Raw genomic sequence first — 54,799 nt, forward strand, 5'->3', positions numbered from 1 at the left:
GTCAGCAGGCGCCGCTAGCTCAGTTGGTTAGAGCAGCTGACTCTTAATCAGCGGGTCCGGGGTTCGAGTCCCTGGCGGCGCACAGACGGAAGAAGCCCCTCGCGCGAGCGGGGGGCTTCTTCGTGCTCCCGTACTCACGCCCGCAGATAGGTCAGAACGGCCAGGACCCGGCGGTGGGTGTCCTCGGCGGGCGGCAGGTTCAGCTTCCCCAGGATGTTGCCGATGTGCTTGCCCACGGCCGCCTCGGTGACGACGAGCCGGCGGGCGATCTCCCCGTTCGAGTGCCCCTCGGCGACGAGCCCGAGCACCTCGCGTTCGCGCGGGGTCAGCGCCTCCAGCGGATCGCGGTGGCGGCGCAGCAGCTGCCGTACGACCTCGGGGTCGACGACCGTGCCGCCGGCCGCGACCCGGGTGAGGGCGTCCAGGAACTCCTCGACCTGACCGACCCGGTCCTTGAGGAGATAGCCGACGCCGGTGCCGTCGCCCGCGTCCAGGAGATCGGCGGCGTAGGTCCGCTGCACGTACTGGCTCAGGACGAGGACGGGCAGCGCCGGGCGCTCGGCGCGCAGGGCGACGGCGGCGCGCAGCCCCTCGTCCTGGAAACCGGGCGGCATGCGGACGTCGGTGACGACGATGTCCGGGTCGTGCGCGGCGACGGCCGTGCGCAGGGCGTCGGCGTCGCCGACGGCGGCGACGACCTCGTGGCCGAAGCGGTCGAGGAGCCCGATCAGCCCTTCGCGGAGGAGGACGCTGTCCTCGGCGAGGACGACGCGGAGAGAGGCGGACACGGGATCTCCACTCGTAGGACGGTCGGGCCGCCCGGGGGGCTGATGATCGTCAGTGTGCCATCGAGGACCGCGACCCGGTCGGCGAGTCCGGTGAGACCGGTGCCGTGGGTACCCGCGCCGGAGCCGCTGATCGACGCGGTGGCGCCGCCGTGCCCGTCGTCCTGGATCTCGACTCGGAGGGTCCGGTTCTCGTACCGGGCGGTGATCCGGCCCTTGGTGGCGCCGCTGTGCTTGCCGATGTTGGCGAGGGCCTCGCGGACGACGAAGTACCCGGCGGACTCGACCGCCGCGGGCAGCCGGGGCAGCGCGATGTCGCTGTCGACCTCGACGGGGACGGCGGAGCGGTCGGCCGCGTCGGTGAGCGCGGCGGCGAGGCCGTAGTCGGCGAGAACCTGCGGATGGATGCCGTGGATCAGCTCGCGCAGCTCGGTGAGGACCTGGCCGGCTTCGGAGTGCGCCTTGGCGAGCTGGTCGGCGAGCGGTCCGGGCGGGGCGTCCAGCCGGGCCAGCCCCAGGGTCATGGTGAGGGCGACGAGGCGTTGCTGGGCGCCGTCGTGGAGATCCCGCTCGATCCGGCGCCGCTCGGCCTCGAAGGCGTCGACGAGGCGGGCCCGGGAGGCGGTGACCTCGCCGATACGATCCCGCAGCTCGGTCTCCCGGGGCGCGAGGAGGGCCCGGCTGAGAGCGGCGCGGGCGCCGGCGAGGGCGGCGAGCGGGTAGAGGAGGGCGAGGAGGAGCACGGCACCGAGGAGAGCGGCGGCGAAGGCCTGCGGCTGGGAGGTGACCAGGTACGCCTTGACGACCTTGGTCTCGTGGCCGTCGAGGGCGAGCCGGAGAGGGGTGCTGATCAGGGCGGCGGGAAGCCCGAGGGCCACCGCGAGCACGATCAGGTCGAGCGGCCACAGGACGGTGGCGTGCAGCACGGCGTACGCCAGCTCCCGCCAGGTGGCCTGCTCCCGGACCCGCAGCCGGAGCCATGCCGCCAGGCCGGGGGCGTCGGGGACGCGGTGCGGGTCGGCGGCGGGGTCGCGTTCGACGAGCCGGAGCCGGCGGCGTTCGACGCCACCGAGGGCGACGCCCGCGAGCAGGAGCAGCGGCAGCCCGACGAGGACGGCGGAGAAGACGACGAGCACGAGCAGCACGAGCAGCGCGGGCAGGCCGGTGACGACCCCGGTCGCCAGATATCCGGCGGACCTCCACGGCCAGCTGCCGCGCGGATACCGGCTCCGGGTGAGGGCCTGCCAGGGGTTTCGTGGCTCCATGCGCCACACCGTAGGGGGCTGTCGCGGCGCGGGGCCATGGTGGTGGGGGGTGTACGGAGGTAGGGCTGGGCCTACCTCGGGAGCGGGCGGCCTTGTACGGGCAGGGCTTGGGACTGGTCCGGGGGCGGCGGCCGTGGGCGGGACAGGGCGGCTTGGGACTGGCCCGGGGGCGGCGGCCGTGGGCGGGACAGGGCGGCTTGAGACTGGCCCGGGGGCGGCGGCCGTGGGCGGGACAGGACGGCTTGAGACTGGCCCGGGGACGGGCGGCCGTGGGCGGGACAGGACGGCTTGAGACTGGCCCGGGGACGGGCGGCCGTGGGCGGGACAGGGCCTACCCGGCGAGCGGGCGGCCGTGGGCGGCGTACCGGGCGCGGAGGTCCGTCACCGCCCGGGGTGTCAGCGGCTCGTAGGGGGCGCCCGGCGCCGGGCGCCACCAGACCGGGTCGGCGCAGAGGAAGGACTCCCGCCGCAACGCCACGCGGTGGATCTTGTTCGTGGCCGTCAGGGGAAGCTCCGGGACCACGCGGACGAAGCGGGGCGGCATCTTCGTACCCAGGTCCGGCTGGGCGGCGAGGAACTCCTGGAAGGCCGCCGGGTCGAACGGCGTGCCCTCGCGCAACGCGATCGCCGTCATCACCTGGTCCCCCGCGACCGGGTCCGGTATCGCGTAGACGGCGAGGCCGGCCGCCCGCTCCCAGCGGGAGAGGATCCGCTCGATCATCGCCGCCGCGAGGTTCTCGCTGTCGACCCGCAGCCGGTCGTCCGTGCGCCCGGCGAAGTACAGGAAGCCCGCCGCGTCCCGGTAGAACAGGTCCCCGGTCCAGTACCAGCCGCCGCGCCGCCTGGCCGCGTCCGCCTCAGGGTTGCGCCAGTAGCCCTCGAAGGGGCTCCGCCCCCGGTTGACCAGTTCCCCGATCGCCGTCGCGGCGTTGAGCAGCCCACCGTCCGGCGAGAAGACCGCCCGCTCGCATTCCTCACCGGACTCCGGGCGCACCACCGCGAGGTCGTCCCCCGGTGCCGCGCGCCCGACGGCCCCAGCCGGTGTGTCCGGGGTCCGCTGGATCGCCGCCCCTCCCTCCGACGACCCGTACCCCTCGACGAGCCGCACCCCGAACCGCGCCTCGAAGCGGGCCGCGTCCACCGCTCCCGCCTCCGTACCGAACCCGAGGCGCAGGGAGTGCGCCCGGTCGTCGGGCCCGGGCGGGGTGGCGAGGAGGTACTGGATCGCCCGGCCCACGTAGGTGAAGTAGGTCGCGCCGAACTCCCGTACGTCCGGCAGGAAGCGGGACGCCGAGAACCTGGCCCGCAGCGCCACCCCCGCCCCGGCCACCAGCGCCGGCGCCCAGTCGGCGATCACCGCGTTGCCGTGGAACATCGGCATGCAGATGTAGTGGATGTCGTCCGGTCGTACGCCGAAGTGTGCGACGAGCGAGCGGCCCGCGGCCGCGAGTCGCCGCTGCGTGCAGATCGCCGCCTTCGGGGCGCCCGTCGAGCCGGAGGTGAAGTAGAGCAGCATCCGGCTGTCGGGGCGCACGGGGCGGACCACGGCCTCGTCCGGCTCGGCCCCCTCGTACGGCGCGAGGAGCGCCCGGTACGCCTCGGTGTCGGTCACCAGCACCCGTACGCCCGGCAGGGGGAGCCCGTCGAGCAGGGGAAGGTACGCGCGCTGGGTGACCAGGATCCGGCACTCGGTGTGCTGGATGTCGCGGGCCAGTTCCGCTCCGCGCCGGGTGGGGTTGATCCCGGCGACGGCGGCCCCCGCGAGGGCCGCCGCGCTCAGCCAGAGCGGGAACTCGGGTGAGTTGTCGAGCAGGACCCCGAGGTGCGGCTCCACACCCCGTGGCAGCAGGTCCACGAGCAGCGCGGCCCGCGCGGCGGCGCCCGCGGCGACCTGGTGGTGGGTGAGGGTCCGTTTCTCGTCCCTCAGTCCGATCCGGTGGTCGCCCCATTGGCGCCGTACGAGCTCCGCGACGGTGTCCGCACCACTCATGGGCCGGACCATAACTGACGAGACGTCAGAACTGAACGTCCGAGCAGGCGTAGAAGGCGTTCGCGGTGTCCGCGATCGTCCAGACCGCCAGGATCAGATGCTTGCCGGTCTTGCCCGCCGGAATGGTCCCGGAGTGCGAGAGCGTGGCCGGCGGCTGCTGACTGTTGTACGGGACCGTCAGGAAGGGCTGGGAGTCGAGCGCCGCCCGGGTGAGCGGCTTGGTCCGGTCCCAGCCGTTCTTGGTGATGTAGTACCGGAAGTCGGTGGTGCGGTGGCGGGCGGTGAACTGCCAGCGGAAGCTGTAGCTCTGGCCCGCTGTGACGTTGGTGGCGGGCCAGTTGCCGCCGCGCGGGTCGTCGAGCTGGGCGAAGTGCGAGAGGCCGGCGGAGCAGAGCTTTCCGTCGGCGGGCCCCCCGGACGGGAAGCCCTTGGGCCCCTCGACCGACTGCGGCTCCCATTGGATGGAGCCGCAGTTGGTCACGGCGCCGTTGGCGCAGAGCTTCTGCCGGCTGATCGGCGAGTCGGTGTAACCGTGGCTGCCGGCGCTACTCGTGGCGAAGAGGGAGGCGCCGGCGACGCCGAGCGCCACCGCCGCCACGCCTATCTTTTTGCGCATGCTGTCGCTCCTGGTGAACGTGGGGGAGTTCGATGAGCCGTGCTGCACGCGTGCGACGGTCGTGCGGTGGTGCGGTACGTACCGCCGCTCCGCGGTGGTGCCTATTCCGGTCTAGACCAAGTACCAAGGTATTGACGGAAGTTGAACATGTCCATACCAATCACGCTCCTTCTCCGGCGTGGGAGCGACCGGTGTAGAACGCCACCGTCAGGTCCTTGACCAGCGACTTACGCTCGTAGTCGTCCAGCTCGACCAGACCACGCGTGGTCAGCCGGTGGACCACGTCGTCCACCGCGTCCACGACCGCGGTCAGCACGCTGTCCCGGTGCTTGGCGTCGAGCGCGGCGACCCGGCGGCGCTGCATCGCCGCGGCGATCTCGGGGGCGTACTCGATCCGGGTCGGCTGCGCCGAGAACACGTCGATCCCGACCGGCGCGCACTCCGCGGAGAGCATCCGGGTCAGGGCCTCGCCGACCGCCTCCGCGTCGCGCAGGGTCGGGGCGTCCTCATGGAAGGCGTCGGCCGGCAGCTGGGACAGGACCCGGGCCATGGCCGCCTCGACCTGCTCGCGCAGGTACTCCTCGTGGCCCTCGACGCCGAGCGCGGCACGGACGGTGTCCCGGATGCGCCAGACGACGAGGACGACGACGTTGAGGGCGGTTCCCTTGGCGTCGACCGCGGAGAGCGGCTCGCTGCGCCAGTGGCGGAGGCGGACGTCGACCCGGCGGCGCAGGAGGAGCGGGCTGGTCCAGACGAGACCGGTACGGCGGACGGTGCCGCGGTAGTCGCCGTAGAGGGTCAGGACCCAGGCGTAGCCGACGCGGCCGCGGCCGAGACCGCCGAGGGAGAAGAGGACGGCCAGGACTCCGAGGGCGAGAAGGGCCCACTGACCGAGGTGGATGCCGTGGTACGGACGCGTGGGCAGCCGGAGCATCCGGGCGAGCTCCTCGGGCACGGCCCCGGCCCACCAGAGGACGGCGGCGCAGCCGGCGAGGGCCAGGAGCCCGGCGACGACCCCGACCCAGCCCGGCAGGACGGGGCCGGGGCGCTCGACGAGCTTGGGGTCGGCGGTGATGGCGGGGCGGGAGGGCTCGGAGCGGGTGGGGCTGGGGATCAGCGCCTTGGGAGCGGGGGGCGCGGAGGGCGCGGAGGCCTTGTTGACCACGGCGGGCGTCATGGCGACGGTGGCGGGGCCGCCGTCGTCGTCGACGCGGAGCACGCCGAGCGCGGAGGGTGCGGGCTCGTCGCGGAAGAGGAGGTGGACGGGGATCGCCCCGGTCGCCTCGTTGCCGATGACCGTCTTGCGCCGCGCCCCGACGCGCGGCGGGACCTGCGTCATCCGCGACGGGGTGGCTTCGGCGGCCACGGGCACGGCGATCACGCCGACCTGCGCCCCGGCGATCCGCCGGACGTCGGCCGCGCCGACCGCCCCGGAGCCGCCGCCCGCGGGCTCGGCGCCCGGCCCGGACGCGGCGGAGCCGGTCGGCGCCTTGGTCTCCGTGGTCCTCGTCGTCCCCGTCGTCCCCGTGGTCCCTGTGGTCCCCGTCGTCCCCGTGGTCCCCGTGGTCCCCGTCGTCCCTGTGGTCCCCGTCGTCCCCGTCGTCCCCGCGTCGGAACCGGCCCGGTTCGGGTCCGTCACGGTGATGGCCCCGACCGGCACTTTCCCGCCGACGCCTGCCGAACCAGCGGGAGCCGACCCCGGCGCACCTCCGGACGGGCCGGCCGCCGCGCCTGAACCGGAGTCGGCGGGGGGCCTGACCGGCCGGACCTCCGGTCCCGATGCCGTGGCCGGTGGCGACTGCCCCTCTCTCCGGTCGGCCGTCGGACCCGCTACGGCACCGGAACCGGCCGAAGCCGAGGCTGAGGCGGGTGCGGACACCACCCCTTCCGAGCCGACAACGGGCCCCGCCCCGGGGCCCGAACCCGCGGAAGCCGTGGCCGGTGAACCAGCCACGTTCGTGTCTCCCTGGCCCGCCGGTCCCCCGGGGCCGGGCGGGGACCCCGCCTTGTCCGGCGCGACCACCGCCCGCGTGCTCGGGTCGGCCGGGGCAGCCGCATTGGTCGGGGCAGACAGGGCAGACGGGCCGGTCCGGGCCGCCGCCGGGTCGGCACCAGTCGGGACAGACGGGCCGGCCGGGTGGGTCGGGCCGGTCGAAGCCGCCGCGCCGGCCGGGGCAGCCGGGGTCGCCGTGCCAGCCAGGCCGGTCTGAGCAGCCGGGCCGGCCGGAACAGTCGGGCCGGCCGGGCCAGTGGGGTGGGTGCCAGACGGGTGGGTGCCAGACGGGCCGGCCGGGGCAGTCGGGGCGCTGCTCGATTCGGGGTTCGTGGCGTCGGCGGCGGGCGGGCGGGGGGTGTCCGGGGCCTGGTCGGGGGCGGACGAGGCCGTGGCGGGGACCTCGGGCGCCGCTTCCGGCCCGGCGGGCGGACCGGGCTCCGGGCGCGGCTTCGGCCTCGACGCGCGGAGTTCGTCCGTCAGCCGTCTCGCCGTACGGGCCGCGTCGCGGGAGGCCGCCGCGCCGGTGTCCCCGGGCGGCGGGCACAGCGGATTCGGGGTCGATGGGGTCATTCGGTCCACCTCATGCTCTCGGGGTCATCGGAACAGGCGCCGCCAGGTCTCCGGGCCCGGGTAGCCGTCGGCCGCGCCGCCGCGCCATCCCTGTGCCCGCTGGAACGCCTCGACATTGCGACGGTCCGCCTCAGACCAGCGCGGACCGGGACCCGACAGGTAGTGCTTGCCGTAGCCCCGCTTCACCAGCTGTTTGCCCAGCTTCTCCACATATGCGTTGGATTGGCCCGGACGGAAGTAGCCACGCCCGGGAAACCCCGGAGCATGCGCGCTCGAACCGCCCGAACCACTCGAACCGCCGATGCCCTTGCCCTTCCCGGACACCAGCAGTCGCCAGGTGTGCGGACCGGGCAGCCCGTCGGCCTCCTTGCCCTTCCAGCCCTGCGCCCGCTGGAACGCCTGGGTCGCCCGGCGGTCCGCGTCGCCCCAACGCGGCCCGGGCCCCTGGCTGTAGTACTTCTTGCCGCCGCGGTTCACGAGCAGCCGCCCGAGCTGGGTGACATACGCGTTGTGGGCGCCCGGCCCGAACTTCGCCGCGCCCGGGTACGGCGCCGCCACCGCGCCCGACCCGCCACCAGCGGTGCCGGTGCCGCTTCCGCCGCTGATCACTCCTCTGTACCGGTAGGCCACATAGCGGTCGGAGTTGTTCCAGTACGCCATGGGCGTGGCCTGCTTGCGCGTGTGCGGCTTGGTCTGCTCGTACGCGATGTACGACGCGTGCGTGTAGTCCGTCCAGCCGCCGAAGATCGTGACGTGCGAGCCCTTGGTCGGATTGGCCGGGTTGTGGAAGAGCAGGATGTCGCCCGGCTGGAGCTCGGTGCGGCCGATCCGCTCGCCGAAGCGGTCGAGGCTGCCGGTCCACTCGTTGGCGCGCAGGTTCCACGCCATCGAGATGTAGCCCGAGCAGTCCTGGCGGTAGCCGTCCGACCAGTACCGCTCCATGGAGTAGGGGACCTGGGCGTTCACCCATCGTTTGGCACGGGTGATGATCTCGGAACGGGTGGTCTTCCGCAGGGAAGCGGTGGGAATCTGACTGGTCGTCGGGGTGGAGACGGGTGACGGCTGCGGGCCGGGACCGGGGGATCCGTACAGCGGACCGGCGCCGCCCTGCGGAGTGTCGGCTCCCGGCTCCGGGACGTCCGAGGCGTCCGCGGTCTTGGAGACCTCCGCCTTCTCCACCGCCGCCGCCGTGCTTCTCTCGGCCGACCCCGTCGCGAGGTCCGCCGGAGCGGCGGGGCCCGCCGGCTCGGACGGCTGGGCCAGTGCGCTCGCTCCCCCGCTGCCCAGGACCACTCCCGCCGCCGTCACCAGGACCAGTGCGCGGCGCGCTCCGTGCGCCGCCGGGTGACCGCCCGCCCGTACGGGCAGGCCAAGGGCAAGATCGCGCCGTTGCTGGGCGCAGCCCGCGCAGCCACAGTCGGCCGCGGGCTCGTACTCCTCGAATACCGGCACGCTCATGCGATTCCCCTCCACACTCGTCAAGATCTTTTGGCGCTGATGCACGGGCGTCAGCATCTCAACTGTCTGGACATATCGCATTTTGACGGATCGAAGATAAAAAAGGACCATCCGACAGGCCGGGAGCGGCAAGGAATGGTCGGGAGCACTCCTGGCCATCGGGTAAAGTTATGCAGGTCAGCAGGCGCCGCTAGCTCAGTTGGTTAGAGCAGCTGACTCTTAATCAGCGGGTCCGGGGTTCGAGTCCCTGGCGGCGCACGCACAGTCGAGGCCCCCTCACCATCGGTGAGGGGGCCTCGACGTTTGTCCGGTGCCGGCTCCCGGCGTTCAGGCCTTCGCCGCGCCGGTGAGGTACGCGGAGACGACCACGTTCGCCGTGTAGGCACCGGCCGCGCGGTCGAAGGTGCCGCCGCAGGTGATCAACCGGAGCTCGGCCCGGTCGGGGCGGCGCTGTCCGTAGACCTCATGGGGGTCGAAACGGTCGCGGGTGACGACCTGGACGTCGTCGATGGTGAACTCGGCGATGGAGCCGTCCGAACGGGTGACGTGCACCTTGGCCCCCGGGCGGGCCGCGCTCAGTCCGTAGAAGACGGCCGGCCGCGTCTCGGTGTCGACGTGGCCGACGAAGAGGGCCGCACCCTCCGCGCCCGGCCGGGTGCCGCGCTCGTACCAGCCGACGGACCGCGCCATCTCGTACGGCGGCGAGTCCACCGCCCCGGTACGGTCCAGGCCGCGCGGCACGATCGGCGCCGTGATGCCCAGGGAGGGGATGTCCACCCGGCGCGGCTCCGCGGGGCGCAGGGGGCTGTGCGCCGGCGGCAGTGGGACGTCGAGCGGGCGCCCGACGGCGATGTCACCGTGGGTCGGCGCGGAGCCGCCTCCCGGCCCGTCGGTGATCTCGCGGCCCCAGAGCCAGAGGCCCAGGAGCAGCAGCGCCCAGGCGACGCCGGTCAGTGCCCGTCCGTTGCCCGCCGGCCCGTCGCCCCCCTGCCCGTCGCCCGTCGCGCGGCTTCCCGGTCCGGAGGACATGAGGTCGGCACCTCAGTCCGCGTCCGGAACCGAGCCGGTGCGGTGGCGGCGAGCGCTTCGGAAGGCGACGGCCACCGCGGCGGCCGCGGCCAGGCCCAGACCGACCAGGGTGTACGGGGTGCCGAGACCGTCGTCGGTCACGGTCTGCGCGACGCCCGGCGCCACCGGCGCGGCGAAGACCGCGGCGCCGCCGCCGCCCGCGCGGACCGGGGCGACCGGGCTCGCGTGGTGCGTCGGCTGATGGGTCGGCTTGTGCGTGGGCTGATGGGTCGGCTTGTGCGTGGGCTGATGAGTCGGCTTGTGCGTGGGCTGATGAGTCGGCTCATGGCGCTGGACGCGGATCGTCCCGACATCCCGGTGATCATGTCCGTCGCAGGTCACGGCCACTTTGTACGTACCGTCGCCGAGCTTGGACTTCACGGTCGTGCCGCCGACCAGCCGGGAATCGACACCGCCGCGGCCGGTGAGCTCTGCGTCGGCGACGAAGGCCTTCGACTTGGCGGCCCCGGCCTTGCTCTCGCACCCCTGGACGCGGATGGCGACATCCGTGCCCGGCCGGACGGTGGACGGGATGACGGTGACCTTCACTCCGTCGTGGGCGTACGCCGCACCTGCCGTGGGTGCCAGTACGAGCACGGCCGCCGCCCCTGCGGCACGGAGAGCAATGGGACCTGAACGCATCGTGACCTCCTGGTACTGCAGGGTCACCCGATTCCGGTCCGCTCGCATCCGCAGGGGCGCGATCAGGGGATCTCTACACGCGGTCCACGATGTCGGCGATCGACTTCACGATCTTGGACGGGCGGAAGGGGTAGCGGTCCACCTCCGCCTGGGTCGTCAGTCCCGTGAGCACCAGGAACGTCTGCATCCCCGCCTCCAGGCCGGCCAGGATGTCGGTGTCCATCCGGTCGCCGATCATGGCGCTGGACTCGGAGTGGGCGCCGATGGCGTTGAGGCCGGTGCGCATCATCAGCGGGTTCGGCTTGCCCGCGAAGTACGGGTCCTTGCCGGTGGCCTTGGTGATGAGGGCGGCGACCGAGCCGGTGGCGGGCAGGGGGCCTTCGAGGGAGGGACCGGTCTCGTCGGGGTTGGTGCAGATGAACCGCGCGCCGGCGTTGATCAGACGGACGGCCTTGGTCATGGCCTCGAAGGAGTACGTCCGGGTCTCGCCGAGGACGACGTAGTCCGGGTCGTGGTCGGTCAGGACGTAGCCGATGTCGTGCAGCGCGGTGGTCAGCCCGGCCTCGCCGATGACGTAGGCGGTGCCGCCCGGGCGCTGGTCGTCGAGGAACTGGGCGGTGGCGAGCGCCGAGGTCCAGATGTTCTCCACGGGCACGTCCAGGCCCATGCGGGCCAGCCGGGCGTGCAGGTCGCGGGCGGTGTAGATCGAGTTGTTCGTGAGGACCAGGAAGGGCTTCCCGGTCTCCCGCAGCTTCTTGATGAAGGCGTCGGCGCCGGGGATCGGGACGCCCTCGTGGATGAGGACGCCGTCCATGTCGGTGAGCCAGGATTCGATCGGCTTGCGCTCTGCCATGTGCGGGGACTCCTGCCGTACAGAAATCGTGCGGTGTGCTGGGGGCGCCGCGACAGCGCTGTGGCGACGCCCCCAGCCTAATCACGATGTCTGGATCTTGACCCCGTCGATCACCCAGTACCAGTTGTTCGCCCCGGTGTAGCGGAAGCGGAAGCTCACGCTGGAGGCGCCGGCGGGGACGGGGACGGTGAGGGACTGGGGCTGGGAGATCACGTCGGCGGTGTAGCTCTTGACGACGGTCGGCGTGCCGCCGTTGAAGCTCGCGAGCACCTGGGCGCTCTGGCTGCCCTCCTGGCGGTAGAAGGTGGTGAAGTCGAGGGTGACGCGCGCCTTGCCCGAGACGCTGTACGCGGGGGTGACCAGGGTCGAGTCGTACGGACCGGAGAAGGTCTTGTCGGCCCACTCGTCGGAGTCGGCGACGGCGAAGACACCGCGGGAGCGGACGTTGAGCTCGCGGGACTGGTCTCGCTGCGTGCGGGACCAGAACTCGTCGGTGGCGAAGGCCCAGCCGCGCCACTCGGTCACACCGCCGGTGCCCATGGCGTTGTTGATGACGGACCAGCCGCTGGGCGGGGTGCGAGTGAAGCCGAGGACGCCGGCGGGGATGCCGGTCTCGTCGACGCGGCCGGAGAGCGATCCGTACAGCGCGTCGAAGGGGTCGGTGGAGCGCCGCTGGATCGGCTTGCCGTCCAGCCCCCAGGCCGGGTCGGGGACGATGCCGAGCTGGTGGAAGACGGTGGCGGCGACGTCGACGAGGCGCGTGTCGACGGGGCGGGCGCCGGCGGCGATGCCCGGGCCCTGGGCGAGGACGAAGGTGCGGCGCTCCTCGACGGAGGAGCCGCCGTGGCCGCCGGCGTCGACGTGGCCGTGGTCGGTGGTGACGATGACCGTCCAGCGCTCGGTGGCGTAGGAGGGGCGGGCCTTGATGGCGGCGAGGAGCCGGCCGAGGTAGGCGTCCTGGACGTCGATGGCGTCGAGGTACTTGCTGTGCGCCGCGCCGTAGTTGTGGCCGATCTCGTCGGTCTCACCGAAGTAGACGAAGAGGACGTCGGGGTTCTGGTTGCGCAGGATGTCCTCGGTGGCGTCCGTGATCACCTTGTCGTTGACGACGTAGTTGTTGTTGTAGACGAGCTTGGCGTCGGCGCCGGGGGTGACCGTGCCGTGGGTGTCCAGCTCGGGCCAGTCGACGGCGGCGAAGAGGGAAAGGTCGGGGCGTATCTGGTGCAGCCGGGCCAGGAATCCGGGGTACTCGGCGTAGTTCTTTCCGGCGAAGGTGTTGTCCTTCACGCCGTGTTTGTCGGGCCAGACGCCGGTGGAGACGGTGGACCAGCCGGGACCGGAGGAGGTGGCGGCCATCGGGTTGGCGTAGAGCAACGACAGACCGTACGTGCCGTTCGCGATCAGCGACTTGAGGTGGGGAGCCTTGGCCGCGTCGATTCTGTCGTACCGCAGGCCGTCCATGCCGACGACGAGCACCTTGTCCTTGCTGGTGCCGTTCGGGAGCGTGGGGGCGGCGGCGGTGGCCGCGCGGGCGGCGGGGGCGGCGATGGCGCCTGTGGCCGCGACGGCCGCGGTGGCACCGGTGGCGGCGAGCACGGCGCGGCGGGACATGCTGGTGATCGGCATTTCTGTTCCTCCGTAGCAGGGGGCGGGGCACGCCAACGCCCCTGATTTCTCAGGGGCGTTGGTCCGTACCCGTTATCTTTCCGCGATGTACGGAGGTGTTCCAGGGGCGTGCGGTGAACTCTTGGTGGTGGCCGGTCAGCTTCCGGTGGCCGACTTCCACGCGTCGATGTACGCCTTGAGGTTCTTGTCGATGTCGTCCCAGTCCGGCTCGAAGACCTCCACGCCCTCCATCAGCTTGGCGAGCTCGATGGCGTTGGCGTCGGTGGCCTTGACGTCCTGGCGGGCCGGGAAGCCGCCGCCGATCTCGCTGACCTGGCGCTGCGCCTGCTCGCCGAGCATGAAGTCGAGGAGCTTCTTGCCGTTCTCGCTGTGCGGTGCCTTGTTCACCAGGCCGGCGGCGTACGGCAGGGCGAAGGTGGTCGGCTTGCCGCCGTCCTTGGCCGGGAACCAGATGGCGAGGTTCGGCATGGACTTGGACTGGGCGTAGTTCATCTGGACGTCACCGTTGGCGACGAGGATCTCGCCCTTGTCGACCTTCGGCGCGAGCTTGGAGGTGGAGGAGGACGGGCCGACGTTGTTGGCCTGGAGCTTCTTCAGGTACTCCATGGCCGGCTCCTGCCCGCCGAAGTCGTGCATCGCCTTGATCACGACGGCCGTGCCGTCACCGGCGACGCCCGGGGTGGAGTACTGCAGCTTGTTCTTGTACGTCGGGCCGAGGAGCTCCTCCCAGGTTCTGGGGGCCTGGGGCAGCTCCTTCTTGTTGTGGATGAAGCCGAAGTAGTTGTTGACGACCGAGGTCCACGTGCCGTCGTCGGCCTTGTCGGCTCCGCTGACCTGCTCGGAGCCCTTCGGCGCGTATGACTGGAGCAGTCCCTTGGAGTCGGCCTGCTGGATGAAGGGCGGCAGGGTCACGATGACGTCGGCCTGCGTGTTGTTCTTCTCGCGGACGGCGCGCTGCACCATCTCGCCGGAACCGCCCTCGACGAGCTCGACCTCGATGCCGGTCCGCTTCTCGAAGTCGGCGAAGACCTTGTCGTACCAGCCGTCGTTCTTCTCCCCCTTGAGGCCGTCGGCGCTGTAGACGGTGACGGTCTTCTCGTCCGATGCGGTGGAGGAGCCGCCGCAGGCGGTGAGGGTGGCGGCGAGGGCGAGGCTGCCGGTGACGGCGGCGATCGGCTTGAGCTGCTGGGACATCGTGCGCATGACGTCGTTCTCTCCTGACGGGCCTGGCGTGACGGGACTCAGCGGAAGGATGCTCTGGTGCGGATGCGGGAGACGGCGAGCAGGACGAGCAGGGTCGCGGCCATGAGGACCACGGCGAGCGCCGAGCCGGTGAACAGCGAACCGCGGTCGGTGGCGGTGAAGACGAGCACCGGCAGCGGCAGCCAGTCCGGCGGGTAGAGCATCATCGTGGCGCTCAGCTCGCCCATGGACAGGGCGAAGCAGAGCCCGGCGGCCGCGCTGAGGGACGGCAGCAGGAGCGGCAGCTTCACCCGGAGCAGGACGTACGAGGGGCGGGCGCCCAGGCTGGCCGCCGCCTGCTCGTACACCGGGTCGAGGCGGCGGATGGCGGCCGAGACCGACTGGTGGGCGAACGCCGTGACGAGAACGGTGTGCGCGAGGATCACGATCCAGCGCGTGCCGTTGAGGAGCACCGGCGGCTGCGAGAAGGCGACCAGGACGGCGAGGCCGACGACCACGGACGGCACGGCGACCGGCAGCATGAACAGCGCGTCCAGGACCCTGCGGCCCCGCTCGCGCATCGCCGCGGCGGCGAGCGCGGCCCAGGTGCCGACGGTCAGCGCGAGGACGCTCGCGCTGACGGCGGTGACCAGGCTGGTGGTGAGCGCCTGCAGGGACTCGCCCCGCACGGCGGCCGCGTAGTGCTCGGCGGTGGGCCCGGAGGGAAAGGCCCCGGACCAGTTGGTGGAGAACGAGGCGGCGAGGATGACGAGGAGCGGGAGGGCGAAGAGCGGCGCGAAGAGGACCCCGAACAGCGCCCACGCCGTCCACCTGCCCGTACGGCTATGCACCAGCACGACGGCTCACCACCCGGTAGAGGCCGTAGAGGCCCACGGAGATCGCGACATTGACGACGGCGACGACGCAGGCGGCGGCGTAGTCGGACTCGAGGATGGCCTTGCCGTAGACGAGCATGGGGAGCGTCGTGACGCCCTTGGCGCCGGTGAAGAGGACGATCCCGAACTCGTTGAGGCACATGTCCAGCACGAGACTCCCCCCGGCGGCGAGCGCGGGCAGCGCCTCGGGGAGGATCACGCGCCGGACGATCCGCAGCGGCCTCGCGCCGAGGGAGGACGCCACCTCCAGCTGCGCGCTCTCGAGCTGCGAGAACGCGGCGAGCAGGGGCCGCATCACGAAGGGCGTGAAGTACGTGATCTCCGCGAGGAGCACGCCCCAGGGGGTCGTCAGGAACGCGAAGGGGCCGGTGGGCTCGCCGGTGACGTCGGTCCACACTCCGTTGGCCATGCCGACCGTGCCGTAGACGAACAGCAGGGCGAGCGTGATCAGGAAGGACGGGAAGGAGAGGAAGACGTCGATGAACTTCGACACCGCCTTCCCGCCGGGGAAGGGGACGAACGCGATGACGAGCGCGAGCGCGAACCCCAGTACGACGCACCCGACGGTGGCGGCGACGGCGAGCCACACGGTGGTGACGAGCGCCTCGCGGAACGCGTCGGAGGCGAAGACGTCGGCGTAGGCGCCGGGAGCGAGTGACTCCTGGACGACGAGAGCGAGTGGATAGAGAAAGACGAGGCAGAGAACGGCGACGGGCGGCAGCGCCCACAGGAGAGTTGTGGGCATTCGTTCCGCAGGGGCGACGGGGGCACCCCCGGACGGAGTCCGGGGGAGGGCGGGCACACCGAACGGCGCCCTGGCGGGCGCGTCCGCCTCAGGTATCCCGCCACGACCGCCCTCAGCTGTCATGACCGGTGCGGACGGCTCACCCATCGCTCACCCCGGCCCCCAGCAGCACCGCGTCCTCGGGCGCGAAGTGCAGCGTGACCTCGTCGCCGAGCGCCGGTGTCTCCCGAAGCTCACGGACGTCGGCCTTCACGCGATGGCCCTCGACGTCCACGTACAACCGGTGCGTGGCGCCCCGCCACTGCACCTCGGCGATCCGCCCCCGCAGCGCGTTCGGGCCGTCCCCGAGGGCGACCAGATGCGGGCGCACGCACAGCGTGGCGCCCGCGCCCGGGGCCACGTCGTCGGTGGCGACCTTCAGCTCGGCGCCCCCGAAGGCCACCCCGCCCGCCCCCACCGTCACCGGCAGCAGGTTCGCGTTGCCGACGAACGACGCCGTGAACTCCGTACGGGGGCGGCGGTAGAGGTCCTGCGGTGTGCCGCAGTCCTGGAGCCGGGCCTTGTCCATGACCGCGATCCGGTCGGCGAGGGTCAGCGCCTCCACCTGATCGTGGGTGACGTACAGGATCGAGACGTCGGGCAGCTCCCGGTGCAGCCGGGCGAGTTCCGCGAGCATGCCCGAGCGCAGCTGCGCGTCGAGTGCTGACAGCGGCTCGTCGAGCAGCAGGACGTTCGGCCGGATCGCGAGCGCCCGCGCGATGGCGACCCGCTGCTGCTGCCCACCGGACAGCTCGCGCGGGTAGCGCTTCGCGTACGCCGCCATCCCGGTCATCTCCAGGGCATCGGCGACCCGCCCGGGGATCTCGGCCTTGGGCGCCTTCCGCGCCTTCAGACCGAAGGCGACGTTGTCCTCGACCCGCATGTGCGGGAAGAGCGCGTACTGCTGGACCACCATCCCGATCCCCCGCCGGTGCGGCGGGAGAGCGGTGACGTCGCGGTCACCGATGAACACCCGCCCGGAGACGGGCCGCACGAACCCGGCGACGGCTCGCAGGGCGGTCGTCTTGCCGGAGCCGGAGGGCCCGAGCAGGGCCATGACCTCTCCGGCCTCGACGGTCAGGTCGAGCGAGTCGAGGACCGTGTGGTTCCCGTACGCGACGGAGACGGAGTCGAAGCGTATGCCGCTGGTCATGCGTCCGACTCCCTGACCAGCGCGGGGAGTTCCGCGACCGAGGTGAGGACGTGCGTGGCGCCGTGCTCCTTGAGCGCGCCCTCGTCGTGGGCGCCGGTCAGCACGCCCGCCACGATCCCGGCCCCGGCCCGGACCCCGCTGAGCATGTCGTACGACGTGTCGCCCGCGACCACGACCTGCCGGACGTCGTCGACGGCTCCGGTACGGAGGAAGGCGCCGAGGACCATGTCCGGGTATGGGCGCCCGCGGCCGCCGGCGTCCGCCGGGCAGAGGGTCAGGGGGACGAGGTCCCGCCAGCCGAGGACGTCGAGGATGGCGTCCTGGGTGACCCGGGCGAAACCGGTGGTCAGGACCACCGTGCGCCCCTGGTCCCGCAGCTCGGCGATCGCCTCGGCCGCGCCCGGGACCGGGGCGATCAGGCCGCCGGCGACCAGTTCGCCGTACTCCTCCTCGAAGGCGAGACTGGCCTGCCGGGCGCGGGGCTCGTCGCCGCCGAAGAGATGGCGGAAGACGGAGATCTTGGACTCGCCCATGGTGGCGCGGACGTAATCGATCATCGTGGCCGGGTCCTCGCCGAGGCGCTCGGCGGCGGCCGTGAAGGCCCGCTCGACGAGGCCGCCGTCGGCGACGGTCGTCCCGGCCATGTCCAGTACGACCAGGTCGTGCTTCTTCACCTGCTTCATCACCTGCTTCTTCACCTGCTTCTTCACCGCTTTCACCAGCCCAGTTCGTCAGCGGTCGTCTCGGCGACGGCGGGCGAGCAGGTCATGCCGCGCCCACCGGGTCCGGTCACCAGCCACACGCCGTCGCGGACCTTCTGCCGGTGCACGACCCGGCCGGTGTCGACGCACTGCGCGTACACGCCGGCCCAGCGGCGCCGGATCTTCGGCAGCGGGCGGCCGAGGAAGGACTCGACGACGCGGGTGAGGTGCTCGTAGGGGTCTTCGAGGGTGTCGAAGGCGAAGGGGTGCTCGTACTCGTGGGTGTCGCCGATGGTCAGCCCGCCGTCGAGGCGCTGCACCATCAGGAGTTGCATCTTGTGGGCGGCGGCGGTCGGGTCCTGCGGCTGCCCCGCGTTGAGCGCGTCGAGCGCGCCGGAGGCGTACGCCGGGTAGTAGCGGAAGGAGTCGGCGTCGGCGACGGAGGTGGTGAGCGGCTCGCCGAGCGGGTCGGTCTGCATCATCTGGAGGCGTACGCGGCGGACGGGGACCTCGCCGGCGATCTCGCGGACGAGACCGCCGAGCCAGGCTCCGGTGCAGAGGACGACGGCGTCGCCGGTGTGGGTCTCGCCCCGGTCGTCCCGTACGGCGTTCTCCCCCACGACGTCCCGGACCTCGCGGTTCGGCAGGAAGGTGTACTTCCCGGAGGCGAGCAGGGCCTCGCGCAGGGCGAGCTGGGCGGTGCGCGGTTCGACCGCGGCGTCGCGCTCGCACCACAGGGCGGCTTCGAAGCCGCCGCGCAGGGCCGGGTTGATCCGCCGGGCCTCGTCGGCGGTCAGGAGTCGGTAGCCGCGGGCGGTGGCGTCGGGTCGGGCGAGGGCGGCCTCGGCGACGGCGCGTTCGAGGTCGTTCCGTACGGGGGTGAGGGAGCCGTTCGCCCGGAATCCGAGGCGGGGGACGCGGGCGCCGACGCCCTCCCAGAGTTCGCGGGCGCGCAGCGCGGTGTCGAGCTCCTCTCCGCCCGCGCGGCCGCTCACCCATATCTGGCCGAAGTTGCGGAGGGACGCCCCGCGCGCCTCGGCCTCCCGCTCGATGTGTACGACCTCATGGCCGCGTTCCACTGCGTGCCAGGCGTGCATGGTTCCCACCACGCCGGCTCCTACGACGATCACCTTCATGACGGTCACGCTCCTGGGGGTGGGTGACTCGGACAGATCCGGACGGCGACGGGACGGTGAACGGCCCGACAAGGTTGGCCTAGACCCGTTACCTTCCCGTGATCGAGCGGGGAACGCCTTGCGGCGGGCGGGAGTTCAGCCCTGGGCGCCCAGGTGGGCGGTGAAGCTGAAGCGGTCGCCGCGGTAGAGGGTGCGGACGCGCTCCAGGGGGCGGCCCGAGGTGTCGCGGGAGACGCGGTGGATCAGCAGCATCGGCAGGGCGGGCGGGGTGCCGATGAGCAGCGCCTCGCGCGGAGTGGCGAGCACGGTCTCGATCCGCTCGTCGGCGTCGCCGAACGCGATGCCGAGACGCTCGTGAAGGTAGGCGTAGAAGGAGGAGTCGGGGTCGAAGTCCGTGTCGAGGCGGGGGGCGCGGGCCACGGAGACGTACGTGCTCTCCAGGCCGACCCGTTCGTCGTCGGCGAGGAGCACCCGCTCCATGTGCCAGACGGGTTCGCCGCGTTCGGCCCCGATCTCGCGAGCGAGGGCGTCGGGGCTGGGGAAACGGTCGAGGGAGACGAGCGTACGGCCGGGGCGACGGCCTTGTCGGCGCACGCCCTCGGTGTAACTGGCGAGCGACAGCGGCTGCTCCAGCTTGGGCCCGGCGACGACGGTCCCCCGGCCCTGACGCCGGAGCCGCCCTTCGAGGAGAAGCTCCCGCAGGGCCTGCCGGACGGTCTCGCGGGAGACCTCGTAGCGCAGGGCGAGCTCGCGCTCGGTGGGCAACAGGCCCCCCTCCCCCAACTCGTCGAGCAGGGAGGCGACTCTCGCCTTGACGGCGTAGTACTTGGGAATGCGCCCGTGTTCCGGAATGCCGGAGCGGACGGGGGAGCCGGGTGCCTGGTCGTTCGGGTAGTCCACCGGCCGATGGTCGCAGATGGGAATGAACGGGCGGGTGTACGAAGGGTTGCTTGCGGGGGTGCGGGGACCCCGGCGGGCGGGGTCGGGGGTGTCAGGGGCGCGGGGGCCGGGGCGGGCCGTGGTGACGGAATTGGGCGGACGCGGCGGTCTCAGGTGGTCTCAGGCGCTCGGGTGTCGGCTCGGCGCCGTCCGCGTGGTCCGGTCACGCCGGCGGCGGGCCCCCGGCGGTCTCAGGCGCTCGGCTCTGCCGCCGTGGTCCGCTCGCGTCGGCGGCGGGCCACGGCCGTCAGGGTGCTCTCAGGTGGCTCAGGCGCTCGACTGTCGGCCCGGCGCCGCCGACGTGGTCCGGTTGCGCTGCGCGGCGGCGCGCTCGCGGCGCCGGGCTCGCTCGGCGGCGGGCCCCCGGCGGTCTCAGGCGCTCGGCTCTGTCGGCGTGGTCCGGTCGCGTCGGCGGCGGGCCACGGCGGTCAGGGCGGCGCCGGTGAGGAGCAGTGCGCCGGCGGCGGGAGCGAGGGTGACGGCGACGGCCGACTCGCCGCCCGTCTGGGCGAGTTCGGGCAACGGGCGGGCCGGCGGTAGGCCGGTGTCCCCCTTGGGAGGGGGGCTCGCCTCGGGCGGCGCGGATTCCCGTACGTCCTCGGCTTCGTCCTCGGCTTCGTCCTCGGCTTCGTCCTCGGCTTCGTCCTCGGCTTCGACCTCGGCTTCGTCCTCGGCGGCGATGGTGAGGCGGTAGTCGTCCGACTCCCCGACCCAGTCGCCGTCGTCTCCCTTGCGCTGGACGATCGCCGCGTTGGCGACGACCTCGTTGGGCGCGGTGTCGGCGCGGAAGGCCAGCCGGACGGGCACGGTGACGGTGCGGCCCGCCGGGACGGCGAAGCCGGGGAAGTCGGCGAAGACGCCGATGCTCTCGTCCTCGTCCGTCCCCTCGAACCGGACCGGCCGCCAGCGACGGGCCTCGGAGTCGTAGAAGTCGAGCTGGACCTGGGCGGGTTCGAGGACCCGGTCGCGGTCGGCGAGGACCAGGATCGGATGGATGCTGTGGCAGGGCTCGGTGGTGGTGTTGGTGAGTTCGACGTTCCAGGTACGGAAGTCACCGCCGGGGACGTAGTGGGTGGGCCCGCCGTGGATGCGAGTGTCGAGGGGGAAGTCGGGGTCCGACTCCTTGCCGCAGGTGGGAGGCGTGTCGCGACGCTCCGACCCCGCTGCGGAACCGGGCCCCGGCCCGGGATCTGAGCCGGAGCCAGGGCTGGAGCCGGCGCCCGGGCTGGAGTCGGTAACCGGGTTGGAGCCGGTGCCGGAGCCCGGGCCGGGCTCGGCCGAGACGGTGGCCGGGCCGGAGGCCGAGGAGGCGGGGCCGGTGGTGAGGGCGAGCACGGCGGTTCCGGTCGTCGCCGCGGTCACACCGAGGGCGAGGGCGTTGCGCAGTCGCATGGGTCACGTGCCTTTGCTGCTCACGGGCGAACGGGACGGCCGCGACGCTGCCATGCGGGCGGGCCGGCGCCGGGGAGCGACGCGGCGGGTGACCCCCGGACGGCCCGCACAATCCGCCTGATCAGCCTATTTTCCGAAAAGTGCGGAGAGGATGAGCTGGGCAGCACCCTCCGCGACGGTGTGCGGGGTGCCGGCGACGGTGACGGGGACGGGGAGACCCAGGCCGGCGAGCACCTCGTGCGCCCCGTCGGCGAACACCCCGGGCGCCGCGAGCACGGCCCGGCCGCCGAGGAGGACGCGGTCGATGTCGAGCAGCCGCACGAGGTTCGCCGCGCCGGTGCCCAGGATCCGCGCCGCCCCGGCGAGGTCGCCCCGGGCGACGGCCGCGAGGCACAGGACCTCCAGGCAGCCGCGGCCGCCGCAGCCGCACGGAGGCCCGTCGAGCTGCACGGTCTGGTGCCCCAGCTCCCCGGCCCCGGTCCTGGCCCCGCGGAGCAGCCGCCCGTCGAGAACGAGGCCGGCGCCCAGTCCCGTACCGAGGTGGACGTACGCGAACGAGTCGGCGGCGGGCGACCGGAGGGCGAGCCCGAGGGCGGCGGCGTTGGTGTCCTTGTCGAGTTCGACGGGCAGCCCGAGCCGCCGCGCGAGCTCGTCCCGCAGGGGGTACCCGTCCCACTCCGGATACCCGGTGACCCGCCCGGGCTCCCCGGCCAGATGATCGAGCGGCCCGGGCATGGCGACCCCGACGCCGATCACGGCGGGGACGGCGGGGGTCCCGGGCTCGGCGGCCGGATGGTCCGACACGGCCGGGACGGCAGGACGTTCAGACCCGGCCGGGGCGGGGTGGTCGTGCGGGGCCACCGGGACGGCGAGACGGTTGGGCGGGGCGGGGTGATCGGGCGCGCCCGGGGCGCCGGGGCCTCCGGGCACGGTCGGGACGGCGAGGTGGTCGAGTCCGGCGGGGTGATCGGGCGCGCCCGGGGCGCCGGGGCCTCCGGGCACGGTCGGGACGGCGAGGTGGTCGAGTCCGGCGGGGTGGCCGGGCGAGGCCACCGGGACGGCGAGACGGTCGGGCGCACCCGGGGCAGCGGAGCGTTCCGGCACGGCCGGGACGGCGGGAGCTCCCGCCTGGGCCGCCGCACCCTGGGCCGCCGCACCACCCGCCGCAGCGGGCGAGCGCAGGGCCGCGACCTCGCGCTCGATCGCGTCGAGGACCGCCCCCGCGCCCGCGCCCAGGTCCAACGGGGCGCGGCGGGTGGCGACGCGGGTGCCCGCGAGGTCGAGGAGGACGGCCGTGACCTCGTCGCGGTCGAGGTGGACGCCGATCGCGTACGCCGCCGAGGGGACCAGACACAGCACTGTACGAGGTTTTCCGCCGGTCGAGGCGCGGTGGCCGGCCTCGCGCGCCAGGCCCTCCGCCCGCAGCCGGGCCGTGATCTTGCTGACCGCCTGCGGGGTGAGGCCGGTCCGTTCGGCCAGCTCCAGTCGGCTGATGCCGTCCCCTCCCGCCCCGCGCAGCAGATCGAGCACCAGCGCGGCGTTGTGGCTGCGCAGCGCCGAGAGGTTCACCCCGGCAGTCGCCGACGCCCGTCCCCCGCCCGGCCCGCCCTGGCCGCGCTGTCCACCCTGCCCGTGGTGCCCGCCCCGCCGGCCCTGCCCACGCCGTCCGCCCGGCCCGTTCTCGCTCTTCACCCCTCCATTGTCCCCTCCGCTTGCACTTTGGCAACAGCGTTGCTTAAGTGGAAGCATGACTGGCACCGGCCCTCGCACCCCCCTCCGCGTCGGACTCGTCGGCTACGGCCTCGCGGGCTCCGTCTTCCACGCCCCGCTGATCGCCGCCACCGAGGGCCTCGTCCTCGACACGGTCACGACGGGGAACCCCGAGCGCCAGGAGCAAGCCCGCGCCGCGCACCCCGGCGTGCGGGTCGCCGACTCCCCCGACGAGCTGTGGGCGCGGGCGGACGACCTCGATCTGATCGTCGTCGCCTCCCCCAACAAGACGCACGTCCCCGTCGCCACCGCCGCCCTGAAGGCGGGCCTCCCCGTCGTCGTGGACAAGCCGGTCGCCGGCACCGCCGCCGAGGCGCGCGGCCTCGCCGCCCTCGCCGAGGAGCGGGGCCTGCTCCTCTCCGTCTTCCAGAACCGCCGCTGGGACAACGACTTCCGCACGCTCCGCAAGCTCGTCGCGGACGGCGCCCTCGGCGAGGTCCACCGCTTCGAGTCCCGCTTCGAGCGCTGGCGCCCGCGGCTCAAGGGCGGCTGGCGCGAGTCCGGGGCTCCGGAGGAGATCGGCGGACTCCTCTACGACCTCGGCAGCCACGTCGTCGACCAGGCCCTGGTCCTCTTCGGCCCGGCCGTCCGCGTGTACGCGGAGTCGGACGTCCGCCGCCCCGGCGCCGAGGCCGACGACGACACCTTCCTCGCGGTCACGCACGCGAACGGCGTCCGGTCCCATCTGTACGTCAGCGCCACCACCGCCCAGCTCGGCCCCCGCTTCCGCGTCCTGGGTTCGACGGCCGGCTTCGTGAAGTACGGGCTCGACCCGCAGGAGGCCGCCCTCCGCGAGGGGCTGCGTCCGGCCGCCGGAGCGCCTTGGGGCGTGGAGCCGGAGTCGATGTGGGGCACGCTCGGCGCCGGGGAGTCCCCGCTGACCGGGGGCGGCACGCCGGTCGAGACCCTGCCGGGCGACTACCCGGCGTACTACGCGGCCGTCGCCGCGGCCCTGCGCGGGACCGGCGAGAACCCGGTCACCGCCCACGAGGCCGCGGCCGCCCTCGACGTACTGGAGGCGGCGAAGCGATCCGCCCGCGAGGGCGTCACGGTGGAGCTCGGGGAGGCGGGCGCGTGAGCGAGATCGCCGAGATCGAGGCCCAGGAAGCCCGCCTGACCCTCCCCCACTTCACGTACGACGACGCCTGGGCTCTCGGCACGCTCCTCGTCGAGCTGGCCCGCGAGCGCCGCGCGCCCGTGGCCATCGACATCCGGCGCGGCGCGCAGCAGCTCTTCCACTGCGCGCTGCCGGGGTCGAGCGCGGACAACGACGCCTGGATCGATCGCAAGCGGCGCGTCGTCGAGCGGTACGGCGAGAGCTCGTTCCTGGTCGGCGCCCGCTTCCGCGCCAAGGGAACGACGTTCGAGCAGTCCTCCCGCCTGGACCCCGACCGGTACGCCGCCCACGGCGGTTCGTTCCCGGTCGCGGTCGAGGGGGCGGGCGTGATCGGCTCGGTCACCGTGTCGGGACTGCCCCAGGCCGAGGACCACGCCCTGGTGGTCCAGGCCCTGGAACACCTGAAGGCCACTCAGGACGCCGCCGCCCGCCCTTGAGACGTGGTTACGCGTCCTTCAGCTCCTGGCGCTGGCGGCCGAGGCCGTCGATCTCCAGCTCCACCACGTCACCGGCGCGCAAGTACGGCTTCGGCTCCGGCTGCCCCATCGCGACGCCCGCCGGCGTACCGGTGTTGATGATGTCGCCGGGGTACAGGGTCATGAACTGGCTGACGTACCGGACGACCTCCGCGACCGAGAAGATCTGGTCCGAGGTGTGCCCGTCCTGCTTCAGCTCGCCGTTGACCCAGAGCCTGAGCGACAGGGCCTGCGGGTCCGGCACCTCGTCGGCGGTGACCAGCCACGGGCCGAGCGGGTTGAACGTCTCGCAGTTCTTGCCCTTGTCCCAGGTGCCGCCGCGCTCGATCTGGAACTCGCGCTCCGAGACGTCGTGAGCGACGGCGTAACCGGCGACGTGCGCGAGGGCCTCCTCGTCGCTCTGCAGGTAGCGGGCGGTGCGGCCGATGACAATCGCCAGCTCGACCTCCCAGTCCGTCTTGGTACTGCGGCGCGGTACGAGCACGATGTCGTCCGGGCCGACGACCGTGTCGGCGGATTTGAGGAAGACGACCGGCTCCTCCGGAATCGCGGCACCGACCTCGGCGGCGTGGCCGTGGTAGTTCAGCCCGATGCACACGACCTTGCCGATCCGGCCGACCGGCGGGCCGATCCGCAGCCCGGTCGCGTCGAGCACGGGCAGCACCCCGGCGCCGGCGGCGGCCCGGATCCGGTCGAGCGCGGACGCGTCGGCGAGCAGTCCCCCGTCGATGTCGTCCACCAGGGCGGACAGGTCGCGCAGCGTTCCGTCCTGGTCCAGGAGGGCGGGACGCTCGGCGCCCGTCGGCCCGACACGCAGCAGCTTCATGGTCTTCTCCCTGTGGTCGAGGTGGGCCCGGGACGGGCCCTGGTGAGCCCCGGCCGATGGAGTGCGGCCATCGGAGGATTGGTCGATCCTCCAAGAGATGCGACCGCTCTGCAATACCCCGTTCACAACCTGGACCCTTACTCGGCGGTAGCTCAGAGCAGCACGGCGCGTTCGACGACCGTCCAGGTGGTGCTGGTGACGATGTAGAGCGCGGCGGCGAGCGGAACGACCGCGACGGTGACGAGGGTGCCGTACGCGAACAGCGGCATCACCTTCGCGAGCGCTCCCGCCCCCGGCCCCTCGGGCAGGAGGGCGGCGGTGTCGGCCATCTGCCGCTTCGTACGCCGGTGGCTGTACGCGGCCACGACGGCGACGAACACGAACAGCGCGAGGTACACCAGCCCGGCGGGACCGAAGGGACCACCGTCGGCCAGCGCGTCGGTCCAGCGGTCACCGAGCGGCGCGGCGAAGAGGCTGTGGCCGGCCATCCGGTCACCGGCGAAGAGGTGGTACATCAGCAGGAACGCGGGGAGCTGGAGCAGGCTGGGCAGCATCCCGGAGAACGGCGAGACGTTCTCCCGGGCGTGCAGCGCACCGACCTCCTTCCGCAGCCGCTCGGGGTTCTTGGCATGCTTCCTGCGCAGTTCGGCCAGCTGCGGGGCGATACGGGTACGGGCCTTCTGGCCCCGGGCCGCGGCGCGGGCGAGGGGGTGGATCGCCAGCCGTACGAGGGCGGTGAACAGCACGATCGCGGCGGCGGTCGCGGCGGTCGCGAAGAGCGGCTGGAGCAGGTCGGCGAGGTGCTCGACCAGGGAAGCGAAGACGGACATGGGAGCCCTCCGAAGGGTCTCGTCGTGCCGGAACAGAAGAGGAATCGGCAGGACGGAACCGCGGAGAGCCGTGTCGTACGGGTACCTCTACGCGGCCGTCGGAAGGAGACGGCCGGGCGCTCGCGGTCTGCGGCGACCGGCGGCGTCGGGATCCCGCTGCGGCAGGAAGGCGGTGCGTCGCTCACGGTCGCGCAGGGCGGTGCGTACCCGCGTCGGGGGTACGGCGGGAGCCGTACGGGCGCCGAGGAGGGCGCGTACGACGGTGGCGGCGGCGAGGGCGACGGCGGCCGGGACGACGGCGCCGTCGGCGAGGAACAGATCGGCGAGGGCGAGAAGGAAGAAGAGCGGCGCGATGACGCGAAGGACCAGCCGCATGGTCGTCTCCCCCTTTCGCGTCGCTCCTGCCGCTACAGACGATCGCCGCACCGGATCAGTTCCCAGGTCACCTACGGGAGGCGGAGACCAGCTTCGCCCAGACGATGAGCCGGTAGGCGGAACTGAACTCGGGGGTGCAGGTCGTCAGGGTCAGGTAGGAGCCGGGCGCGGAGTAGCCGTAGGAGGGCTTGACGAGCGAGCGGGGAACGGGCGCGATGACGCCGATGTCCCGGGGGGAGGTCTGGGGCAGCACCTGGTCGACGCGGTAGAGGTACTCCCCGTCCCTGGTCCGTACGGTGATCTCGTCGCCGGCGCGGAGCCGGTTGACGTACCGGAACGGCTCGCCGTGGGTGTTGCGATGCCCGGCGAGGGCGAAGTTCCCGGGCCGGCCGGGCGCGGCGGTACGGGGGTAGTGGCCGACGTACCCCTTGTCGAGGACGGACCTCTTGCCGATGCCGCGGGCGACGGGGGCGGTGAGGCCGATGCGGGGGATGCGGAGGACGGCGTAGGCGGAGGAGGAGGCCGGGGCGCCTGACCGGGGGCGGGTGGCCGGCTCGGCCGGGGGCGGCGGGCTCACCGTGGGCTCGGGCGGGTCCTCGGGCTCGGTCTCGGACGGGGTCTCCGCCTCGGGTGAGGCCGGGGATCCTGGGATCTCCCACTCCCGCTCCAGGACCCGGACCTGTTCCGTGGCGGCCGCCCGGGCCTGCTGGTTGGTCCACCAGAGCTGGTGGACGACGAGAAGGAGGATCACGACACCGCAGGTGACGACGGACTCGGCACACACCCACAGCACGCGGGCGGGCGCGCTGCGCACCCCGCGCGTCTGGACGACCACCGGCACCCTGGCACCCACCCTGTCCCGCACGCGGGCACGATAAGCGCTGCCGCGCCAACTCTCCAGGGGGGTACAGCAGTACGGTATTCATCATGCGCCCCGACATGCCTGCCGATCACACCACCGAAGCCGAGCGCCTGCTGCGCACCGCCGAGCGGTACCCGGAGGACCAGGAACCCCTGCTGCTCCAGGCGGCGGCCCACCTGGAACTGGCGGGCGAGCGCGCGCGGGCGACGCGGCTGTACGACACACTGCTGGCCTCGGAGCCCGCGGATCCGCATCTGATCCGGGCGCTGAAGGCTGCGAACCTGTGGGAGTACGGCCACGAGGCGGAGGCGCGCGCGATCATCGAGGGCGTGCGCACATCGGCTCCCGAGGAGGCGGGGCCGTGGGAGATCGTCGCGGCGACGCTGGAGGCGCATGACGAGCTGGAGGAGTCGGAGGCGGTCTTCACGGAGGCGGCGACGCTCCTGCTGGGCTCCACGCAGGACTACCAGGACGTCCCGCACGCCACCCAGTCCCTCCTGAAGTCCCGCCACCGGGTCCGCAGGATGCTGGCGCTCCCCCACGACGACTGGGACATGCTGGCGGACGCCGTCCACACGGCGGACGTCCCCCTGGACGAACTCCACGACCCTAAGCGCCTGTGGTCCCTGGGCTCCTCGGACCCGGCCGAGCTCCAGGCCGAGATCACCCGCCTCCGCAGCGAACTGGGCTCCTACCGCACGGCCCTCTCCCGCCCCTTCCCGGTGGCGGTCCTCCACTGGCCTGAGGCGGAACTGGACGAGCTCCTGGCGGCCTACCCGGAACTCGAAGCCGAGTACCCCACCTACCGGGCCCACCTGACGGACATCGAAGCGTCCCTCCGCGAACTCGCCCAGGCCGGCACCCCCAACCTCGGCATCGTCCCGGCGACGGTCCCCTCCTACGAAGCCTTCGCCGCCTCCGAAGCCTCCTCCCCGGCCAACGCGGACCTCCTCCCCCAATACGCCACCACCTTGGCAGCCCGCGGCCGCGCCACCTCCTGGCCCCCGCCCCGCGCCGCGGCCTGCTGGTGCGGCTCGGACCGCACGTACGGCGAGTGCCACGGCGGCGAGGACGCCTGACCGGCCTACTCCGAGGCAAGCCCCCACTCCTGCGCCTTGGAGGAGCCGCCCCATCGGGCGCCGTCACGCCAGATCGAGGCGATGCCGCATTCCTCCAGGTACGGGGCGTAGACACCGATCTCTTCGGAGAACAGCCCTATGAGGAAGGGCTCGCGCTGCCGCTCGTAGAGGAAGTGGCGGTACTCGTAGAGCTGCCCCACGGCCTCCCGGACCGCCTTCGTGGGGTTGCCCCTGCGCACGACCTTCGCTTCGATCAACCACTCGGCGTCCGATTCCGCCTCGGCACCGGAACGCCGCAGTACGAGATCTTTGGGGTGCTGGCCTCGCGTGATGGGGACGTACCCCCGCTGGGCGACGAAGTGGCCGAAGTCCTCGACCAGCTTCTCGTGGCTTCGCTGTTTGACCTGCTGCCGGGCCGTAATCTGCGCCACGTACTCGCTGCTGTTCTTCGGCTGGAAGCCCGCCAGCGGATCGGTGACCGGCTGAGCGTGGCCGCCCGGCGCGTAGGACATCTCCAGGGCATTCGCGTCGTCGCTCATCCACCAGACTCGGTCGGCCTCTTCAGCACGTCGCAGCGAATCGATGGCGACCAGCAAGTCCTCCATCAAGGCGACATCGCTGGGCAGAGCGGCCGTGTCATAGGACTTAGCGATGACACTGGCCGCCTCATAAGCGCGAGGGCGCGCCGCCCTGTCCCGTAGTTCGGGCTCGTCGGCCCACCCCTGCCGCTCCTGGCGCCTTACGGCCCGGCGGAGCCGCGCCGCGTGATGGCGCAGGTGCGCCTCCCGCGCGACACCCCTGCCCAGCCGCTCTTCTAGCCATGTGATCCCTTGCTGCAAGGTCAAGGTCACATTCTTCAGATCGGCGCTGAAGATGTAGGCGAGGTAGAGCCCCTTCTTGGGGTCCCTCTCCCCGCTCTCATCGAAGATTCCGATCCAGGGGGTCGCCGCCGGAGTCGTCTGCCCCCCATGCCCCTTGGCCTTGAAACCCGGCGGAAGGGCGAGATCCTTGCGACTTGCCACCCCCCGCAGCACCTGTTGACCCTTCACATCACGCGTCGAACCGGCCGTACGGTCGTAAGTACTCGCGACCTCGCTGAGCATGTCTCGGATCCCCATGCGGAGAATCTAGATCACGTTCCCGCCGCCGCACACGGGTACGAAGGCACCACATCAAGTCGCCTGTTCTCTCATCACAAGCCTGACTCGAATCGCGCCTCCGCCATGTCCAGCACCTCGTCCGCGTCGAAGCCGTGGGCGCCCATCCAGTGAAGGAGATCCACCATCACATCGATCGCCGCGTCTTTGGCCACGGCCATGCTCAGTCGGCTCGCGTTCACCGCGCGAGGGGACGCGACGGCACCGTAGAGGGAGATCATCGCCTCCGCTCTCGACACGCGTACGCCTCCACCATGCCCATTCGGCGTGGAGAGATCGGTCGCGATCTCGCACCACGTCACCTTGTGGTCAGAACCGAGCAGGACACCCCATCGGTCAGCCGTGGCATCCACGAGCCTCATGCCACGTCCAGACTCGGCGTCAGGACCAGCGGACAGCAGCGTAGGCAGCGCCCTGCAGTCAGGGTCGCGTACTTCCACGCGCAGGTACGTGCCATTCATCGACAGGCGGAGTGCTGTCGGGGTCCCCGTGCCAACGTGCCGAATGACGTTCGCGACGAGTTCACTCACACAAAGCTGAGCCACCTCCGTTTGCCGTGGCAACCCCCACCTCTTCAAGTGCAGTCGGACGATGCGTCGAAGCGCGCCCACTTCTTGCGGCTCTGCCAGGAAGGGAAGCTCCCATGGCTTCCGGATCATGCACCCATCCTGGTTCATACCGGCCTCCAGCCCATACGCCCATGACTGATCGTGACGAGCCACTAGCATTCTGCTGCACATCCCCAGATGCAATGTGCATGGAGGGATTCCCACCATGGAGTGATTGGCAACTCAGCTCCGTTGCGCCGAAACTGAACACCTGCTAACGAGGAGAGGGTTGAGATGGCCGGCTCACCAACAGCGCGTCGCCGACGGCTATCAATCGAGCTGAAGAAGCTGCGAGAGGCGCACAACTACACGTGCGCCCAGGTAGGAGAAGCACTGGACTGGAGCGGGTCCAAGGTCAACCGCATGGAGACCGGCACAGGCCGAGTGCAACCCTCCGACATCGACGCGCTGTGCCGCTTCTACGGGACTGATGACGAGCTTCGCGAGTTCCTCAAGACCCTCGCCCGGCAAGCCAAGACGCGCGGCTGGTGGCAGGCGCACAGCAGTGGAATCCCGGCATGGTTCTCCATTTACATCGGCCTGGAGCAGGACGTCTCCACGTTCCGCCAGTACCAGTGCGAGTTCCTGCCGGGACTCATGCAGACGCCGGCGTACGCCGTCGAGTTGCATCGAGCCACCAACCAGATGACCGCGGAAGACGTTGAACGGGCTGTTCGGGTTCGCATGGAACGGCAGGCGACGCTCACCCGCCCCGACGCGCCGGACGCGTGGTTCGTCGTGCACGAGAGCACGCTGCGCAATGTGGTTGGCGACCAGTCACTGATGCGTGAGCAGCTTGAGCGAGTGCTGAGCGCCATGCAACTCCCGAGCGTCACCTTGCAGGTGTTGCCTTTCGACGCCGGCCCCTATCCCGCCACTGGCTCCTTCACGCTGATGGGCTTCCCTGATCCCGAAGATCCAGACATCGTGTACAGAGATGGCATCACCGACGCCATTTACCTCGAAGGCGCTGACGATGTACGCGCGTACACAAGAGCCTTCGACAACCTGAGGGCAGCCGCGGCGAGCCCTCACCGATCGGTCCAGCTGATTACATCGTTGCTGAAGGATTACGCGAGATGAACACCCCGGATGTCCACACTCCTTCCACACCTCACTGGTTCACGTCCTCCTACAGCAACGGTTCAGGAGGCGAGTGCGTGGAGTGCGCATGGTCGGACGAAGGTGGCGCGCTCATACGGGACTCGAAGCGACCCAGAGGCGGCATCGTGGCCGTGGGGGAAGAGGCTTGGCGATCCTTCGTCACGGCCGCGGTTCGCACCCCTAGCAACTTCTGACCCCAAGCTGCTTCAGGATCGGTCAGCCCATTTCGTTCGCCCCACTTCGAGAGCCTGGACGATCGAGGTGACACCTCACCCGGGGGGCCCGAGCGGGCCCGGGTGAGCGCTCCGCCTCACTCCATGAAATAACCACTCATATGGCCTAGTTGTTGGATAGCCTGCTCACCGCTCAGTCACCGTCTCCCGCATTCGGGAGCTGCCATGTGTCGCCGTCACCCCAACTGGGTGCTGACACAAGGGGAGAAGCTTTGTCCAACCAGGCTTACAGCTACGACATTCCGGACCACCCGATCAAGTACGTCCATGTGGACCCGAGGTCGATCAAGTTCGACCCTCGCGCCCAGCGCAACCTCAACAAAGCGCGGGCGCAGGCCATCGCCGAGAAGCTGGTCCCCACCGCGCTGGGAACGCCGATCCTCTCGCAGCGCGAGGATGGTCAGTACGCCGTGGACGGCATGCACCGCGTCTACGCCTGCCAGCTCATCCTGACAGGGAAGGTCACCGTCTCGGAGAAAGTCCGTGACTCAATCCAGACCATCGCCTGCGAGGTGCACTTCGACCTGTCGACCGCCAACGAGGCGTCTCTGTTCATCATCAAGAACAAGGAGTCCTCGAAGGTCGGTCCGAACGACGAGTTCAGGATCGGCGTACTGGCCGGACACCCACTCTTCCAGGACACCAACACCGTCCTGGAAAAGCATCAGCTAAAGGTAGGCAGCAGCACCGCGAACAGCGTGCGCGGCATCAAGGGGATCCTCAGCATCGTCATGGAGCATGGCCCCGAGATCCTGGACCTGTCGCTCACCATCGCCGAAGACGCCTGGGGCCGCACCCCTGACACCTGGCACTCCGTCACTATCGGCGGAATTGCCACGGTGATGTCCAAGCATCCCGAGTTGAAGCCGACGGAGCTGGCACAGAAGCTCAAGCGCCAGGGTGACCCCACCGCCTTCAAGGCCAAGATCCAGACGATTGCCACGAACAACAACACCCGCGCCGACGGCACCAAGGGTCGCCTCAAGGCGGCTCACTTGGCGGTTGCCTCCGCGTGGAACGCTAACCGCCGCACCAACCGAATCCCCGTCCCGAACATCTTCGAGTAACCGCAGCGACCAGGACACCCGGCCCGTCTGTGAGCCGGGGCGTCCGGCGCCGCCCCCGTACACCGGGGCGACCCCGGGTACGGGCGACACCTTGACCGGGATGGGGACGGAGTCGGCTGCGAGGGCTGAAGTTAGCCTCTGGTCAGACGAAACACGTACGAAAGGTGACCCTCATGCCCCGCGTCCCCTCCCCCCTCGTAGCCGCCGCCGGGCTCGTCGGTGGTTATGCCGTTGCCCGGTGGAGCAAGAAGCGGCCCCTCGGGGGTGTCGTGCTCGCCGCCGCGGGTGGGGTCGCCGTCCGGGAGTGGCAGCGGGTGGCCGGGGGGAAGGTGGCCGCCGGGCTCGGGGCCGGGTATGTCGCCGCGTTCGCCGGGTCGCATCCGCTGGCGAAGAAGGTCGGGGCCTGGCCGGCCGTGTTCACCGTCGCCGGGGCCATGGCCGCGACCTCGTGGGCCGTCACCCGGGACAAGGGCTGAACGCGACCCCCGCCCGGTACGTATTCCACAGCACCTCCCCACAGTCGCCGGGCGGGTGAGCCGGAACTCACCCGCCCAGCGCACCACCCCCGAAGCCCGCCGCCTTAGAGCACCGCCCGGAAGCCCGGCGCGCCCCCGCCCCGGACGCCCCCGCTAGCCCCGCCCCCTCAGCCGCCCAGCGCGTGGCTCACCGTGTAGATCAGCAGGCCCGCCAGCGCGCCCACCACCGTGCCGTTGATGCGGATGAACTGCAGGTCCCGGCCGATGTTCGCCTCGATCTTCTTCGAGGTCTGGTCGGCGTCCCAGCTCGCGATCGTGTCCGTGATCAGGGAGGTGATCTCCGTGCGGTACGTCGTGACCACGTACCCCGCCGCGTCCTCGACCCAGCCCTCGACCTTCGACTGGAGGCGTCCGTCCGTCACCAGCCGGCCGCCCAGGGAGATCAGGGAGGCCCGGGCGCGCAGGCGGAGCTGGCTCTGGTCGTCCTCGGCCGCCGCGATGATCAGGCCGCGGACCGACGCCCAGGCCGAGGCGATGATGTCCTGGATCTCCGGCCGGGCCAGCAGCTCCGACTTGAGGCGCTCCACCCGCGCGCGGGTGTCCGTGTCCGCCTGGAGGTCGGCGGCGAAGTCCGTCAGGAAGCGGTCGATCGCGCCCCGCGCCGGGTGGGCCGGCATGTCGCGCATCTCCGTGATGAAGCGGAGCAGTTCCTTGTAGACCCGCTCGCCCACGCGACGGTCCACGAACCGCGGCGTCCAGCCGGGCGCGCCGCCCTGGACCGCGTCCATCACCGAGTCCCCGTGGTAGACCAGCCAGTCGTGCGCCCGGGCGCAGATCAGGTCCACCGCCCGGTGGTGCGCGCCGTCGGAGACGATCCTCTCCAGGGTCTTGCCGATCCCCGGCGCGATCTCCGCCGCCTCCGCCCGCCGGGTGATCGCCTCGCCCACCACCGCCTGGACGTCCGAGTCCCGCAGGACGGTCAGAGCGCCCCGGAGCGCCGTGGAGAGCTCCCTCGTGACCCGGTCGGCGTGCGCCGGGTCGGCGAGCCAGGCGCCGAGGCGGCCGGCGATGCCCAGCGCGTGCAGCCGTCCCCGTACCACTTCGGCCGACAGGAAGTTCTCGCCGACGAAGGAGCCCAGCGTGACACCCAGCTGGTCCTTCTTCGTCGGGATGATCGCCGTGTGCGGGATCGGCAGCCCCAGCGGCCGACGGAACAGGGCCGTCACCGCGAACCAGTCCGCCAGCGCGCCCACCATGCCCGCCTCCGCCGCGGCGGCCACATAGGCGGCCCAGGCCCCGAGGCCCGCGCTCTCCGCCCAGGTGGCCAGGGCATAGATCACGGCGACGACGAGGAGAAGGCCCGTCGCGATTCGCTTCATACGGCGTACGGCGCGGCTTCTCTCCTCGTCCGCCGCCGTGTACGCGAACGCCGCCAGCGGTGGCCGGGCGGCCACCCCGCCTCCGGCGCCCTCAGGCCTTGTGTCGCTCTTCACCTGCACCTCCCTATCTCAGGGACTCCCCGCGCGCACGCCGAGTTCCCCCTCCCCGTACATCTTCGCGATCACGGCCTCGATGTCCGGCTCCCGCACCGACAGGTCCACCAGCGGATACGCCCCCGCCACCGCCGCCACGATCGGCGCCGCCGAGGCGGAGGACGGGAAGGCGAGCACCTGCCGCGGCCCCTCCGACCGTACGAAACGCGCCCCCGCGACCTCGATCGGCGGCAGCTCCCGCTCCAGGTCCACCACGAGGAGCCGCTCGCTCTCCCCCACCGCGTGCAGCCCCGCCAGCTCCCCGTCGTACATCAGCCGCCCGTGGTCGATCACCATCACACGCTTGCAGAGCTGCTCGATGTCGGTCAGATCGTGGGTGGTGAGCAGCACCGTCGTGCCCCGGGAGGCGTTCAGCTCGCGCAGGAACTCCCGTACGCGTGCCTTCGACACCACGTCGAGCCCGATCGTCGGCTCGTCGAGGTAGAGCACCTCCGGGTCGTGCAGCAGCGCCGCCGCGATGTCCCCGCGCATCCGCTGGCCGAGGGAGAGCTGGCGCACCGGGACGTCCAGGAGGTCCCCCAGCTCCAGGAGTTCCACGCACCGGGCGAGGTTGGCGGCGAAGCGGTCGTCCGGGATCCGGTACATCCGGTGCATCAGACGGTACGAGTCCTTGAGCGGCAGGTCCCACCAGAGCGTCGTGCGCTGGCCGAACACCACCCCGATGCGCTGCGCGAGCCGTGTCCGCTCCCGTGCCGGGTCGATGCCCGCGACCCGCAGCCGGCCCCCGCTCGGGGTCAGGATGCCCGTGAGCATCTTGATCGTCGTCGACTTGCCCGCGCCGTTCGGGCCGATGTAGCCGACCATCTCGCCGCGCGCCACGCCGAAGCTGATCCCGTCGACCGCCCGGACCTCCCGCTTCTCACGGCGGAGGAGACCCACCTTCCGGCGAACCGAGAAGACCTTCTCGACGTTCTGCAGCTCGATGAAGTCGGTGGAGTCGGTGGAGTCGATGGAGGACACGCTCAGCTCCCTGTCGATCGGTACGAACGAAGTCCGGCCCGCCATGCCAGCCCGGCGAGCCCACAGCACACCGCCGCGACCAGCGGCGACGCGAACGCCGCCCAGTCCGGCACCCCGGCCGGCGCCTCGCGCCCGAGGATGTACAGCGCCGGCAGCCAGTTCACGAACGCCAGCGGTACGACGTAGACCACACCCCGCACCAGGTCCTGCGCGAAGATCGACGGCGGATACTGCAGCAGTGTGTTGCCGCCGTACGTGAAGGCGTTGGTGACCTCGGCGGCGTCCTGGGCCCAGAACAGGGTGGAGGCGCCCAGGACCATCACCGCCGAGAAGATCAGCGCACCGCAGAAGATCATCACCGGCAGCATCAGCAGTCTCACCGCCGTCCACTCCACGTCGAGGAGCAGCAGCCCCCACACCAGCACCAGGAGCCCCTGTGCCACCCGGCCGAGCCGGCGCAGCGCGAACTGGTCCGCCGCCACCTGCGCGATCACCGGCGCGGGGCGCATCAGGAACGTGTCGAGCGAGCCGTCGCGCACCCGCCTGCCCATCCGCTGGAGCGAGCCCATCGTCAGGTCGGCGATGCCGAAGGCGGTTCCGGTCGTCCCGTACAGGAACGCGACCTCGCCGAACGAGAAGCCGCCGAGACCCCGCACCTGACCGAACATCAGCAGGATGACGACGAAGTCGAAGAACGTGACGGTGAAGCTGGAGAAGAGGGTCAGCGCGAAGGAGGCGCGGTAGGTCATCGTCGACCTGATCCACATCGCGGCCACCATCCGGTACGTACGCCAGGCCTCGGCCACGCCTGTCCGGTACGTACGCGCCGTTCGCCCCGCCCGAGCCCCTCCGCGCGCGGAGACCTCAGCCACCCTGCACCACCACCTTCCGCGTCGCCGCCCACTGCGCCACCCGCCCCGCCGCGAGCAGCGCCACCGCCCAGCCGCCCTGGAAGCCGTACGCGCCGAGCAGCCCCCACCCCTCGTACCGCTCGAGATACACGTCCGCCGGGACCTGGAGCATCGACGCCCACGGCAGCACCCGCGCCACTTCGCCCAGCGCGCCCGGGAAGACGTTGAGCGGCAGCAGCATCCCGGAGAAGAACAGTCCGCCCAGCCAGGCCACCTGCGCCACGCCCTGCCCGTCGAGCAGCCAGAACGCGCTCATCGCGACGAGGTACCAGATCGCGAAACTGACGATCGAGCCCAGTGCCACCGCGATCAGGAAGGCCACCCAGGTCAGCGGCCGGGACGGCAGCGTGAAGTCGAAGGCGAGTGCACCGATCGCCATCGGCACGACGCCACGCCCGAGCAGCTGGTACGCGGCGCGGCCGGCGTTGGAGGAGAACCACCAGGTCTGCAGATCGGCGGGCCGGTAGAGGTCGACGGCGATGTCACCCGTCCGGATCCGTTCCATCAGCTCTTCCTGGAACCCACCGCCCATCAGCCCGCAGACGGCGATCAGCGCCTGTCCGATCCACACGTAGGCGAGCGCGTCGGCCATGTCGTACCCGCCGAGCCGGGGCCGTTCGTCCCACAGGGCGATATAGGTGTACGACAGGATGAAGCCGAAGACGGTGTTGGTGAACACCCCCGCCGCCGTGGCCATGCGGTACGTGGCATGGCGCCGGAACCCACCCACGGCGACCGTCGCGTACAGCCGCACCACACGCTCCCTCCTGACGCCCCGTCGGCGACACCGAAGCGCACGACCCTAGCGGGGCGGCCACCACCACCGCGAGCCGTTTTCGAGTCGCATTCATGGCTTTTGTCCGAATGAGTGCAGTATGGGGTGGCCATGTCCCCTTCATTCGGTACGGGAGGAGCTCACACATGAGCGTCGAACAGCCCCCGCAGCCCGGCTGGCCACGCAGGGACCCCACCGTCCCCATCCGGCCCCCCAAGGTCAAGAAGAGCCGCCCCCGGCGCCTCCTGCGGATGCTGTTCGGCGCACTGCTGCTCGCCGCTCTGCTGCTGACCGGCGGCTTCCTCACCGGGTACCTGCTCGTGGACATCCCGCCCGCGAACGCCGCCGCGACCGCCCAGTCCAACGTCTACCTCTACGCGGACGGCACCCAGATCGCCCGGGACGGCGAGGTCGACCGCGAGAACCTCCGCCTCGCACGTGTCCCGCGGGCCGTCCGGCACGCCGTACTCGCCGCGGAGGACCGGGACTTCTACTCCCAGCCGGCCGTCGACCCCAAGGCCATGATCCGCGGCGCCTGGAACACCCTCACCGGCAAGGGCCGGCAGTCCGGCTCCACCATCACCCAGCAGTACGTCAAGAACTACTACCTGGGCCAGGAACAGACCGTCGCCCGCAAGGTGAAGGAGTTCTTCATCGCCATCAAGCTCCACCGCGAGAAGAGCAAGGACGAGATCTTCGAGGGCTATCTGAACACCAGCTACTTCGGCCGCAACGCCTACGGCATCCAGGCCGCCGCCCGCGCCTACTACGGCAAGGACGCCGAGCAGCTCGACACCGCCCAGGGCGCCTACCTCGCCTCGCTGCTCAAGGCCCCCACCGCCTACGACGTGGCCACCCACCCGGAGAACAGGCACAAGGTGCTCGCCCGCTGGAAGTACGTCCTGAACGGCATGGTCAAGGAGCGGTGGCTCACGCCCGCCGCCCGGGCCGTCATCGCCTTCCCCGCACCGCAGAACGCCCGACCCGCGACCGGGCTGTCCGGCCAGCGCGGCTACATCGTCCAGGCCGTCGAGGACCATCTGACGAGCAGCGGCGTCATCGACGAGAAGACCCTGGCCCGCGGCGGCCACCGCATCACCACCACCCTGGAGAAGAGCAAGCAGGACGCCTTCGTCGCCGCCGTCGACGACCAGGTGATGTCCCGGCTCGACCCGGCACGGAACCCGGCCGACAGCTTCGTCCGGGTGGGGGGCGCGGCGATCGACCCGGCGACCGGCCGGGTGGTCGCCCTGTACGGCGGCGTCGACTACACCCGGCAGTACGTCAACAACGCCACCCGCCGCGACTACCAGGTCGGCTCCGCCTTCAAGCCCTTCGTCTTCACCGCGGCCGTCGAGAACGCCGCCCAGACGCAGGACGGCCGCCCCATCACCCCGAACACGTTCTACGACGGCACCAACAAGCGTCCGGTGGAGGGCTGGGACGGCGGCTTGTACGACCCGGCCAACGAGGACGACGTGTCGTACGGCGAGATCACCGTCCGTTCCGCCACCGACAGCTCGGTCAACGCGGTGTACGCCCAGATGGCGGTCGACGTCGGCCCGGCCGAGGTCAAGGAGACCGCGATCGCCCTCGGACTGCCCCCGGACACCCCCGACCTCAACGCCTCCCCGTCGATCGCCCTCGGCGCCGCCACCGCGAGCGCCCTCGACATGGCGGAGGCGTACGCGACCCTCGCCAACCACGGCAGGCACGGCGCGTACACGCTGGTCGACAAGGTCACCAGGAACGGCCAGGAACTGGAGCTGCCGGCCTCGGAGAGCCGGCAGGTCGTCACCCGGGAGGCCGCCGACACGACGACGGCGATCCTGCGCGGCGTGGTGGAGAGCGGTACGGGTACGGCGGCGCTGTCGGCCGGCCGGCCGGCGGCCGGCAAGACGGGCACGGCGGAGCACGACCGGGCCGCCTGGTTCGCGGGGTACACGCCCGATCTGGCGACGGTGGTCACGATGATGGGCCAGGACCCGCGGACGGGCGAGCAGAAGCCGCTGTACGGAGCGCTCGGCCAGCCCCGGATCAACGGGGGCGGGCCGCCGGCGGAGATCTGGGGCCAGTTCACCCGGGAGGCGCTGGCCGGAACGGAGCCGCGGGAGTTCGACCTCCAGCTCGCGGAAGGCGCGGAGGAACTCCTCGAGCCGCCGGACGCGCACCGTCCCGACGCCGTGGTCCTCCCGGGGGACCCGTCGGCGCCCCGAGGCGAGCAGGCCGCCCTGCCTGTGCCGTCCCGGCCGTGAGGGGCGCCGACCGCACGCTCAGTTGCTCGTCGTGGCCAGCTTCGCCGCGAATCCGAGGAACAGCGCTCCCGCCCCCGTCGTGAGGCCCGCCGACAGCTTCTTCCGGCGGCGGAACTGCGTGGCGAGATAGGTGCCGCCGAGGATCAGCGCGGTCACGTACGCGACGCTGATGACTTGGTAGACGAGGGCGAGGAGGGCGAAGGACATCCCCGGGTACGCGTACTCGGGGTCGACGAACTGCACGAAGAACGAGATGAAGAACAAGATCGCCTTCGGGTTCAGGACGGTGATCACCAAGGAGCGCCGGAACAGCCGTCCGCCCGTCGACGGGTCCGGGGCGGCCTCCGAATCCCCCGACGTCTTCTCGTCGGAGCGGCGCCACATCGCCCATGCCGCCCGGATCATGCCCACGGCGATCCAGGTCAGATAGCCGGCCCCGGCATACTTCACGATGGCGAACAGCAGCTCGTTGGTCTGGAGCAGCGAGGCGAGCCCGGCCGCCGTCGCCACCATGAGCAAGGTCTCGCCCAGGAACACGCCCGCCGCGGCGTGATAGCCGGCTCCGATCCCCAGCCGTGCGGCGACCGACAGCGTGAAGAGGGAACTCGGCCCCGGCAGCAGAATGATCAGCAGAGCGCCCAGGGCATAGGTGAGCAGATTCTCCACTCCCAGCATTCCGGCACCTTTCTCCTCGCCCCTCGGGGGCCCGGCGCCGGCCGGGCCCCGGGGAGTTCACGGCTATCCGACGTTGTTGCCCGTACGCACGTTGTGCGCGCTCACCATCTGGTCCACCTCGCCGATGCGTTCCAGCGCGTACTTCTCACTGATGTGTGTGAAGTTGTCCGCCCAGAAGGCACCCAACTCGTCGATGTCGAGCAAGTCCTGATCTCCGAACCTGGCGAACATCTCCTCTCGGTCCTCCCGCGTGAACGTGATTCCCAGAGCGGTCAGATAACTGTCGATCTCGGCGCTGCTCTTGAAGAAGTTCGGCCGTTCGTAGTCGACCAGCAGATCCCACGCCGGGCTGTTCGGCAACGGAATAAAGCGTGAGAACTCGACCGAGGAGAGTTCCACCTCGCCCAGCATCTGCCGGATCCCGGTGATGGTGCGGTCCAGCGTCTCCGGCCGCTCTCCCGGAGCGCCCGCGATGTACGAGGCATGGACCGAGATGCCGGCCTTATTCAGCGTGCGGATGGCTTCGAGATTGGTTTCGCCGGTCGTCTTGTTCTTCCGCTGGGCCTCGAGCATCTCGGGGTCGGCGGCGTCCAGACCGATGTTGGCGCGCGTGACGCCGAGCCGCCGGAGCTTGTCGACGTTGTTCCGCTTGGTCAGCCCGAGGGCGCGCGCGTAGACCATGACCTGCAGTTCACCGTTGTCGATACGGCGTTTCAGGTGCGGCGGCGTGGCGTCGATGAGGGCGTCCACATAGCGCGGACTCGCGGTGAAGCTGTCGTAGACCTCGAAGAACAGATTGATCCCGTGCTCGCGGTTGTACCAGTCGATCGCCTTCCAGAAACCGCGCGGGTCACCCGTGTCGACGGTCAGATCGGCGATCGAGCAGTAGGTGCAGCGCTTGTAGCCGTTCTCGCAGCCGCGTGCGTTGTTCACCGTCACCGGCCGCACCTCGTGGCCGTGGAGGTGGCCGAACTGCGTACGGTAGTTGTCGGCGTAGACGTCGAGCACGTCGTCGATGAAGGACAGATCCGGAATGGTGTTCCGCAGCGAAAGGGCGTATTTCGGAGCCGGGTTGAGATGGACCCGGCCGTCGTGCCGGTAGGCGAGCGAGGACACCTCGGCCACGCTGGTGCCGTCGACCAGAGCGCGGACCAGTTCCACAAAGGGAGTCTCGCCGCCGTCGTTGGCTATCACGTAGTCGATCTGCGGCCTGTTGCGCAGGATCATCTCGGGAAAGAAGATCGCGTGATCGTCACCGAGGACGACCTTCGCCCCGCACGCCTTGGCCGTGTCGGCGATTTTCAGGGCCTCCGAGTAGGTCGGTGTCAGCGCGCTGATCCCGACGACATCGGGCGCGAAGGCCCGCACGGCCTGGCGCACGGTCTCGGTGTTGCCGATGCCGCCGTCGACGACCCGGATGTCGACCCGGTCGCCTAACGCCTCGCGCGTCGCCGTGGCGAGCTGGACGATCCCGATGTGCGGATAGCAGGCGTAGTTCGAGGCGTTCCTGTTGGCCGTGGGGTTGGGGGCGTTCGCGAGCAGCACCTTCAACGTCATTGCATCACCTGGCACAGGTAGAGCGAAGCGGACGGGCGGGCAGCGGCCCGTCCGCGCGGACGGATCATGAACCTTTGCATGCGGAATGTGCATGCAACAGCCACCGATCAGCCAGGGTCGCGTCTGAAAGCGGACCCTATGATTCCATCCGGCCACATGGAAATGATCAAGCCAGCGCGACGCGGCACCTCAGGGGTGGTGCCGCTCGTACCGCCGGACAGGCGCTAGTGACCCGACGTCGCCTTCAGGCCCACCACCGCGACCAGGAGCAGGCAGACGAAGAAGATGCGCGCGGCGGTCGCCGGCTCGCCGAGGACCAGCATGCCGAGCACCGCCGCGCCGGCCGCGCCGATGCCGACCCAGACGCCGTACGCCGTGCCGATCGGCAGCGTCTTGGCGGCCTGTGAGAGCAGCAGCATGGAGGCGACGATCCCGGCGGCCGTGAACACGCTGGGCCAGAGGCGGGTGAAGCCGTCGGTGTATTTCATACCGATCGACCAGCCGACCTCGAGCAGACCGGCGACGACGAGAAGAACCCAGGCCATGACGACGAACACCTCCGCGAGACGGATCAACAGGGGTGCGTCGTCTTTGCGTTTCCTGCGGGAGGAGGCCCGGTACGGCGCGTCTCGTCGGGTAGGCCCAGCCTAGCAAAAGGCAGACAAAAGACCTGGTGACGACGGTCACCAGGTCTCGCGCGAAAGTCCGGGGCTCCAGGTGCGGCTACAGGTACAGACCCGTGGAGTCCTTGGTTCCCTCGAACCGGTCCGCGGCCACCGCGTGCAGGTCGCGCTCCCGCATCAGTACGTACGCCACGCCCCGGACCTCGACCTCGGCCCGGTCCTCGGGGTCGTACAGGACCCGGTCGCCGGTCTCGACCGTACGGACGTTCTGGCCGACGGCGACCACCTCGGCCCAGGCCAGCCGGCGGCCGACGGCGGCGGTGGCCGGAATCAGGATGCCGCCGCCGGAGCGCCGCTCACCCTCGGGGGAGTCGGTCCGGACCAGGACACGGTCGTGCAGCATCCTGATGGGCAGCTTGTCGTGGGTGTTCTCGCTCACGCTTCGAACCTACCTGTCCGGGCGTGTCGGCCGTACCTCGGGAGGGGTCATCCCTTGCGCTTACGGGAGGACATCGCGATCAGCCCGACGAGGGCCACGGCGACCAGGGCCACCGGAACGACCCGTTCGAGGCGCGGCGCGCCGTCGTCGTGGGTGAAACGGGCCTTCACGCCGGACACGGTCCGGTTGACGGCGACGAACGCGCGGCCGGCGGTGTGGTCGACCGTGGAGGTCACCTTCGCCTTCGCGTCGCCGATGATCGTCTTCGGGTGCACCCGAATGCCGATCTCGTCCAGAGTCTCGGCGAGCTGGTCGCGCCGGCGGACGATGTCCGCCTCGATCTGCGCAGGGGTCCTGGCGTCCGACACCGCGCTGCCTCCGTTGTCGTCATCGGTTCGTTGATGGACAGTCTGTCAGCTTTGACGCCGTCGAGTCGTCCCCGACCCCCATTAGGCTCTGGCGGCGTACGCGTACATCCTCCGAGGAGAGCCATGAGCGAGCGACTTCAGCCCGGCGACACCGCCCCTGCCTTCACCCTGCCCGACGCGGACGGCAACGAGGTCTCGCTCGCGGACCACAAGGGCCGCAAGGTGATCGTCTACTTCTACCCCGCGGCCCTGACCCCCGGCTGCACCAAGCAGGCGTGCGACTTCACGGACAACCTGGAGCTGCTGGCCGGTGCGGGCTACGACGTCATCGGCGTGTCCCCCGACAAGCCGGAGAAGCTGGCGAAGTTCCGTGAGCGGGAGTCCCTGAAGGTCACGCTGGTCGGCGACCCGTCAAAGGAGGTCCTGGCGGCGTACGGCGCCTTCGGCGAGAAGAAGCTGTACGGCAAGACGGTGACGGGCGTCATCCGCTCGACGATCGTCGTCGACGAGGAGGGCAAGGTCGAGCGCGCGCTGTACAACGTGAAGGCGACCGGCCATGTCGCCAAGATCATCAAGGACTTGCAGATCACCGGCTGAGGTCCTTGCCGAACGTGACGGAAGTCCCATTGCCCGGTGACTTCCGTTTGTGAACGGCGTGACCGTGCAGATGTTCCTCTTGGAGTTCCACGCACCGAGAAAGGACGTACGGTCATGCCGGCCACCGCCCCCGACACCGCGGCCGACCCCGATGCCCGCAGACGCCACCCCCGGCTGTTCCGGGCCATCACGCGGCGGCAGCAGCCCAGACTGCGGCGTACGGACATCACGGTGACGGACGAGGCCGCGGTCAAGCGGGCCGTGAAGGCCGCCTCGCTGGGCAACGCCATGGAGTGGTTCGACTTCGGCATCTACGCCTACCTCGCCGTCACCCTCGGGCATGTCTTCTTCCCGGCCGGGAACGAAACGGCGCAGCTGCTGTCCTCGTTCGCGACGTTCGCGGTCGCCTTCCTGGTCCGCCCGCTCGGCGGGATGGTCTTCGGCCCGATGGGGGACCGGATCGGCCGCAAGAAGGTCCTGGCGCTGACCATGATCCTGATGGCGGTCGGCACCTTCGCGATCGGCCTGATCCCGTCGTACGCCTCGATCGGGTTCTGGGCGCCGGTCCTGCTGGTCTTCTTCCGGATGCTCCAGGGCTTCTCCACCGGCGGGGAGTACGGCGGTGCGTCGACCTTCATCGCGGAGTACGCCCCCGACCGCCGCCGGGGCTTCTTCGGCAGCTTCCTGGAGTTCGGCACCCTGGCGGGTTACGTCGCCGCGGCGGGGCTGGTCACGGCGCTCACCGCCTGGCTCGGCCCCGACACGATGGAGTCCTGGGGCTGGCGCGTGCCGTTCCTGGTGGCCGGGCCGCTCGGCCTGGTGGGCCTCTATCTGCGGATGCGGCTCGACGAGACGCCCGCGTTCCGGAAACTGGAGCACGAGTCGGCGCACGCCTCGGAGACCGGGGACACCGTGGAGACCTCCGCCAAGGGCGACCTGGCCAGGATCTTCCGGCAGCAGTGGCCGACGCTGATCCTGTGCATCGCCCTGGTGGGCGCGTACAACATCACCGACTACATGCTGCTCTCGTACATGCCGACGTACCTCTCGGACGAACTCGGCTACAGCGAGACGCACGGCCTGCTGATCCTGCTGCTGGTGATGGTGTTCCTGATGCTGATCGTCACTCAGGTGGGGCGGCTGAACGACCGTTTCGGGCGCAAGCCGGTCCTGATGGCGGGCATGCTCGGCTTCCTCTTCCTGTCGCTCCCGGCGTTCCTGCTGATCGGCATGGGCGGCATCCCGGCGATCACGGCGGGCATGCTGATGCTCGGTCTGTCGCTGGTCTGCATGCTCGGGACCATGTCGGCGGCGCTGCCGGCGCTCTTCCCGACGAACGTGCGCTACGGCTCCCTCTCGGTGGGCTACAACCTGTCGGCCTCGCTGTTCGGCGGTACGACGCCGCTCGTCATCACCGCGCTGATCGGGGTGAGCGGCAGCAATCTGATGCCCGCGTACTACGCGATGGGCGCGGCGCTGGTCGGCGTGGTCGCGGTGGCCTGCATGAAGGAGACCGCGCGACAGCCCCTGGAGGGGTCGCCGCCGTCGGTGGAGACCGAGGAGGAGGCGGCGGAACTGGTGCTGGCGCAGGCGCCCGAGCCGAAGTTCTGACGCTCCCGCCTGCGCGTCGGCCCCGCCCATTACGATGGACGCGCAGCGCACGCGGCCGTGGTGGAACTGGCAGTCACGCTGGGTTTAGGTCCCAGTGGGGTAACACCCGTGAGGGTTCGAGTCCCTCCGGCCGCACCGCACACCGAAGGGCCGCACCGGACAGGTGCGGCCCTTCGGTGTTCGCGGCTTACGGCGCACGGGTCTTACGGCGTGCGCGGCTTACGGCTTACGGCGCTCGCGGCGCTGTTCAGCCCAGCAGCTCGCGCACCACCGGCACCAGCGCCCGGAACGCCTTCCCCCGGTGGCTGATCGCGTTCTTCTCCTGCGGCGTCAGCTCCGCGCACGTCACCTCGTACCCCTCCGGCTGGAGGATCGGGTCGTAGCCGAAGCCGTTCGTGCCCACCGGCGCGTGGCGCAGGGTGCCGGACATGCGGCCCTCGACCACGCGCTCCGTGCCGTCGGGCAGGGCGAGGGCGGCCGCGCAGGCGAAGTGGGCGCCGCGGTGGGCGTCGTCGATGTCGGAGAGCTGGGCGAGGAGGAGTTCGAGGTTGGCGCGGTCGTCGCCGTGGGTGCCGGCCCAGCGGGCCGAGAAGATCCCGGGGGCGCCGTTCAGGACGTCGACGCAGAGACCGGAGTCGTCGGCGACGGCCGGCAGGCCGGTGGCCCGGGCCAGGGCGTGGGCCTTGAGGAGGGCGTTCTCGGCGAAGGTGACGCCGGTCTCCTTGACGTCGGGGATCTCCGGGTACGCGTCCGCGCCGACGAGGTCGTGGGGCAGACCGGCGTCGGCGAGGATCGCGCGGAGTTCGGTGATCTTCCCGGCGTTGCGGGTGGCGAGGATCAGACGGGTCATGGGCTGATTATCCCGGGGTGCAGACCTTGCCGATCTCGCCGGCCGCGTCGGTGACGGGCTTGATGTCGGGAGTCGCGTCGCCCTGTTCGACGGCGGTACGGACGGACTCGACGCCCTTGGTGAGGTCGTCGACGGCCTTGGACAGATCGGCGTTGTCGGTCGTGTCCTTGAGCTTGCCCAGCTCCGTGGATATCTCGTTGAGGGCCTCGTTGAGCTGGGTCGGGTCGTTGGTTGCGTTCGACGCCGCCCGCTGCAGCTTGTCGACGCTGGTGGCGATGGCCTCGGCGGTGGCGACGCAGTCCATCGCCTTGTCGAGGGCTCCACAGCCGACGAGTGCGGTGAGTGCGGCGGCGGTGGTCACGGCGAGTGCGAGTCGGCGCTTCACGTCAGGTCCTCCCCTGGTGTACGGAACGGGCGCGCGGTTCGTACCGTGCGCCCGTGTCCACGTAGACGCCCGGCCGGGCGTCCGTGGTTGCCACAGCGTGCTACAGCGTGCCTTCGAGGGCCTTGCGCTGGATCTCGGCGAGCTCGGCGCAGCCGCCGGAGGCGAGGTCGAGGAGTGCGTTGAGCTCCTTGCGGTCGAAGGGCTCGGCCTCGGCGGTGCCCTGGACCTCGACGAAGCGGCCGTCGCCGGTGCAGACGACGTTCATGTCGGTCTCGGCGCGCACGTCCTCCTCGTAGCAGAGGTCGAGGAGGGGCGTGCCGTCGACGATGCCGACGGACACGGCGGCGACGGTGCCGGTGAGCGGCTTGCGGCCGGCCTTGACGAGCTTCTTGCCCTGGGCCCAGGCGACGGCGTCGGCGAGGGCGACGTACGCGCCGGTGATGGCGGCGGTGCGGGTGCCGCCGTCGGCCTGGAGGACGTCGCAGTCGAGGACGATGGTGTTCTCGCCGAGCGCCTTGTAGTCGATGACGGCGCGCAGGGAGCGGCCGATGAGGCGGGAGATCTCGTGCGTGCGGCCGCCGATCTTGCCCCGGACGGACTCGCGGTCGCCGCGGGTGTTGGTGGAGCGGGGGAGCATCGAGTACTCGCCGGTGACCCAGCCCTCTCCGCTGCCCTTGCGCCAGCGCGGGACGCCTTCGGTCACGGAGGCGGTGCAGAAGACCTTGGTGTCGCCGAAGGAGATGAGGACGGAGCCCTCGGCGTGCTTGCTCCAACCGCGTTCGATGGTGACGGGGCGGAGCTGTTCGGGGGTACGACCGTCGATACGAGACATAGGACGAGCGTAGCCGTACACGAAGGAGGGCCCGTTCCCCTGCCGGAACGGGCCCTCCTTCAGATGAGCGGGTGGCTCACATCATGTCTTCGATGTCGGCGGCGATCGGGTCGGCGTCGGTGCCGATGACGACCTGGATCGCGGTTCCCATCTTCACGACGCCGTGGGCGCCGGCGGCCTTCAGCGCGGCCTCGTCCACCTTGCTGGGGTCGACGACCTCGGTGCGCAGGCGGGTGATGCAGCCCTCGACCTCTTCGATGTTGTCGATGCCGCCGAGCCCGGCGACGATCTTCTCAGCCTTGCTGGCCATGTGTTTCTCCCTGTCCGTTCCGTTCGGAGAACGTAAGTCCCGGCGCACCCACGGTCCGCTTTGTCACGGTAACCCACGGTTGGCCCAACTTCGCGAGCGGGTGCAGTGGTTCTGCCGAATGATGACGATCACCGGCGCCCTGCCCTCGGCGGGCCTCGGGGAGCCTATCGCAACTGGTCTACACCAGTGTGCAACGCGAGCCGGGGCGCGCTTGTTCCGGAACCAGGGAGGACGCCGATGAGCAGCGACAGCGCCGCCGCCGCACCGCGGAAGAGGAACTGGCGGAACGGCCTCTTCCAAGGGCTCCAGAAGGTGGGGCGCAGCCTGCAGCTCCCCGTCGCCGTGCTGCCCGCGGCCGGTCTGCTGGTCAGTCTGGGCAATCTCTTCTCCGCCTACCTCCACGGCGCCTTCTGGGACCGGACCTCCGACGTGCTGATGAAGGGCGGCACGGCGATCCTCGACGGCTCGTTCGGCCTGCCCCTTCTCTTCTGCATCGGCGTGGCGATCGGCTTCGCCAAGAAGGCGGACGGCTCCACGGCGCTCGCGGCGGTGGTCGGCTTCCTCGTCTACTTCAACGTCCTGAAGGCGTTCCCGCGCGAGGGCACGGTGACGGCGGACGTCCCGGAGGGCGTACCGCAGAATCCGGGGGTGCTCGGCGGCATCCTGATCGGCCTGCTCACCGCGGTGGTCTGGCAGCGCTTCCACCGGACCAAGCTGGTCGACTGGCTGGGCTTCTTCAACGGGCGCCGCCTGGTGCCGATCATGATGGCGTTCCTCTGTGTCGTCCTCGGTGTGCTGTTCGGGCTGCTCTGGGAGCCGGTGGGTGACGCCCTCACCTGGTTCGCCAGGCAGCTGATCGATCTCGGGTCGTGGGGCGCGGGCATCTTCGGCGTCGCCAACCGGCTGCTCATCCCGATCGGCATGCACCAGTTCCTGAACACCTTCTTCTGGTTCCAGGCGGGCGAGTTCACCAAGCCGGACGGCACCCTGGTCCAGGGCGACCTGACGCGCTTCTTCGCCGAGGACCCGACGGCGGGCCAGTTCATGTCGGGCTTCTTCCCGATCATGATGTTCGGCCTTCCGGCCGCCGCCCTCGCCATCGCCCACTGCGCCCGCCCCGAGCGCCGCAAGGAGGTGACGGGCCTGATGATCTCCGTCGGCCTCACCTCGTTCGTCACCGGCGTGACGGAGCCGCTGGAGTTCTCCTTCATGTTCGCGGCGCCGCTCCTCTACGGCCTGCACGCGCTGCTGACCGGCGCCTCCATGGCGATCACCTGGGCGCTGGGGGTGCACGCGGGCTTCAGCTTCTCGGCCGGCCTGATCGACTACGTCGTCAACTGGCACCTCGGCACCAAGCCGTGGCTGATCATCCCCATCGGCCTGGGCTTCGCCGTCGTCTACTACCTGGTCTTCCGCTTCGTGATCACGAAGTTCGACGTCCCGACCCCGGGCCGTGAGCCGAAGGAGGTCGAGGAGGCGATGGAGCGGGACATCACGAAGCCGTGAGCCCACGGCCCCGCTTCGAAGGTCGACAGGCCCCCGGACCTCAGGTCCGGGGGCCTTCGTCGTTCACATTCCGCTATGGCGCGGGCACACAGAATTCGCAGGTTCCTTATCTAAGTCTCACGTGCTAAAACTGGTCTACACCACTCATTGGTGTAGACCACGCGGTCGAGACCACCGCGTTCCACGAGACGCCGCCGTCACTCCCGTTTTCCCTGTCCTCTGGCGGCGCCTTGCCTTACTGGAGGAAGTATGAGTACGGCCACCGCCCAGGCCGCCGCTCCCGCGAAGAAGCGCGGATCCGGCCTGTTCCAGGGCCTGCAGAAGGTCGGTCGCAGCCTGCAGCTGCCGATCGCCGTACTGCCGGCCGCGGGTATCTTGCTCCGACTCGGCCAGCCCGACGTGTTCGGCAAGGACGGGCTCGGATGGGACAAGGTCGCCTCCGTGTTCGCCACGGCCGGCGGCGCGGTCTTCGACAACCTGCCGATGCTCTTCTGCATCGGCGTGGCCATCGGCTTCGCGAAGAAGGCCGACGGTTCCACCGCCCTCGCCGCCCTCGTCGGCTTCCTCGTCTACCACAACGTCCTGAAGGCGTTCCCGGTGACCGAGGCCGTGGTCAACACGACCGCGAACAAGGGCGTCGACGTCGCGGCGACGTACAACAACCCGGGTGTCCTCGGCGGCATCGTGATGGGTCTGCTGGCCGCCGTGCTCTGGCAGCGGTTCCACCGCACCAAGCTGGTCGACTGGCTGGGCTTCTTCAACGGCCGCCGTCTCGTCCCGATCATCATGGCCTTCGTCGGCACCGCTGTCGGTGTCGTCTTCGGCCTGGTCTGGGAGCCGATCGGCAACGGCATCTCCAGCTTCGGCGAGTGGATGACCGGCCTCGGCGCCGGCGGTGCGGGCCTGTTCGGTCTGATCAACCGCGCGCTGATCCCGGTCGGCATGCACCAGTTCGTGAACACCGTCTCCTGGTTCCAGATCGGTGACTTCACCAACGCGGCGGGCGAGATCGTCCACGGCGACCTCAACCGCTTCTTCGCGGGTGACCCGAGCGCCGGTCTGTTCATGTCCGGCTTCTTCCCGATCATGATGTTCGGTCTCCCGGCCGCCGCCCTCGCCATCGCGCACTCCGCCCGCCCCGAGCGCCGCAAGGCCGTGACGGGCATGATGGTCTCCCTCGCGCTGACCTCGTTCGTCACCGGTGTGACCGAGCCGATCGAGTTCTCGTTCATGTTCATCGCGCCGCTCCTCTACGCGATCCACGCGGTCCTGACCGCCGTCTCGATGGCCGTCACCTGGGCCCTCGGCGTCCACGCCGGCTTCACCTTCTCGGCCGGCTTCATCGACTACGCCCTGAACTGGAACCTCGCCACCAAGCCGTGGATGATCATCCCGATCGGCCTGGTCTTCGCGGCGGTCTACTACGTGCTGTTCCGCTTCGCGATCACCAAGTTCAACCTCCCCACGCCGGGCCGCGAGCCCGAGGAGGAGATCGAGGACCTCACCAAGGCGTGACCCTCGCCCGCACGACGGAAGGGCCCCGGAACCGTTCAGGTTCCGGGGCCCTTCCCGTACGCGTACGTCCGCGGCCGGTCAGATCTCGTAGACCGCGCCCGGGTACGCCAGTTCCGCCGGCCCGTCGTAGACCGCGCGCGCGTCCGCCAGGTTCTGGGCGGCGTCCGTCCAGGGCGGGATGTGGGTCAGCACCAGCCGGCCCACCGCCGAGCGGGCCGCCTCCGCGCCCGCCTCGCGGCCGTTGAGATGGAGGGCCGGGATGTCCTCCTTGCCGTGGGTGAAGGACGCCTCGCACAGGAAGAGGTCCGTGCCGGCCGCCAGTTCGTGCAGCGCGTCGCAGACACCCGTGTCGCCGGAGTACGTCAGGGAGCGGCCGCCGTGCTCGATCCGGATGCCGTACGCCTCCACCGGATGGCACACCTTCTCCGTACGGACGGAGAACGGGCCGATCTCGAAGGAGCCGGACTTCAGGGTCCGGAAGTCGAAGACCTCGCTCATCGACTTGTCGGAGGGCGTGTCCGCGTACGCCGTGGTCAGGCGCTGCTCGGCGCCCTCCGGGGCGAAGACGGGGAGGGCGTCGCACCGGCCGCCCTCGTGGCGGTAGTAACGGGCGACGAAGTAGCCGCACATGTCGATGCAGTGGTCGGCGTGGAGGTGGCTGAGGAAGATGGCGTCGAGGTCGTACAGACCGCAGTGGCGCTGCAGCTCGCCCAGGGCGCCGTTGCCCATGTCGAGGAGCAGCCGGAAGCCGTCGGCCTCTACGAGGTAGCTCGAGCAGGCCGAGTCCGCGGACGGGAACGACCCTGAGCAGCCGACGACGGTGAGCTTCATGGAGCGTGAACCTCCGTGGAAGGGCGTCCGTGGACGGGTGCGGGGACAGTCGCTGGTGGAGTCGCTGAGCAGTCACTGTGGGGAGGTCGTGCGATCTGACGAGCGTAAGGCGCGGCAGGGCCCGTCGCTCCTTGTGAGTGGCGCGTTGTGGGCGAACTCACGGGCGCTGTCACCGGTTCGGATGGACCTGGGGGCGCGTGAGCGCGGGAGGCCGGCCGCCGGTAACGTCGTGGGGTATGGACACGTCCTGGTGGCCGGCGCTGATCGCGGTCGTGGTGATCGCGCTGATCGTGGCGCTGACGGACGGCTGGAAGCGCTCGGGCTCCCGGCCCGGGGGCCGTACCCGGCCGCCCGGACGGCCCCCTGCCCCGGGAAAGGCGCCCCCCGGGCGGCCGAAGACGCGGGGACGGCCCGGACGACTGCCGCAGGCCGGTGAGATCTGGTGGGCCGACGTCCCCTACGAGGACGGTCCGGGCTCCAAGGACCGGCCGTGCCTGGTTCTGTCGCTACGGGGCGACAGCGTCCTGGTCGCCAAGATCACCAGCAAGTACCACGACGAGCGGCCGGGCGTGATCGCGCTGCCGCCGGGCTCCGTGGGGGACACGCACGGCCGCCCGAGCTTCCTGGAGACGGACGAGCTGCGGCAGGTCCCGGTGGAGGAGTTCCGCCGCAGAGTGGGAACGGCGGACCCGGTCGTCTGGGACCAGGTCCGCCATCTGGCGTGAGCGGTGTACGGGGAGCGGCCTACGCCCAGAGCTGGCCCTGGAGCGTCTCGATCGCTTCCTCCGTCGTCGCAGCCGTGTAGACGCCCGTCGAGAGGTACTTCCAGCCGCCGTCGGCGACGACGAACGCGATGTCCGCGCTCTCGCCCGCCTTCAGCGCCTTGTTGCCGACGCCGATCGCCGCGTGCAGCGCCGCGCCCGTCGAGACGCCCGCGAAGATGCCCTCCTGCTGGAGGAGTTCGCGGGTCCGGGTCACGGCGTCGGCCGAGCCGACCGAGAAGCGGGTGGTGAGGACGGAGGCGTCGTAGAGCTCGGGCACGAAGCCCTCGTCCAGGTTGCGCAGGCCGTAGACGAGGTCGTCGTACCGCGGCTCGGCGGCGACGATCTTGACGTCCGGCTTGTGCTCGCGCAGATAGCGGCCGACGCCCATGAGGGTGCCGGTGGTGCCGAGGCCCGCCACGAAGTGGGTGATCGAGGGCAGGTCGGCGAGGATCTCCGGGCCGGTGGTGGCGTAGTGCGCGCCCGCGTTGTCGGCGTTGCCGTACTGGTAGAGCATCACCCACGCGGGGTTCTGCTCCGCCAGCTCCTTGGCGACCCGTACCGCCGTGTTCGACCCGCCCGCCGCCGGTGACGAGATGATCTCGGCGCCCCACATGGCGAGCAGCTGACGGCGCTCCTCGCTGGTGTTCTCCGGCATGACGCAGACGATGCGGTATCCCTTGAGCTTCGCCGCCATGGCGAGCGAGATGCCGGTGTTGCCGCTGGTCGGCTCCAGGATGGTGCAGCCGGGGGTGAGCCGGCCGTCCTTCTCGGCCTGTTCGATCATGTGGAGCGCGGGGCGGTCCTTGACCGAGCCGGTGGGGTTGCGGTCCTCCAGCTTTGCCCAGATGCGGACGTCGTCCGAGGGCGAGAGCCGGGGCAGGCGGACCAGTGGCGTGTTGCCGACCGCTGCCAGCGGGGAGTCGTAACGCATGTGGATCAGACCATGCCGCCGGCGACGGCCGGCAGGATCGTGACGTTGTCGCCGTCGGCGAGCTTGGTGTCGATGCCGTCCAGGAACCGGACGTCCTCGTCGTTCAGGTAGACGTTGACGAAGCGGCGCAGGGTGCCGTTGTCCACGATGCGGGCCTCGATCCCGTTGTGCCGGGACTCCAGGTCGGCGAAGAGCTCGGCGAGGGTGTCACCGCTGCCCTCGACGGCCTTGGCGCCGTCGGTGTAGGTGCGGAGGATGGTCGGGATGCGGACCTCGATGGCCATGGCGTGGGCTCCTGTCGGGAGTGGCGTGGTGGGCGCGCGGCTGGGGCCCCCGCGCGAAGGGGGTCGTGCTGGGAGGTGCGCTCGGGCCGTGGAACGGTGCTCAGAGCGCAGCGCGGGACGTACACATCGCGCTGGCGAGGCGGCACAGGTCGACGTGCAGACGGGCTACGAGCAGGAGTGTGCCCGGCGTCTGTTCGCTCACGTCATGGGAAACCATGCGGTCATCGTATCGATTCCCGGTCCGGGTTCCGGAATGTGATCTCACATGACGGACAGTTCCCGCTCGCCTGCTGGACTTCCGGCCGAACGCGTCTCCCGGGACCCCTGCCGGTGGCCGTCACTCGGGCCACGCGGAGCTCTCGATGGCGGTCACGAAGTCACCGGGGACGAAGCCGGGCACGAAGTGGCGCAGCACGTCCGCCTTCACATTGCCGAAGGTCGTCTCCGGCTTGGGCGCGATGCCCTCAGTGAAGGCACGCAGGATCCGGCGCTTGAAGTCGGGGCGGGGATGCAGGGCGACGACCGCGGCCCGGTCCTCGGGCGGGACGGCGGCCGGGTCGTCGTACCCGATGCCCAGGACGTCGTACTCGACCCCCGCCGTCACCAGGGCGACCTCGGGCTCCATGAACTCCGGGACGCCGGGGGTGGTGTGCAGGGCGATCGCGGTCCACACGCGCCGTACGGCGTCCTCGCCGATGCCGTACGAGCGCAGGAAGGCGGCCGCCTCCTCCGCGCCGTCGACCTCGAAGCGGCGGCCGCTGTTCCGGTGGGCCTCGCCCAGGCCCAGGTCGTGGAACATCGCGCCGACGTAGAGGAGTTCGGGGTCGAAGCCGAGTCCGCGGGCACGGCCCTGGAGGGCGCCGAAGAGGTAGACGCGGCGGGAGTGGTGATAGATCAGCTCGCTCGTGGTGTCGCGGATCAGCTCGGTGGCGGCGGTGGCGATCTCGCTGTCGGGAACGATCTCGGTGAGGTCCATGACTCCAGACTCCTCGCCCCCGCCCAGGCCCCGCCATGTCCTTCGGGACGTTCTTCCCACAGAATCGGACACATGACTCACACCGTGGTCGTCCTCGCCTTCGACGGCGTACGCCTGCTGGACGTCTCCGCTCCCCTGGAGGTGTTCGGCACGGCCGGACCCGCCTACTCCGTCCGCGTCTGCACCCCCGGCGGGCGGGACGTGCGGACCTCCACCGGGCTTCGCGTCGGCGCCGATCTGGCGGCGGAGGAGGTCACGG

57 protein-coding genes, 3 tRNA genes and 1 pseudogene (1 of these 61 cut by a window edge) are annotated in these 54,799 nt (G+C 70.9%); 18 read left to right on the forward strand and 43 right to left on the reverse strand.

The genetic code is table 11. The features are described 5' to 3' along the window. Positions 1–8: 8 nt before the first annotated feature. A tRNA-Lys gene (locus ABZY12_RS13610) sits at positions 9–82 on the forward strand. Between the two features lie 52 nt (positions 83–134). Here ABZY12_RS13610 and ABZY12_RS13615 read toward each other — a convergent pair. The 6 genes from ABZY12_RS13615 to ABZY12_RS13640 form a co-directional block, all read right to left on the reverse strand. Continuing rightward, entirely contained in the window at positions 135–788 is a 654-nt protein-coding gene (locus tag ABZY12_RS13615; protein ID WP_356889641.1) for a response regulator transcription factor, read from the reverse strand. Next, positions 728–2,050 carry a sensor domain-containing protein gene (locus ABZY12_RS13620; RefSeq protein ID WP_356889643.1) on the reverse strand — a complete coding sequence of 441 codons (1,323 nt, stop codon included), beginning with the start codon at positions 2,048–2,050 and terminating at the stop codon, positions 728–730. The genes ABZY12_RS13615 and ABZY12_RS13620 overlap by 61 nt, the downstream gene beginning before the upstream one ends. A 331-nt stretch (positions 2,051–2,381) precedes the next feature. After that, complete coding sequence (locus ABZY12_RS13625) at positions 2,382–4,040, reverse strand: AMP-binding protein (protein ID WP_356889645.1); 1,659 nt, start codon at positions 4,038–4,040, stop codon at positions 2,382–2,384. 25 nt (positions 4,041–4,065) lie between these two features. After that, complete coding sequence (locus tag ABZY12_RS13630; RefSeq protein WP_356889647.1) at positions 4,066–4,656, reverse strand: lytic polysaccharide monooxygenase; 591 nt, start codon at positions 4,654–4,656, stop codon at positions 4,066–4,068. Positions 4,657–4,816: 160 nt separating this feature from the next. Beyond that, positions 4,817–6,295 (reverse strand): SPFH domain-containing protein, encoded by a 1,479-nt coding sequence (locus tag ABZY12_RS13635; protein ID WP_356889649.1) that lies wholly within the window; start codon positions 6,293–6,295, stop codon positions 4,817–4,819. Positions 6,296–7,246: 951 nt separating this feature from the next. Next, a complete protein-coding gene (locus ABZY12_RS13640; protein ID WP_356889651.1) occupies positions 7,247–8,680 on the reverse strand; it encodes a peptidoglycan-binding protein in 1,434 nt (477 codons plus the stop codon). Positions 8,681–8,864: 184 nt separating this feature from the next. Between ABZY12_RS13640 and ABZY12_RS13645 the strand changes: the two genes are divergently transcribed. Further along, a tRNA-Lys gene (locus tag ABZY12_RS13645) sits at positions 8,865–8,938 on the forward strand. Positions 8,939–9,007: 69 nt separating this feature from the next. Here the strand turns inward: ABZY12_RS13645 and ABZY12_RS13650 are convergent. The 13 genes from ABZY12_RS13650 to ABZY12_RS13710 form a co-directional block, all read right to left on the reverse strand. Beyond that, positions 9,008–9,709 (reverse strand): class F sortase, encoded by a 702-nt coding sequence (locus ABZY12_RS13650; RefSeq protein WP_356889653.1) that lies wholly within the window; start codon positions 9,707–9,709, stop codon positions 9,008–9,010. Between the two features lie 12 nt (positions 9,710–9,721). Next, complete coding sequence (locus ABZY12_RS13655) at positions 9,722–10,390, reverse strand: PT domain-containing protein (RefSeq protein WP_356889655.1); 669 nt, start codon at positions 10,388–10,390, stop codon at positions 9,722–9,724. Between the two features lie 73 nt (positions 10,391–10,463). Continuing rightward, a complete protein-coding gene (locus ABZY12_RS13660) occupies positions 10,464–11,243 on the reverse strand; it encodes an HAD-IIA family hydrolase (RefSeq protein ID WP_356889657.1) in 780 nt (259 codons plus the stop codon). Between the two features lie 81 nt (positions 11,244–11,324). After that, positions 11,325–12,869: an alkaline phosphatase family protein gene (locus ABZY12_RS13665; RefSeq protein WP_356889659.1), complete on the reverse strand. Its 1,545-nt coding sequence runs from the start codon at positions 12,867–12,869 to the stop codon at positions 11,325–11,327. A 135-nt stretch (positions 12,870–13,004) separates the two neighbouring features. Further along, a complete protein-coding gene (locus ABZY12_RS13670) occupies positions 13,005–14,072 on the reverse strand; it encodes a 2-aminoethylphosphonate ABC transporter substrate-binding protein (RefSeq protein WP_356889661.1) in 1,068 nt (355 codons plus the stop codon). Positions 14,073–14,110: 38 nt separating this feature from the next. Beyond that, a complete protein-coding gene (locus ABZY12_RS13675) occupies positions 14,111–14,908 on the reverse strand; it encodes an ABC transporter permease subunit (RefSeq protein WP_356889663.1) in 798 nt (265 codons plus the stop codon). Continuing rightward, on the reverse strand, positions 14,895–15,692 hold the full coding sequence (locus ABZY12_RS13680) for a 2-aminoethylphosphonate ABC transporter permease subunit (RefSeq protein WP_356889665.1): 798 nt from the start codon (positions 15,690–15,692) through the stop codon (positions 14,895–14,897). Before ABZY12_RS13680 ends, ABZY12_RS13675 begins: the two co-directional genes overlap by 14 nt. Positions 15,693–15,831: 139 nt before the next feature. After that, positions 15,832–16,884, reverse strand: coding sequence for an ABC transporter ATP-binding protein (locus ABZY12_RS13685; protein ID WP_356889667.1), 1,053 nt, complete (start codon positions 16,882–16,884; stop codon positions 15,832–15,834). Further along, positions 16,881–17,567, reverse strand: coding sequence for a phosphonatase-like hydrolase (locus ABZY12_RS13690; protein WP_356889913.1), 687 nt, complete (start codon positions 17,565–17,567; stop codon positions 16,881–16,883). Before ABZY12_RS13690 ends, ABZY12_RS13685 begins: the two co-directional genes overlap by 4 nt. A 32-nt stretch (positions 17,568–17,599) precedes the next feature. After that, the gene (locus ABZY12_RS13695) at positions 17,600–18,721 is read right to left on the reverse strand and encodes a TIGR03364 family FAD-dependent oxidoreductase (RefSeq protein ID WP_356889915.1); all 1,122 of its coding nucleotides are present in this window, start codon (positions 18,719–18,721) and stop codon (positions 17,600–17,602) included. A gap of 135 nt (positions 18,722–18,856) precedes the next feature. Then, positions 18,857–19,621: a GntR family transcriptional regulator gene (locus ABZY12_RS13700; RefSeq protein WP_356889669.1), complete on the reverse strand. Its 765-nt coding sequence runs from the start codon at positions 19,619–19,621 to the stop codon at positions 18,857–18,859. A 411-nt stretch (positions 19,622–20,032) separates the two neighbouring features. Then, positions 20,033–21,052 (reverse strand): hypothetical protein, encoded by a 1,020-nt coding sequence (locus ABZY12_RS13705; protein ID WP_356889671.1) that lies wholly within the window; start codon positions 21,050–21,052, stop codon positions 20,033–20,035. Between the two features lie 126 nt (positions 21,053–21,178). After that, entirely contained in the window at positions 21,179–22,744 is a 1,566-nt protein-coding gene (locus ABZY12_RS13710; protein ID WP_356889673.1) for an ROK family transcriptional regulator, read from the reverse strand. Between the two features lie 55 nt (positions 22,745–22,799). On the opposite strand from ABZY12_RS13710, the gene ABZY12_RS13715 reads away from it, so the two are divergent. Next, positions 22,800–23,900: a Gfo/Idh/MocA family oxidoreductase gene (locus ABZY12_RS13715; RefSeq protein WP_356889675.1), complete on the forward strand. Its 1,101-nt coding sequence runs from the start codon at positions 22,800–22,802 to the stop codon at positions 23,898–23,900. Continuing rightward, positions 23,897–24,376 carry a heme-degrading domain-containing protein gene (locus ABZY12_RS13720; RefSeq protein ID WP_356889677.1) on the forward strand — a complete coding sequence of 160 codons (480 nt, stop codon included), beginning with the start codon at positions 23,897–23,899 and terminating at the stop codon, positions 24,374–24,376. The genes ABZY12_RS13715 and ABZY12_RS13720 overlap by 4 nt, the downstream gene beginning before the upstream one ends. A gap of 7 nt (positions 24,377–24,383) precedes the next feature. On the opposite strand, the gene ABZY12_RS13725 is transcribed toward ABZY12_RS13720, so the two are convergent. The 4 genes from ABZY12_RS13725 to ABZY12_RS13740 all read right to left on the reverse strand — a co-directional run bounded on the left by ABZY12_RS13725 (position 24,384) and on the right by ABZY12_RS13740 (position 27,311). Next, positions 24,384–25,241, reverse strand: coding sequence for a fumarylacetoacetate hydrolase family protein (locus ABZY12_RS13725; protein ID WP_356889679.1), 858 nt, complete (start codon positions 25,239–25,241; stop codon positions 24,384–24,386). 152 nt (positions 25,242–25,393) lie between these two features. Further along, positions 25,394–26,071, reverse strand: coding sequence for a membrane protein insertase YidC (yidC, locus tag ABZY12_RS13730; protein WP_356889681.1), 678 nt, complete (start codon positions 26,069–26,071; stop codon positions 25,394–25,396). 87 nt (positions 26,072–26,158) lie between these two features. After that, positions 26,159–26,446 carry a DUF6412 domain-containing protein gene (locus tag ABZY12_RS13735; protein WP_356889683.1) on the reverse strand — a complete coding sequence of 96 codons (288 nt, stop codon included), beginning with the start codon at positions 26,444–26,446 and terminating at the stop codon, positions 26,159–26,161. 67 nt (positions 26,447–26,513) lie between these two features. Continuing rightward, positions 26,514–27,311, reverse strand: a complete 798-nt coding sequence (locus ABZY12_RS13740) for a class E sortase (RefSeq protein WP_356889685.1) — start codon at positions 27,309–27,311, stop codon at positions 26,514–26,516. Positions 27,312–27,373: 62 nt separating this feature from the next. On the opposite strand from ABZY12_RS13740, the gene ABZY12_RS13745 reads away from it, so the two are divergent. Next, on the forward strand, positions 27,374–28,387 hold the full coding sequence (locus tag ABZY12_RS13745) for an SEC-C domain-containing protein (RefSeq protein WP_356889687.1): 1,014 nt from the start codon (positions 27,374–27,376) through the stop codon (positions 28,385–28,387). 5 nt (positions 28,388–28,392) lie between these two features. Here ABZY12_RS13745 and ABZY12_RS13750 read toward each other — a convergent pair whose 3' ends face one another. After that, positions 28,393–29,490, reverse strand: a complete 1,098-nt coding sequence (locus ABZY12_RS13750; protein WP_356889689.1) for a DUF3578 domain-containing protein — start codon at positions 29,488–29,490, stop codon at positions 28,393–28,395. Positions 29,491–29,579: 89 nt separating this feature from the next. Continuing rightward, positions 29,580–30,320, reverse strand: a complete 741-nt coding sequence (locus tag ABZY12_RS13755; RefSeq protein WP_356889691.1) for an ATP-binding protein — start codon at positions 30,318–30,320, stop codon at positions 29,580–29,582. A gap of 66 nt (positions 30,321–30,386) precedes the next feature. On the opposite strand from ABZY12_RS13755, the gene ABZY12_RS13760 reads away from it, so the two are divergent. The 5 genes and pseudogenes from ABZY12_RS13760 to ABZY12_RS13780 all read left to right on the forward strand — a co-directional run bounded on the left by ABZY12_RS13760 (position 30,387) and on the right by ABZY12_RS13780 (position 33,032). Next, a complete protein-coding gene (locus ABZY12_RS13760; protein ID WP_356889693.1) occupies positions 30,387–31,235 on the forward strand; it encodes a helix-turn-helix transcriptional regulator in 849 nt (282 codons plus the stop codon). Further along, positions 31,232–31,450: a DUF397 domain-containing protein gene (locus tag ABZY12_RS13765; RefSeq protein WP_356889695.1), complete on the forward strand. Its 219-nt coding sequence runs from the start codon at positions 31,232–31,234 to the stop codon at positions 31,448–31,450. The genes ABZY12_RS13760 and ABZY12_RS13765 overlap by 4 nt, the downstream gene beginning before the upstream one ends. A gap of 251 nt (positions 31,451–31,701) precedes the next feature. After that, the gene (locus ABZY12_RS13770; protein WP_356889697.1) at positions 31,702–32,556 is read left to right on the forward strand and encodes a DUF6551 family protein; all 855 of its coding nucleotides are present in this window, start codon (positions 31,702–31,704) and stop codon (positions 32,554–32,556) included. A 39-nt stretch (positions 32,557–32,595) separates the two neighbouring features. Then, positions 32,596–32,685, forward strand: a pseudogene (locus tag ABZY12_RS13775) (excalibur calcium-binding domain-containing protein); the annotation flags it as partial. A 44-nt stretch (positions 32,686–32,729) separates the two neighbouring features. Then, positions 32,730–33,032, forward strand: coding sequence for a hypothetical protein (locus ABZY12_RS13780; RefSeq protein ID WP_356889699.1), 303 nt, complete (start codon positions 32,730–32,732; stop codon positions 33,030–33,032). Between the two features lie 167 nt (positions 33,033–33,199). Here the strand turns inward: ABZY12_RS13780 and ABZY12_RS13785 are convergent, their stop codons facing one another. From ABZY12_RS13785 to ABZY12_RS13800, 4 genes are all read right to left on the reverse strand, one after another. Then, positions 33,200–34,486: a DUF445 domain-containing protein gene (locus ABZY12_RS13785; RefSeq protein ID WP_356889917.1), complete on the reverse strand. Its 1,287-nt coding sequence runs from the start codon at positions 34,484–34,486 to the stop codon at positions 33,200–33,202. A 54-nt stretch (positions 34,487–34,540) separates the two neighbouring features. After that, on the reverse strand, positions 34,541–35,545 hold the full coding sequence (locus ABZY12_RS13790; RefSeq protein WP_356889701.1) for an ATP-binding cassette domain-containing protein: 1,005 nt from the start codon (positions 35,543–35,545) through the stop codon (positions 34,541–34,543). Between the two features lie 2 nt (positions 35,546–35,547). Continuing rightward, complete coding sequence (locus tag ABZY12_RS13795; RefSeq protein ID WP_356889919.1) at positions 35,548–36,324, reverse strand: ABC transporter permease; 777 nt, start codon at positions 36,322–36,324, stop codon at positions 35,548–35,550. 85 nt (positions 36,325–36,409) lie between these two features. Continuing rightward, a complete protein-coding gene (locus tag ABZY12_RS13800) occupies positions 36,410–37,210 on the reverse strand; it encodes an ABC-2 family transporter protein (protein ID WP_356889921.1) in 801 nt (266 codons plus the stop codon). A gap of 167 nt (positions 37,211–37,377) precedes the next feature. Between ABZY12_RS13800 and ABZY12_RS13805 the strand changes: the two genes are divergently transcribed. Continuing rightward, complete coding sequence (locus ABZY12_RS13805) at positions 37,378–39,486, forward strand: transglycosylase domain-containing protein (RefSeq protein ID WP_356889703.1); 2,109 nt, start codon at positions 37,378–37,380, stop codon at positions 39,484–39,486. Between the two features lie 18 nt (positions 39,487–39,504). Here the strand turns inward: ABZY12_RS13805 and leuE are convergent, their stop codons facing one another. The 5 genes from leuE to ABZY12_RS13830 form a co-directional block, all read right to left on the reverse strand. After that, on the reverse strand, positions 39,505–40,161 hold the full coding sequence (leuE, locus tag ABZY12_RS13810) for a leucine efflux protein LeuE (RefSeq protein ID WP_356889705.1): 657 nt from the start codon (positions 40,159–40,161) through the stop codon (positions 39,505–39,507). 63 nt (positions 40,162–40,224) lie between these two features. Continuing rightward, positions 40,225–41,718: a radical SAM protein gene (locus ABZY12_RS13815; protein WP_356889707.1), complete on the reverse strand. Its 1,494-nt coding sequence runs from the start codon at positions 41,716–41,718 to the stop codon at positions 40,225–40,227. Between the two features lie 224 nt (positions 41,719–41,942). Next, a complete protein-coding gene (locus ABZY12_RS13820; RefSeq protein ID WP_356889709.1) occupies positions 41,943–42,263 on the reverse strand; it encodes a multidrug efflux SMR transporter in 321 nt (106 codons plus the stop codon). 178 nt (positions 42,264–42,441) lie between these two features. Then, positions 42,442–42,780, reverse strand: coding sequence for a co-chaperone GroES (locus ABZY12_RS13825; protein WP_356889711.1), 339 nt, complete (start codon positions 42,778–42,780; stop codon positions 42,442–42,444). A gap of 47 nt (positions 42,781–42,827) precedes the next feature. Beyond that, positions 42,828–43,148, reverse strand: coding sequence for a DUF3618 domain-containing protein (locus tag ABZY12_RS13830; protein ID WP_356889713.1), 321 nt, complete (start codon positions 43,146–43,148; stop codon positions 42,828–42,830). Positions 43,149–43,271: 123 nt separating this feature from the next. Between ABZY12_RS13830 and bcp the strand changes: the two genes are divergently transcribed. The 3 genes from bcp to ABZY12_RS13845 all read left to right on the forward strand — a co-directional run bounded on the left by bcp (position 43,272) and on the right by ABZY12_RS13845 (position 45,491). Further along, a complete protein-coding gene (gene bcp, locus ABZY12_RS13835; RefSeq protein ID WP_356889715.1) occupies positions 43,272–43,745 on the forward strand; it encodes a thioredoxin-dependent thiol peroxidase in 474 nt (157 codons plus the stop codon). 114 nt (positions 43,746–43,859) lie between these two features. Beyond that, positions 43,860–45,356, forward strand: coding sequence for a glycine betaine/L-proline transporter ProP (gene proP, locus ABZY12_RS13840; RefSeq protein WP_356889717.1), 1,497 nt, complete (start codon positions 43,860–43,862; stop codon positions 45,354–45,356). Positions 45,357–45,407: 51 nt separating this feature from the next. Then, positions 45,408–45,491: transfer RNA gene (locus tag ABZY12_RS13845), tRNA-Leu, on the forward strand. Positions 45,492–45,603: 112 nt separating this feature from the next. Here ABZY12_RS13845 and rdgB read toward each other — a convergent pair. From rdgB to ABZY12_RS13865, 4 genes are all read right to left on the reverse strand, one after another. After that, on the reverse strand, positions 45,604–46,206 hold the full coding sequence (gene rdgB, locus ABZY12_RS13850) for an RdgB/HAM1 family non-canonical purine NTP pyrophosphatase (RefSeq protein WP_356889719.1): 603 nt from the start codon (positions 46,204–46,206) through the stop codon (positions 45,604–45,606). 7 nt (positions 46,207–46,213) lie between these two features. After that, the gene (locus ABZY12_RS13855) at positions 46,214–46,591 is read right to left on the reverse strand and encodes a hypothetical protein (protein ID WP_356889721.1); all 378 of its coding nucleotides are present in this window, start codon (positions 46,589–46,591) and stop codon (positions 46,214–46,216) included. A gap of 100 nt (positions 46,592–46,691) precedes the next feature. Then, positions 46,692–47,423: a ribonuclease PH gene (gene rph, locus ABZY12_RS13860; protein WP_356889723.1), complete on the reverse strand. Its 732-nt coding sequence runs from the start codon at positions 47,421–47,423 to the stop codon at positions 46,692–46,694. A 76-nt stretch (positions 47,424–47,499) separates the two neighbouring features. After that, positions 47,500–47,733 carry a PTS glucose/sucrose transporter subunit IIB gene (locus ABZY12_RS13865; RefSeq protein ID WP_093660495.1) on the reverse strand — a complete coding sequence of 78 codons (234 nt, stop codon included), beginning with the start codon at positions 47,731–47,733 and terminating at the stop codon, positions 47,500–47,502. A gap of 237 nt (positions 47,734–47,970) precedes the next feature. Here ABZY12_RS13865 and ABZY12_RS13870 point away from each other — a divergent pair, with 237 nt between their 5' ends. Both ABZY12_RS13870 and ABZY12_RS13875 read left to right on the forward strand, forming a co-directional pair. After that, positions 47,971–49,239 (forward strand): PTS transporter subunit EIIC, encoded by a 1,269-nt coding sequence (locus ABZY12_RS13870; RefSeq protein WP_356889725.1) that lies wholly within the window; start codon positions 47,971–47,973, stop codon positions 49,237–49,239. Positions 49,240–49,488: 249 nt separating this feature from the next. Continuing rightward, the gene (locus tag ABZY12_RS13875; RefSeq protein ID WP_356889727.1) at positions 49,489–50,754 is read left to right on the forward strand and encodes a PTS transporter subunit EIIC; all 1,266 of its coding nucleotides are present in this window, start codon (positions 49,489–49,491) and stop codon (positions 50,752–50,754) included. A 78-nt stretch (positions 50,755–50,832) separates the two neighbouring features. On the opposite strand, the gene ABZY12_RS13880 is transcribed toward ABZY12_RS13875, so the two are convergent. Continuing rightward, positions 50,833–51,585 carry an MBL fold metallo-hydrolase gene (locus tag ABZY12_RS13880; RefSeq protein WP_356889729.1) on the reverse strand — a complete coding sequence of 251 codons (753 nt, stop codon included), beginning with the start codon at positions 51,583–51,585 and terminating at the stop codon, positions 50,833–50,835. 236 nt (positions 51,586–51,821) lie between these two features. Between ABZY12_RS13880 and ABZY12_RS13885 the strand changes: the two genes are divergently transcribed. Beyond that, complete coding sequence (locus ABZY12_RS13885; RefSeq protein WP_356889731.1) at positions 51,822–52,310, forward strand: type II toxin-antitoxin system PemK/MazF family toxin; 489 nt, start codon at positions 51,822–51,824, stop codon at positions 52,308–52,310. A 19-nt stretch (positions 52,311–52,329) separates the two neighbouring features. Here the strand turns inward: ABZY12_RS13885 and ABZY12_RS13890 are convergent, their stop codons facing one another. The 4 genes from ABZY12_RS13890 to ABZY12_RS13905 all read right to left on the reverse strand — a co-directional run bounded on the left by ABZY12_RS13890 (position 52,330) and on the right by ABZY12_RS13905 (position 54,540). After that, positions 52,330–53,280, reverse strand: coding sequence for a cysteine synthase (locus ABZY12_RS13890; protein ID WP_356889733.1), 951 nt, complete (start codon positions 53,278–53,280; stop codon positions 52,330–52,332). A 5-nt stretch (positions 53,281–53,285) separates the two neighbouring features. Next, positions 53,286–53,564 (reverse strand): MoaD/ThiS family protein, encoded by a 279-nt coding sequence (locus ABZY12_RS13895; RefSeq protein ID WP_356889735.1) that lies wholly within the window; start codon positions 53,562–53,564, stop codon positions 53,286–53,288. 100 nt (positions 53,565–53,664) lie between these two features. Next, positions 53,665–53,781 (reverse strand): putative leader peptide, encoded by a 117-nt coding sequence (locus ABZY12_RS13900; RefSeq protein WP_356889737.1) that lies wholly within the window; start codon positions 53,779–53,781, stop codon positions 53,665–53,667. 120 nt (positions 53,782–53,901) lie between these two features. Further along, positions 53,902–54,540: an HD domain-containing protein gene (locus ABZY12_RS13905; RefSeq protein WP_356889739.1), complete on the reverse strand. Its 639-nt coding sequence runs from the start codon at positions 54,538–54,540 to the stop codon at positions 53,902–53,904. 72 nt (positions 54,541–54,612) lie between these two features. On the opposite strand from ABZY12_RS13905, the gene ABZY12_RS13910 reads away from it, so the two are divergent. Beyond that, positions 54,613–54,799, forward strand: the start of a protein-coding gene (locus ABZY12_RS13910) for a GlxA family transcriptional regulator (RefSeq protein WP_356889741.1). The gene runs 800 nt beyond the window's last position; 187 of the gene's 987 nt are visible here — the first part of the coding sequence; its start codon is at positions 54,613–54,615; its stop codon lies beyond the right edge, outside the window.

Origin of the sequence: Streptomyces sp. NPDC006551, from assembly GCF_040611675.1 — a bacterium.
Taxonomy (GTDB): domain Bacteria; phylum Actinomycetota; class Actinomycetes; order Streptomycetales; family Streptomycetaceae; genus Streptomyces.

Excerpts from the sequence above, each read along its gene's own strand:
- ABZY12_RS13715 (WP_356889675.1), top strand. The coding sequence starts at position 22,800 with ATGACTGGCACCGGCCCTCGCACCCCCCTCCGCGTCGGACTCGTCGGC.
- ABZY12_RS13905 (WP_356889739.1), bottom strand. The coding sequence starts at position 54,540 with ATGGACCTCACCGAGATCGTTCCCGACAGCGAGATCGCCACCGCCGCC.
- ABZY12_RS13620 (WP_356889643.1), bottom strand. The coding sequence starts at position 2,050 with ATGGAGCCACGAAACCCCTGGCAGGCCCTCACCCGGAGCCGGTATCCG.
- ABZY12_RS13865 (WP_093660495.1), bottom strand. The coding sequence starts at position 47,733 with ATGGCCAGCAAGGCTGAGAAGATCGTCGCCGGGCTCGGCGGCATCGAC.
- ABZY12_RS13630 (WP_356889647.1), bottom strand. The coding sequence starts at position 4,656 with ATGCGCAAAAAGATAGGCGTGGCGGCGGTGGCGCTCGGCGTCGCCGGC.
- rdgB (WP_356889719.1), bottom strand. The coding sequence starts at position 46,206 with ATGACCCGTCTGATCCTCGCCACCCGCAACGCCGGGAAGATCACCGAA.
- ABZY12_RS13650 (WP_356889653.1), bottom strand. The coding sequence starts at position 9,709 with ATGTCCTCCGGACCGGGAAGCCGCGCGACGGGCGACGGGCAGGGGGGC.
- ABZY12_RS13805 (WP_356889703.1), top strand. The coding sequence starts at position 37,378 with ATGAGCGTCGAACAGCCCCCGCAGCCCGGCTGGCCACGCAGGGACCCC.
- ABZY12_RS13820 (WP_356889709.1), bottom strand. The coding sequence starts at position 42,263 with ATGGCCTGGGTTCTTCTCGTCGTCGCCGGTCTGCTCGAGGTCGGCTGG.
- ABZY12_RS13815 (WP_356889707.1), bottom strand. The coding sequence starts at position 41,718 with ATGACGTTGAAGGTGCTGCTCGCGAACGCCCCCAACCCCACGGCCAAC.
- ABZY12_RS13895 (WP_356889735.1), bottom strand. The coding sequence starts at position 53,564 with ATGGCCATCGAGGTCCGCATCCCGACCATCCTCCGCACCTACACCGAC.
- ABZY12_RS13870 (WP_356889725.1), top strand. The coding sequence starts at position 47,971 with ATGAGCAGCGACAGCGCCGCCGCCGCACCGCGGAAGAGGAACTGGCGG.
- ABZY12_RS13880 (WP_356889729.1), bottom strand. The coding sequence starts at position 51,585 with ATGAAGCTCACCGTCGTCGGCTGCTCAGGGTCGTTCCCGTCCGCGGAC.
- bcp (WP_356889715.1), top strand. The coding sequence starts at position 43,272 with ATGAGCGAGCGACTTCAGCCCGGCGACACCGCCCCTGCCTTCACCCTG.
- rph (WP_356889723.1), bottom strand. The coding sequence starts at position 47,423 with ATGTCTCGTATCGACGGTCGTACCCCCGAACAGCTCCGCCCCGTCACC.
- ABZY12_RS13665 (WP_356889659.1), bottom strand. The coding sequence starts at position 12,869 with ATGCCGATCACCAGCATGTCCCGCCGCGCCGTGCTCGCCGCCACCGGT.
- ABZY12_RS13725 (WP_356889679.1), bottom strand. The coding sequence starts at position 25,241 with ATGAAGCTGCTGCGTGTCGGGCCGACGGGCGCCGAGCGTCCCGCCCTC.
- ABZY12_RS13755 (WP_356889691.1), bottom strand. The coding sequence starts at position 30,320 with ATGGTGGGAATCCCTCCATGCACATTGCATCTGGGGATGTGCAGCAGA.
- yidC (WP_356889681.1), bottom strand. The coding sequence starts at position 26,071 with ATGTCCGTCTTCGCTTCCCTGGTCGAGCACCTCGCCGACCTGCTCCAG.
- ABZY12_RS13670 (WP_356889661.1), bottom strand. The coding sequence starts at position 14,072 with ATGCGCACGATGTCCCAGCAGCTCAAGCCGATCGCCGCCGTCACCGGC.
- ABZY12_RS13685 (WP_356889667.1), bottom strand. The coding sequence starts at position 16,884 with ATGACCAGCGGCATACGCTTCGACTCCGTCTCCGTCGCGTACGGGAAC.
- ABZY12_RS13705 (WP_356889671.1), bottom strand. The coding sequence starts at position 21,052 with ATGCGACTGCGCAACGCCCTCGCCCTCGGTGTGACCGCGGCGACGACC.
- ABZY12_RS13780 (WP_356889699.1), top strand. The coding sequence starts at position 32,730 with ATGCCCCGCGTCCCCTCCCCCCTCGTAGCCGCCGCCGGGCTCGTCGGT.
- ABZY12_RS13625 (WP_356889645.1), bottom strand. The coding sequence starts at position 4,040 with ATGAGTGGTGCGGACACCGTCGCGGAGCTCGTACGGCGCCAATGGGGC.
- ABZY12_RS13795 (WP_356889919.1), bottom strand. The coding sequence starts at position 36,324 with ATGGTGGCCGCGATGTGGATCAGGTCGACGATGACCTACCGCGCCTCC.
- ABZY12_RS13890 (WP_356889733.1), bottom strand. The coding sequence starts at position 53,280 with ATGCGTTACGACTCCCCGCTGGCAGCGGTCGGCAACACGCCACTGGTC.
- ABZY12_RS13735 (WP_356889683.1), bottom strand. The coding sequence starts at position 26,446 with ATGCGGCTGGTCCTTCGCGTCATCGCGCCGCTCTTCTTCCTTCTCGCC.
- ABZY12_RS13695 (WP_356889915.1), bottom strand. The coding sequence starts at position 18,721 with ATGAAGGTGATCGTCGTAGGAGCCGGCGTGGTGGGAACCATGCACGCC.
- ABZY12_RS13640 (WP_356889651.1), bottom strand. The coding sequence starts at position 8,680 with ATGAGCGTGCCGGTATTCGAGGAGTACGAGCCCGCGGCCGACTGTGGC.
- ABZY12_RS13660 (WP_356889657.1), bottom strand. The coding sequence starts at position 11,243 with ATGGCAGAGCGCAAGCCGATCGAATCCTGGCTCACCGACATGGACGGC.
- ABZY12_RS13680 (WP_356889665.1), bottom strand. The coding sequence starts at position 15,692 with ATGCCCACAACTCTCCTGTGGGCGCTGCCGCCCGTCGCCGTTCTCTGC.
- leuE (WP_356889705.1), bottom strand. The coding sequence starts at position 40,161 with ATGCTGGGAGTGGAGAATCTGCTCACCTATGCCCTGGGCGCTCTGCTG.
- ABZY12_RS13760 (WP_356889693.1), top strand. The coding sequence starts at position 30,387 with ATGGCCGGCTCACCAACAGCGCGTCGCCGACGGCTATCAATCGAGCTG.
- ABZY12_RS13885 (WP_356889731.1), top strand. The coding sequence starts at position 51,822 with ATGGACACGTCCTGGTGGCCGGCGCTGATCGCGGTCGTGGTGATCGCG.
- ABZY12_RS13765 (WP_356889695.1), top strand. The coding sequence starts at position 31,232 with ATGAACACCCCGGATGTCCACACTCCTTCCACACCTCACTGGTTCACG.
- proP (WP_356889717.1), top strand. The coding sequence starts at position 43,860 with ATGCCGGCCACCGCCCCCGACACCGCGGCCGACCCCGATGCCCGCAGA.
- ABZY12_RS13690 (WP_356889913.1), bottom strand. The coding sequence starts at position 17,567 with ATGAAGCAGGTGAAGAAGCACGACCTGGTCGTACTGGACATGGCCGGG.
- ABZY12_RS13900 (WP_356889737.1), bottom strand. The coding sequence starts at position 53,781 with ATGGTTTCCCATGACGTGAGCGAACAGACGCCGGGCACACTCCTGCTC.
- ABZY12_RS13750 (WP_356889689.1), bottom strand. The coding sequence starts at position 29,490 with ATGCTCAGCGAGGTCGCGAGTACTTACGACCGTACGGCCGGTTCGACG.
- ABZY12_RS13875 (WP_356889727.1), top strand. The coding sequence starts at position 49,489 with ATGAGTACGGCCACCGCCCAGGCCGCCGCTCCCGCGAAGAAGCGCGGA.
- ABZY12_RS13745 (WP_356889687.1), top strand. The coding sequence starts at position 27,374 with ATGCGCCCCGACATGCCTGCCGATCACACCACCGAAGCCGAGCGCCTG.
- ABZY12_RS13655 (WP_356889655.1), bottom strand. The coding sequence starts at position 10,390 with ATGCGTTCAGGTCCCATTGCTCTCCGTGCCGCAGGGGCGGCGGCCGTG.